The following is a 54,212-nucleotide window of genomic DNA, read 5'->3' on the forward strand; positions in this document are numbered from 1 at the left end:
GGGAATGTGTATCCGCCGGAGAAGGTGGACGCGGCGCTGGCGAACTATTTCCGTGCCGGGAATCTGATCGCGTTGCGTGAGCTGGCGTTGTTGTGGGTGGCGGGCAAGGTGGACGACCAGCTCGACCGGTATCGGGCCGAGCACGGGATCGCGCGGACGTGGGAGACGCGCGAGCGGGTGGTGGTGGCGCTGACGGGTGGTCCGGAGGGGGAGACGCTGGTGCGCCGGGCGGCTCGGATCGCGGCGCGGACGAAGGGGGCGGATCTGCTGGCCGTTCATGTCACCAGCGCCGATGGGCCGGCGGGGGGCGATCCGGCGGGGTTGTCGCGTCAGCGGCTGCTGATCGAGAGTCTGGGGGGCACGTATCACCAGGTCGTGGGGGAGGACATCCCGCGCGCGTTGCTCGACTTCGCCCGTGGCGTGAACGCCACCCAGTTGGTGCTGGGGGCGTCGCGGCGGCGGCGTTTCGCGCAGGTTCTCTCGCGTGGTGTCGGGGTGGAGACGATCGCGCGGTCCGGGTCGATCGACGTGCACATGGTGACGCACGACGAGGCACGCGCGGGCCGCCGGCCGCGCTCGCGGGCCGCTCTCACTCGCACCCGCCGGACGACCGGGTGGGTGCTCGCGGTCGCCGGGATGCCGTTGCTGACCGCGGCGCTGATGCCGTTCCGCGGCACGTTGTCACTGTCCAGCGACATCCTGCTCTTCCTGAGCCTGACCGTCGGGGTGGCGCTGGCCGGTGGCACCTGGCCGGCGCTCACCGCGGCGGTGGGCGGGTTCGCGCTGCTCAACTGGTTCTTCACCCAGCCCTTCCACAACTGGATGGTGGCCGCGCCGGAGAACGTCCTCGCCCTCGTGGTGTTCGTCCTGGTGGCGGCCGCGGTGAGCGCGATCGTCGACCTGGCCGCGCGGCGCACCAGGGAGGCGGTGCGCGCCCGCGCGGACGCCGAGGTGCTCTCCACGCTCGCGGGGCACGTCCTGCGCGGCGAGGCCGCGCTGCCCTCGTTGCTCGCCCGGCTGCGGGAGACGTTCGCGCTGGAGTCGGTCACGCTGCTGGAACGCCGCGGGGCGCCGGCCCAGGACGACGCCTCGGAGCCGTCGGCGTGGCGGATCGTCGCGACCTCGGGCGGCACGCCGTCCATCTGCCCGGGGCGGGCCGACAGCGACGTGCGGATCGACGACACGCTCGTCCTCGCCGCCACCGGGCGGCTGCTGGACGCCAGCGACCGGCAGGTGCTGGAGGCGTTCGCCGCCGAGGCCGCCGTCGCGCTGCGCCAGGAGCGCCTCCGTCAGGAGGCGGCCCGCGCCGAACCGCTGGCCGCGACCGACCGGATGCGCACCGCGCTGCTGGCCGCCGTCAGCCATGACCTGCGCTCGCCCCTGTCGGCCGCGAAGGCCGCCGTCGAGAGCCTGAGCAGCCGCGACGTGCGGTGGAGCAAGGAGGACCGCGAGGAGTTGCTGGCCACCGCCGGCGAGTCGCTGGCCCGGCTCGACCGGCTCGTGGAGAACCTGCTCGACATGAGCCGCCTGCAGGCCGGGGTGCTGGGCGTGGCACTGGAACCGGTGGCCCTGGAGGAGGTCGTCCCGCATGCGGTGGACGACCTGGGCGAGGACCGCGACCGCGTCGCCATCGACCTCTCCCCCGGCCTGCCCGAGATCGACGCCGACCCCGCCCTGCTCGAGCGCGTGCTCGTCAACCTCATGGGCAACGCCGTACGTCACTCCCCCGCCGGACAGAAGGTGCTGGTCACCGCGAGCCGCCACGACGACCTCGTGGAGATCAGGGTGATCGACCGGGGGCCCGGCATCCCGCCCGAGGCGCACGACCGGGTCTTCCAGCCGTTCCAGCGGCTCGGCGATCGCGACAACCACTCCGGCGTGGGTCTCGGGCTCGCGTTGTCGCGCGGGCTCACCGAGGCGATGGGCGGCACGCTCGTCCCGGACGAGACGCCGGGCGGCGGGCTCACCATGGTCGTCTCGATGCCGGTCCGCCCCAGGCACTGAACAGGTGATCGTCAAGGTTCCGTCGACGGTCGGCACGTATGCGTACGGGCATCGTCATGAGCGCTGTCTCCGCAGGCCGCAGGCGCTTTCATGGGGAGGTCAGCTCGGAGAGGCGAAGGGTGAGCACGATGTCCTCAGAGCACCGCGACGACTCTCGCGGCGAGCACGACAGGCACGGCGAGCACGGTGAGTGCGGCGAGCACGGTGAGTGCGGCGAGCACGGTGAGCAGGGGCGCGGCGGGGAGCGTGGGCAGGGGCGACGGCGCGGTGGGCGGGCGCCGGGCGGGGTGCGGGTCGCGGGTGGGTTCGCCGTCTCGGTGGCGGCGTGCGCCGTCGTCGCACCGGTCGTCGCCGACGTGCAGATGCGCTGCTGGCTGATGGCGCTCGTGGTCGCGTTGTCCGGGCTGGTCGCCAGGGACGTCATCGCCGCCTCGGCAACGGCGGTGACGGCGTGGTGCCTCACCACAGGCTTCCTGGTCAACACACTCGGGACGCTCACGTTCGCCCAGGACGACCTGCTCCGCCTGGGCCAGATGACCGCCGCCGCCCTGGGAGGCACCGCTCTCGGCCGCGCCACGCACGCGGCCCTCACCCACGCGAGGCGCGTGACCTCCACCGGACGCGCGACCTCCCCCGAGGCTGCGGCCTCCGCCGAGCCCGCGGCCTCCACCAAGCACGCCGGCTTTGCCGGGCGCGCGGCTTCCACCTGACGCGCGGCCCTCAACCGGACGCACGGCCTCAACCGGCTGTAAATGGTGATAAACCCCACAATATGCAGTCAGAACTGTTCAGTCTAGGCTGAAGACTTCTAGGCTGGATCACATGGGAGATTGCGATTTGGCTGCTCACGCCGCGGGCGATGTGTTCGTGGTGTTCAGTCGGTTGCGCCGCCGGGTCAAGGCTCTGGCCGTCGAGGGTGATCTCACACCGGCGCAGGCCTCCGTGCTGGCCCGGCTCGACAAGGAGGGCCCGGCCTCGGCCAGCGATCTCGCCGTCGCCGAACGCGTACGCCCCCAGTCCATGGCGAAGATCGTGATGACCATGGAGCTGGCCGGTCTGGTGGAGCGGAACCCCGACCCCACCGACGGCCGCCGCCAGCTCGTCACCCTTACCGAGCAGGGCCGCGAACGGCGCATCGGAGACCGGCTGGCCCGCGAGCAGTGGCTCGCCCGCACCCTGCGCGAGCACTGCACCGACGACCAGCTGCGCGCGGTCATCGAAGTGATGGGCCTGCTGGACGACGTGACGCACGCATGACGATCTCGGCCCTGTTCCGCACCAGCCGCAGGCCGGCCGCCACCGGAGGAGGGTTCGACCGGCGGCTGATCGCGCCCATGATCCTGGGCTCGGTCCTCAACCCCATCAACTCCGCGATGCTCGCGGTGGCCCTCATCCCGATCGGCCAGGACTTCGGCGCTCCCCCGTCGGAGGTCGCCTGGCTCATCACCGGCCTCTACCTGGCCACCGCCGTCGGGCAGCCCGTCATCGGGCGGCTCGTCGACTCCTTCGGCCCGCGTCTGCTCTACCTGTCCGGGACGGCGCTGGTCGGCGTCGCCGGGCTGATCGGCGTGCTCGCCCCCCACCTGTGGGTGCTGATCGTCTCGCGGATCCTGCTCGGGTTCGGCACGTCCGCTGCCTATCCGGCGTCGATGTTCCTGCTGCGCAGCGAGTCGGACCGGACCGGCCTGCGCAGCCCGGGCGGCGTCCTGGCCGCGCTGTCGATCTCGAACCAGGTGGTGTCGGTCCTCGGGCCCCCGCTGGGCGGCCTGCTCATCGGCGCGGGCGGCTGGCATCTCATCTTCGCCGTCAACGTGCCGCTGTCCGTGGGCTGCCTCGTGCTGGGCTGGTTGTTCCTGCCGCGGGCGGCCGCGCTGGGCGGGAGCCTCGCGGCCGCGCGTTCCGAACGCATCGACGTCGCCGGCATGGCGCTGTTCGCCGCGACGCTCACCGCGTTCATGCTGTTCCTCATGGAGCCCCAGCTGTCGCGCTGGTGGCTCCTGGTGCTCTGCGCCGCCTTCGGCGCGGCCTTCGCCGTACGCGAGCTGCGCATCGCCTCCCCGTTCCTCGACCTGCGCGTGCTCGCGGGCAACCCGCCGCTGCTGGCCACGTACGGACGCCAGTTCCTGGCCTTCATCACCTCGTACGCGTTCCTGTTCGGCTTCTCGCAGTGGCTGGAGGAGGGACGCTCGCTCAGCCCGTCGGCGGCCGGGCTCATCCTGCTGCCCATGTCGGCGGCGGCGATCGCCGTCACCGCGGCCACCGGACGCCACACTGAGGTGCGCGGCAAGCTCCTGGTCGGCAGCCTGGTCCAGATCGCCGGTTGCGCGCTGCTGCTGCTCGTCGGGCCGCAGACGCCGATCGGGTGGCTGGTGGTGATCGGCGCGGTCATCGGCGTCCCGCAGGGCCTCAACGGCCTGGCGAACCAGAACGCCCTGTACGCGCAGGCCGACCCCACCCGCATGGGCTCCGCGGCCGGGCTGCTGCGCACGTTCATGTATCTCGGCGCGCTCGCCGCCTCGGCCGCCAACGCGGCCTTCTACCGGGACGGCGCCACCACCGACGGCCTGCACGGCCTGGCCTGGCTGCTGGTGAGCGTGGCCGCGGTGTTCCTGGTCGCCACCGTGGCCGACAGGTCACTGCGCCGGGTGGGCCGCACCGGCCCCGCACGCTGACCTCACCGACACCCGCCTGTCAACGCACTACGGAAGGAAGAAACAGCCATGCCCGTCACCGTCCTCGACCCCACGACCGCGCTGGTCGCCATCGACCTGCAGACCCGCATACTGGCCCTGCCCTGCGCCCCCTACTCCACGGCGGACGTGGTGACCCGCACCGCGGAGCTGGCCGCCGCCTTCCGCGCCCGGGGGCTGCCGGTCGTGCTCGTCCGGGTGAGCGGCGACCCGGCCGCGCCAGGACGCACCGAGGCGCCCCGGCCGTCCGGCAGGCCGCTCGACGGCGAGGACCGGCTGGCCGACGAGCTGACGGGGCACCCGGAGGACATCATCGTGACCAAGCGCAACTGGGGCGCCTTCCACGGCACCGACCTCGACCTGCAGCTGCGCCGCCGCGGCGTCACCCAGATCGTGCTGACGGGCATCGCCACCAGCTACGGCGTGGAGTCGACGGCGCGGGCCGCGCACGAGCACGGCTACCACGTCACGCTCGCCGCGGACGCCATGACGGACCTGGACGCCGACTCCCACCGCCACGCCTTCGACAAGATCTTCCCGCGACTCGGTGAGACCGGCACGACCGACGAGATCATCAAGCTGCTGCCGTGAACGCCCGCGGGGTCACCTCTCGGCGGTGCCCGCGCGTTCGGCGCAGACGCTCACCTGGATGCCGGAGCAGCTCCGCTCCCCCTGTGTCACCAGCAGGATCAGCCCCATCATCATGACGGCGCAGGTGAGCAGCGCCAGCATGCACCACACCTGGAGGGACGAGGACGCGGCGCGCAGCCGCCGCGCCCCGGACATCCGCGCATGGAGGCGGGGGTCGTCCTGCGCCAGGTGCTGCTCGATCTCGTCGAGCGCCTGGCGCTCCTCCCACGAAAGGCCCATCTGGTCACGCCTTGTCTGTCGACGTCGGGGGCACGCCTGGCGCAGGCACTCTCCCGCGTGGCGCATCATTGCATTATGCAATGTTCCGGTGAAGCGGGCGGCCGATTGCGCGTCCCGACCGCCACGAACGTGTACAACTGTGACCATGCAAGAGCGTGCCTCAAGCCAGGTGAGCGCCGACGATCCCGAGGCGGTCATCTCGGCGGTCCTCACGGGGTCACGGCTTCTCGTGGGCATCGCCGCCCGATCGCTGGCCTCCGTGCAGGACCGGGTGACGCTCCCCCAGTTCCGCATGCTGGTGGTGCTGTCAGCGCACGGAGAGACGAAGCTGGTCACCATGGCCGACCTGCTCGGCGTCAACAGCTCCACCGCCATGCGGATGGCCGACCGCCTGGTCGCCGCCGGGCTCATCGTCCGCGAGGTCAACCCGCGCAACAGGCGCGAGAACCTGATGCGGCTCACGGCCGAGGGGCGCGGCCTGGTCGACGAGGTGACGGCGCGGCGCCGAAAGGAGATCGCCGCCGTCGTCGCCCGCATGCCACCCGAGGAGCGCCGGGCCCTCGTCTCGGCCATGACGGCCTTCACCCGCGCGGGCGGCGAGCCCGAGGCCGGGCCCTCCCACCCGCTCGGGTGGCCCGACCGCTAGTCAGGACGGCCCACCCCGCCGACCCGGTCCATGCCAGGACGCAGGCCCAGCGCCGCCGACATATCACGGGCCACCCCGGCCAGCCGCGTCCCCATCTCCCGCAGCCGCTCCGGAGCCGCGGCCCGTGTCACGGACACGTTGATCGCCGCCACGATGAGCCCCCGGTGGTCGCGTACGGGCGAGGACACGCCCGCCACGCTGTCGTCGAGCTCGACGTCGGAGACGACGTAACCCTCCGAGCGGACGTGAGCGAGGTCGGCCAGCCACTTCTCCGCGCTGCTCACCGCGCTGTCGAGCCCGGACGGCAGCGCGGCGCCCAGAAGCTGGCGGACATGCTCCTCCTGCCAGTCGACGAGCAGCGAGCGCCCGGCGGCGGCCATGGTCACCGGGACCGAGACGCCTTCCCAGACCCGGTGGTACGCGCGCGACGACGGCACCGACACCAGGGTCACCACGTGCGTCCCGCGCAGCACGCACAGATAGGCGTCCTCGTCGAAGGCCAGCGCCAGCCCCCTGAGGAACGGCGCGGCGACGTTGACGAGCCTGGCGTGCTGGGTGCGCGCGGCGAGCGCGAACAGCCGCCACCCCAGCCGGTAACGCCGCGTGAGCGCGTCCCGTTCCACCATGCCTTCGAGTTCGAGCGCCCGAAGCGCCCGGGAGACCTGACTCTTCTCCCTGTCCAGCCGCTGGGCGATCCAGCTGACGCCGAACCCGTCCGCGTCCCGATCATCGCCGTGACCTGCGAGAACTTCCAGGATCTCCATGTCCCGGCGCAGGCCGGCCGAGGGCGCCGGCGGCTTCTCACTCATCCTTGTCCGTTCATGCCGAAACCATCACTGTTTTGTTGCGATAGTCGCATCTAAATTTGCACTGAGCGCAACACTTGCCCTACGTTGTCGAGCCAACGCAAGCGTAAGCGAAGGAAGTTCTTTCATGAGTTTTGGCGAGTACGTGACCTCTCGATGGGACACCATCTCGCTGGCCGCCGCCGAGCACGCCCTGGCCGTCGCCATAGCCATCGCCCTGGCCACCGTGATCGGAGTCGGCGCCGGAATCATCGGTCACCACTCGCCCCGAGTGCGGGAGATGTCGATCGCCGCCGCCGCCGCGATCCTCACGGTCCCCTCACTCGCCCTCCTCACCCTGCTGATCCCCCTGACCGGCCTCGGCTGGAAATCCACTCTCCTCGCACTCACCGTGTACGCCCTCCTGCCGATCATCCGCAACACCGTGACCGGGTTGAGCGGCCTGGACGCCGCCACCGTGGAGGCCGGGCGCGGAATGGGCCTGACCCGCGCGCGGCTGCTGCTCAAGGTGCAGCTCCCGCTGGCCTGGCCGCTGATCCTCACGGGCATCCGCGTCTCGACCCAGATGGTGATCGGCATCGCCGCCATCGCCGCGTTCGTCGACGGGCCCGGCCTCGGCAACCAGATCTTCGAGGGGCTGTCGCGGCTGGGCTCGGTCAACTCCCTGAACGCCACGCTCGCCGGGACGCTCGGCATCGTCGTCATCGCCGTGCTGTTCGACCTCTTCTTCTCCGCCGTCCGCCACCTGACCACACCGAGGGGACTTCGTGTTCGACCGTGACACCGAAGGCGTGCGCATCGAGCTGCGCGCGCTGACCAAGCACTACCCGGGGCAGCCGGCCCCCGCGGTCGACAACGTCACCATGGACATCCCGGCCGGCGAGCTGGTCGTCTTCGTCGGCCCGTCCGGCTGCGGCAAGACGACCACGATGAAGATGATCAACCGGCTGGTGGAGCCGACCTCCGGCGAGATCCGCATCGGCGGTCAGGACGTCCTCAGTCTCGACCCCGACGAGTTGCGCCGGCACATCGGCTACGCCATCCAGCAGGTCGGCCTCTTCCCCCACCTGACCGTCGCGCAGAACATCGGCCTGGTGCCCAAGCTGCTCGGCTGGCCGCAGGCCAAGATCGACGACCGGGTCGAGGAGCTGCTCGCACTGGTCAGCCTCGAGCCGTCCACGTTCCGCGGCCGCTACCCGCGCCAGCTGTCCGGCGGTCAGCAGCAGCGGATCGGCGTCGCACGGGCCCTGGCCGCCGACCCGCCGGTGATGCTCATGGACGAGCCCTTCGGCGCCACCGACCCGATCACCCGCGAGCACCTGCAGAACGAGTTCGTCCGGCTGCAGCGGCAGCTGCACAAGACCATCATCTTCGTCACGCACGACTTCGAGGAGGCCATCAAGCTGGGCGACCGCATCGCCGTCCTGCGCGAGGGCTCGCACATCGCCCAGTACGACACCCCCGCGGCCATCCTCGACGCCCCCGCCGACGACTACGTCGCCGGCTTCATCGGCCAGGACGCCACGCTCAAGCGCCTGGCCCTGATGCGGGTCGCCGACGTCCCCGTGACCGACACCATCCCCGACCCCGCCCTGCCGCAGGTCTCGGCGGACACGACGCTGCGCGAGGCGCTCGACCTCATGCTCGCGCACGGCACCGACCGCTGCGGCACGCCGACCGGAGTGCTCAGCTACGCCGAGCTGTGCGCGGTCGTGGGCCCCCGCCCGGAGGAGGCCATGACCGGTGACCGCTGAGACGCTGACCGCCACGCGGGTCCGCCCCCTCGACCGCTTCCCCCTGGGCCCACGCCATCTGATCACGCCCGCCGCCGTCTGCGTCGCCCTGCTCGCCCTGTACGCCTGGGTGAGCACGCTGGAACTCGACTCCATCGAGCAGCGCAGCCTCAACAGCTCCGTCCTCCTGGCCAAGACCGTCGAACACCTGGAGATGGCGCTCGCCGCGACGGCCCTCGTCGTGGTGATCGCGATCCCGCTGGGCGTGCTGGCCTCCAGGGCGCGCAACCGGGTCGCCGCGACGGTCATCCTCACCCTCGGCAACCTCGGCCAGGCCGTGCCCTCCATCGGCCTGCTGGTGCTGTGCACGTTCATCATGGGCGTGGGCTTCCGCACCGCGCTGGTCGGCCTCGTCGCGTACGCGGTGCTGCCGGTGCTGCGCAACACCATGGTCGGCGTCCAGCAGGTCGACCCCGCCCTCATCGAGGCGGCCCGCGGCATGGGCATGACCCGCGGTCAGGTCCTGCGCCGCGTCGAGCTCAAGCTGGCCGTCCCCACCATCCTGGCCGGGCTGCGCACCGCGCTGGTGCTGACCGTCGGCGTCGCCACGCTCGGCGCGTTCGTCGCGGCGGGCGGCTACGGCGAGCTGATCATCAACGGGCTCAAGCTCAACCGCGTGCCCGTGACCGTCGTCGGCGGCGTGCTCACCGCGTGCATCGCCTTCCTCCTCGACTGGCTCGGCGGCCTGGCGGAGGACCTCCTCAAGCCGCGCGGCATGTGACCCCCCCGTTTCCCCGTCCCCTGAAGAAAAGGTTTTCCTATGTTCTCCCGCCCCCTCCGGCAGACTCTCACCCTGCTCGCCGCAGTCGCGCTCACCATGACGGGCGCGAGCGCGTGCGGCTCGGGTGACGCCGTCGAGGCCTCCAGCGCGGGCGACGAACTGGCCGGCGCCAAGTTCGTCATCGGTTCCAAGGACTTCACCGAGAACATCGTGCTCGGCAAGATCGCCGTACACCTGCTCAAGGCGCACGGAGCCGAGGTGGTCGACAAGACCGACCTCGGCGGCACCGCGCCGAACCGCAAGGCCCTCGAGTCCGGCTCCATCGACATGTACTGGGAGTACTCCGGCACCGGCTGGATCGAGCACCTCAAGAACACCGAGCCGATCCACGACTCCGCCGAGCAGTTCACGTCCACCGCCGAAGCGGACCTCGCGAAGAACAAGATCCACTGGATCGGCCCGACTCCGCTGAACAACACCTACGCTCTCGCCATCCGCTCGGAGAAGGCCCAGGAGCTCGGCGTCAAGACGGTGTCCGACGTGGCCGAGCTGAGCAGGACCAAGCCGGAGGAGGCCACGGTCTGCATCGAGACCGAGTTCTCCACCCGCGACGACGGCCTGCCCGGCCTGACCAAGGCGTACGGGATGACCATCCCGAAGGACCGCGTCGCCCTGCTCGACACCGGCGTCGTCTACACCGAGACCGACAAGGGCCAGACCTGCAACTTCGGCGAGGTGTTCACCACCGACGGCCGCATCGCCGCGCTCGGGCTCACGGTGCTGGAGGACGACAAGAAGTTCTTCCCGAACTACAACGCGGCGGTGACCGTCCGGCAGGAGACCTACGAGAAGTACCCGGCGCTCGAGACGGTGCTCCAGCCGGTGATCGCGAAGCTGGACGACGCCACCATGCAGAAGATGAACTCCCGCGTCGACGTCGAGGGCCAGGAGCCGGGCACGGTGGCCACCGAATGGCTGGACGAGAACGGGTTCCTCGGCCGTTGAGACGCCGCCCCGAGGCCGCCGCGACGGCGGCGGCCGACTTGCCCAACTCCGTCGCCTGGTGCAAGGTGATCGGGCGAACGGTTCCACCTGGGAGGGTTGTGCACCAACGACGCCGTGTCCCGTGCTCGTCCGGCTGGGCCCGATGACCGGCGAGCGGGGTCCACGCCCGGGCTCAGGGCCGCACGTCGTCGTGGTGGAGGTCTCGGGCGCGCTCGACATGGACACCTGCCCGGCCCTGCAGGAGCGGCTGGGCCGGGCGCTCTCGCTGCACCACCCGCCGCTGTTGGCCCTCGGATTGGGCGGGGTCACCTGCGCCGACTCCTACGGGCTCACCGTCCTGCTGGCCGCCGACCGGCACGCGCGTGACCGGGGCGGCCGGATGGTGGCGTACGCGGCCGGGCTCACGCTGCGCAAGACGCTCAGGGAGCGCGGGGTCGACCGGGTCCTCGACGTGCGCCCGGCGCTCGCCGACGCCCTGCGCGAACTGCGCGCCGCGCACTGACCCGGCGCCGGTCTTTCCCCCGTCGGCACATGAGCGGCGCGCGAAGGCCACGCCCGGCCACTCCGCCGCCGCCAAGGCGGCGCCTCAGCGCCACGGCCGGCCGCCTTTACAAAGTAGATCAGTTCGAGATGCGGATGACGGCCCGGTCGTCCCGCACCGCCAGCACGCGGAACTCGACGCCGTTGATCGAGCTGACGTTCGACCCGCCCGGCCGGTGCTCGCCGAAGGTCGCCAGCATGCCGTCCCCCCGGGAGGCGAAGCTGACCGCGCCGTCGCGCACCATGACCTTCACCGACGACATGCCGAAACCCGGGGCGAGCCTGACGGTCTGCCCGTCGGTGACCACGACCTCGCAGTCGGCGTCGCGGCAGGCCTGCAGCCGCGAGCCGTCGCGGGGCCGCTGAAGGGCGGGGTTCCTGGGCGGACCGCTCTCGGAGGACATCGCAGGGGCCGACGACGTGCCGGCCGGACGTGGGGCCTGCGCCTCGGGCAGGCTCACCCGTGGTGACGCGACCTCCGTGGTCTCCGGCGCGGCGGACGGGACGACCTCGTCCGACCCGCATCCGCACACCAGCAGGCACGCCGCCACGACCCCCGCCCGCACAACCAGCTGACCCGCCATGCGCTCTCCTCGTCCCCCGTACGACCCGTGCGTCTTGGCACGACGACGAGCAGTGTGCCGCGCGCGGCGCGCGACCGGCCCGTGCGACACGCGTTCGGCGAAATACGGGCAGTGCCTTGACGCGGGCGCCCGCGCCGGACGGGACGGAAATCCGTCAGCAAGGAGCTTGAAAGTGCGCGCCTCGCCTCAGCAAGTCAACTGAAATCGGGCCATTTCATGATGTGGTCATCCACCAGGGAAAGGGACTCCCCGATGACCACCAGTCGCATCCTCACCGGCCTCGCCCTCGCCACCGCCGCCGCCCTCGCGTTCGCCCCCGCCGCCCAGGCCGCGACCGTCACCGCGACCGCCACGTCGGACGCCACTTCGGACGCCGCGACCACCACCTGGGGCCCGCACTACGCGCCGGGGAAGGCCGCCAAGACCTTCGGCACGCTCACCGCGACAGGTGAGGACCACGCCGACCTGCCCACCGCCGACACCGTGCGGATCACCGGCAAGCTGTACGACCAGACCCGCCGGAGCAGCTGCGGGTGGGCGGTCTTCCGCATCACCTACCGCGTCGGCAACAACCTGCCGCACCGGCTGCACAGCGTCCGCGACTGCACGTACCGCGACGCCAAGCTCTACCGGTTCAGCTACCGCGACGTCTACCAGGTCGAGCTGAAGGTCTGCTCCGAGGGCAAGGCCCCCCGCCCGTCCCTCGTCTGCCAGTACGCGGGCACCTGGAAGACCCTCTACCTCTCGAAGTGACGGCAGGTAAAGCCGCCACAACTCGTACCTATATATCAGCATTTATCCGGTTGCTCCCCTATGGCCGGGGCAGTGAGCGCTCAGCAGCGAGGGGAACGCGTACCGGCTCGGTGTCACGGCACCGGGCCCGCGCCCCTGAGCCCCGGCGGCACCGGTCACGGCCGTCGCCAGGGGTTCGGAACTCAAGGGGAGGGTTCTTCGATGGCCTATCACCACGCACGACCGGTCACCGGCTGGGTCGGCTGGATCTGGTTCGGCGGCATGATGATGATCCTGGCCGGGCTGTTCAACATCATCACCGGACTCGCGGCCATCTTCGCGAACCGGGTCTACGTGGCGACGCCCGCCCGGCTCCTTCTCTTCGACATCAGCACGTGGGGCTGGGTGCACCTCGTCCTCGGCATCCTCGTCCTGGCCACCGGTATCGCGATCATGGCCGGACAGCTGTGGGCCAGGGTCGTGGGCGCCGTCCTGGTCATGCTGAACGCCCTCACACAGCTGACCTGGATAGCCGTCAATCCCTGGTGGTCGCTCGCCGTGATCGCGCTGGACGTCGTGGTGCTGTACGCGCTCATCGTCCACGGCAGGGAGGCCGAGGCGCACTGATCCGCGGCCGAGACCGACATCGCCCCGCTGCCCGTCCGGGCCGCGGGGCGATGTCGTGCGCGAGCGGGCTCAGCGGCCGCCGCGCCGCCAGGTGAGTTCCGCCACCCGCTCGGGGTTGCTGGTCAGGATGCCGTCGACCCCGTACCCCATCAGGCGGCGGATGACGGGCCTGCGACCGCCCGCGATGGCGTAGACGCGCATGTGCTTACGCCGTAGCTCCTTGATGTACTCCTCGGTGACGAGGCGCTGCGACAGCGTCACGCCCCTGACGTAGTCGGCCACGCCTCTCAGCTGCTCCAGGGACGGGTTGCCGAGCAGCACGATCGGCACCTCGGGCACCTGGTCGTGCACCACGCGCAGCGCCCGCCAGTCGAAGGTCTGCAGCACGAGGTTGCCGCGCCACTGGTCCCTGGTCTCCTGCAGCACGGCCGCGACCTGCTGATCGATGTCCGGCGACCGCGGCGAATGCTTGACCTCCAGCAGCAGCCCGGTGCCGCTGCCGCCGAGCTGGTCGAGCGCCTCGCGGAGGGTCGGCACGCGCTCGTCCCGGTAGCGCGAGGAGAACCACGAGCCGGCGTCGAGCCGCCGGATCTCCGCGAGCGTGAAGTCGGCGACGTGCCACGGGCTGCGTCCGGGGAAGACCTGCTCGACGTCGGTGGTGCGCGACAGCGTCTCGTCGTGCATGAGGACGAGCTGGTGGTCCTTGGTCTGCTGGATGTCGAACTCGCAGGCGTCGGCCTGCTGGGCCCTGGCCAGGGCGCAGGCGGCGAGTGTGTTCTCGGGGGCGTTGACGGATCCGCCCCGGTGGGCGATGACCTCGATGTTGCCGGGCGCGGCGGCCCAAGCGGGGGTGGCCAGGCCCGCCACGGTGGCGATGACGATGGCGCCGAGCAGGCGGTACATGTTCCTCCTCCAGCTAGATCCCTACCGACCCGACCTCAACGCGCACGCCTTATGTCGAGTTACGCAGAAAAGTGCCCACACGACCGCTCAATGACCGTTTTGGACCGGCGTGTCGTGACATGACAGATCGAAGCTTTGTCGTCGGGAGAGGGCGACTTGGCGGCACACGAAAGCCCGTCCAATATGGCCGTTTTGCCCCGCGCCGGGGTGGGTCAGAACGCGTAGCGCAGGATGCGGCCCACGTCTCGTACGCGCGGAAGGTGGGACATCATCCGAAGGCTCCACCGGCCGGGCACGGGGAAGTCGACAAGCCGGGGCGTGTCCACGCTGCGCACGGCGTCGAGGCAGCGCAGGCCGTCGTGCCAGCTCTCGAGCTCGTACGGGTCGTCGATGCCCCAGTGCAGGGTCGCCCCGGAGTTGCGCACCGCGGGCACCAGGCGCTGCAGCCGGATGCCGAAGCTCCCGTAGCAGTCGAAGAGCAACTCCCCGGAGGGGAACCGCGCGGCGATGCGCTGGACGAGCCGCTTGCCGTCCTCCTCACGCAGGTACATGCTGAGGCCCTCGAACACGGCCGCCACCGGACGGTCGGCGGGCACCTCGTCGAGCCACGCGTCGCCGGTGACCGAGGCGCCGATCAGGTGGTACTCGCCCGGGGGAGGCGGCAGCAGCCGCTCGCGCAGGTCGAGCACCTCGGGATGGTCGACGTCGTACCAGCGGGTGCCGGGTGGCGGGCCCAGCCGGTGCGCGCGGGTGTCGAGGCCGCAGGCCAGGTGCAGCACCGTGGCGCCGGGGTGCTCGGCCAGGAACCGTCCGGTCCAGTCGTCGAGGAGCTTGCCCCGCAGCGCGACGCCCGCGGCGGTCGCGCGGTTGATCCCCGTCCGGCCGAAGTCGTAGTCGATGCGCTCGACGGCCGTCTCGGCCCAGTGGTCGCGCAGGACGGAGTGGCGCTCGCGGCTGTCCAACGCCCGGCTGTACAAGGTGGCGAGCATGGTCTCCTGAGGGCCGGTCAGTGTGACCCTCTCGCGGTTCATGGCTCCCCGATCGCCTGGCGGACGCAGCGTCAAGGTAGCCCTGGCGCCGCCCGGCGGTCAACGCCTCGTACGGACGGCCACCCGTACGAGGCCGGCCGCCATGCCGACGCTCGGGAAGTCCGCCGTCACCATCCGCGCGCCGCCGGGGGAAGACGGAGCGGCCCGCAGGCGCGGGCGGTGCGGTGGGGTTGTCTACAGGTCGCGGGTCCAGATTTCTTCGGTGAGTTTGTGGCCTGACTCCTCGCCTTCGTGTTGCTCGCTCAGCGTGAAGCCCGCCTCCTTGTAGATGCGCCTGGCGCTGACCAGGTCGTCGCGGGTCCAGAGCATGATGCGGCGGTAGCCGGCGTCCGCGGCGAAGCGCAGGCACTCCTCGACCAGCCGCCTCCCTATGCCCATGCCGCGTGCGGACGGCTCGACGAGCAGCAGCCTGAGCTGCGCGGTCTCCGGATCCCGTGGGACGCAGAAGACGCAGCCGACGCGCTTGCCGTCCACCTCGGCGATCCAGCCCGCCTTGCGCGCGGAGTCGTGGTCGAGGTACGCGGCGGCCACCCGCGCCACCTCCGCCTCGAACCCGGGGCCCCAGCCGTACTCCCTGCTGTAGAGGACGCCGTGCCGGTGGACGACCCAGCCGAGGTCGCCGGCGCGCGGCGGCCGGAGCACGTACGCCGCGCCCTTCGAGGACTTCTGGAGCAGCCCCCTGATGAGAGTCATGGCCGACACGAGCCGCTCCTGGTCCTCCTCGGCGAGCCCGGCCAGGAGGTCGCGCACCTGGGAGTCGGCCCGCTCCTCCAGCATGGCGCAGGTGGACCGCCCGTCGTCGGTGAGGACGACGGTCTGGCGGCGCGCGTCGACGGCCGACCGTTCCCTGCGCACCAGGCCGTCCGACTCGAGGCGGTTGAGTATCCGGCTGAGGTAGCCCGCGTCGAGGTCGAGCAGCCGGCGCACCTCGCCCACCTCCATCTGCCCGTACCGGCCGAGCTCGAAGATCACCCTGCACTCGGTGAGCGAGTAGGGCGTCTCGTGCAGCCCGGCCTGGAGCACGCCGATGAGCTCGGTGTAGAACCGGCTGAACGCCCGGACCGCCGCCACCCGATCAGGCATGCTTGCCTCCATCCACCAATTTCGTTGACGGAGTCAAACGTACTGCGCAGGGTTGAGCGGTCGCAAGAGAAGGCGGGAACCAGAGCCCGGTTCCCGCCTCTCAGCGCGCGTGGGTGAACAGGAACGCGCAGTCCTGCACGGCCTCGACCCGATGCCTGCGCGGCGGCAGGATCAGCAGGTCGCCCGGCAGGCCGTCCCACGAGTCGCGCCCGGCGACCAGCCGCACCCGCCCGTGCAGCACGTGCACCGTCACCTCGCCGGGGTGCTCGTGTTCGTGCAGGTGCTCGCCCTGCCGCAGGGCCATCACGGTCTGGCGCAGCGCGCGCTCATGTCCGCCGTGGACGGTCGCGGCGCTGCGACCGCTGCTCGCCGCACGGGCGAGCGCGACCTGGCGGCGTACGAGCGCGGGGAGCGAAACCTTGCTCATGGCGTGGGCGCGCGACGGTCCCGCCGGGCTTCCAGCTCCTCCGGGCTGACCACGGTCAGCATCGGCTGACCGGGCGCGCAGAACATGGTCACCACGAACGCCGACTCCTCGTCCGTGAGGTGGTTGCCGTCCTGGTAGTGGATGACGTCGCCGCCCGGCTCCCAGAACGACTCACCGGCCCGGACGACCCTGACGGGCTCGCCCTCGAGTTCGAAGTTGATGGCCCCCTTGATCACGTACCCGTACGCGGGGCCCGAGTGCCGGTGCGGGGGCGCGCCCGGGCTCTTCGGCGGCAACGTGACGCGGATCGTCATCGCCTCGGCCCCCTCCGGCGCGGGCGGCGCGCCCGGCACGGTGGCGACCACGTCGATCTGCGGCGGCGGCCCGCTCTTGTCGGGGTTGTCCAGGTAGTGGGCGTGCTCGGTGCTCATCGGGTGTCCTCCGACGGAAGGGCCGGCTCGATCCGGCCGTGTACAAACATGACCGGACAGCGTCCCTGTTTGTGACGACGACCGGCCGCGTCACAGCTCGCCGGGGTGTCCGGTCAGGAGGGGTATGACCACCAGGGACGGCAAGGAGTCACCATGGACGCCCGCTTCGATCAGCACGCCGGCCACCGCCGGACCCGGATGACGCGGCGCGCCTGGCGGGGGGAAGCCGGGGCCGGCTGATGCAGGCCCTGCTGCACACGGTGGCGGGCTGGGTCGGCTGCGTCCTGGCGCTCGTCCCCGCTCTGCTGCCCTCCGCGCGTCCCACGAGAAGGTGGCCGTACGTCGTGATGGCGCTCGGGATGGCGGCCGGGCACCTGGGCGGGATGCCGCGCGCCGTCGCGGTGCTCGTGCTGCTGGCGGCGGGCTGGCTGTGCGGGTCCCCCCGCCGGCGCGATGAGACCGGTCACCACATCCAGGACTTCGTGGCCATGTCCCTCCTCCTGGCGCTGACCGCGTCCGGCGGGCCCGTCCTCGGCGGGCACGCGCACGCGGGCGGGTCGCCGGCCGTGCTCGCCCTGGTCATCGGCGTGGTGTGGACCTGCGGCCGGCTCGTCCGCCTCCTGCCTCCGCGCGACGGGACGCGGGGTCAGGACATGTGCGCGGCCGGCATGGCGGCCAGCATGTCCCTCATGACCGCCCTGGCGCTGTGACGGTCAACTGCTCCTGAGGATGACCAGTCGCCCGGTCGCACGGGTCATCGCGACGTAGCGGTCGACCGCGCCTTCGACGCCGTCGCCGAACCTCTCCGGGTCGACGAGCACGACGAGGTCGAACTCCAGGCCTTTCGACAGCTCCGGCGTCAGCGACCGGACGCGGGACGTCGAGCGGAACCCGGGGTGGCCGATGACGCACGCGACCCCCTCGGCATGCTCGGCGAGCCAGGTGTCGAGGACCTCTGCCAGCTCCGCGACGGACCCGTGGACGACGGGGACACCGCTGCGGCGGATGGACGTCGGCACGTTGGCGTCCGGCAGCGCCGCTCTGATGACCGGCTCGGCCTCGGCCATGATCTCCTCCGGCGTCCGGTAGTTGATCGTCAGCGAGGCCAGGGCGACCCGGTCGAGGCCGACCCGTTCCAGCCGTTCCCGCCACGACTCGGTGAACCCGTGCCGGGCCTGGGCGCGGTCGCCGACGACGGTGAAGCTCCTGGACGGGCAGCGCAGCAGCAGCATCTGCCACTCGGCGTCGGTCAGCTCCTGGGCCTCGTCCACGACGATGTGCGCGAACGGGCCGGCGAGCCGGTCCGGTTCCGCGGCCGGCAGCGCGCTCTCGTCGACCAGGGCCTCCTGCAGGTCACGGCCGTGCAGCATGGTGACGATGCCTTCCCCGTCGTCGTCGGCCTCGAGCAGGTTGCCGACGACCTGCGCGAGGCGTTCCCGCTCGGCGGCGACGGAGGCGTCCTGCCTGCGCCTGCGCAGGGACGCCCCGAAGTCGCCGAGGCGGTGCCGTGCGGCGTCGAGCAGCGGCAGGTCGGACACCGTCCACGCCTGCGGCTCCGCGCGCCGCAGCCTGCGGATGTCGTCGGCGCTCAGCCACGGCGCGCACAGGCGCAGGTAGGCCGGCACCGACCACAGGTCGGCGACCAGGTCGGTCGCCTCGATCAGCGGCCACCCGCGGTTGAACGTCGCGAGCAGTTCCCTGTTCTGCCGCAACGACCTGCGCAGCAGGTCAGGCGAGGCGTCGCCGTCGTGCTTGTCCACCAGGATCGTGAGCAGCTCCTCCCAGATCTGGTCGCGCGCCTCGTTGTGCGGGGTGCCGGGTTCCGCCGCGGCGAACGCCTCGGCCCAGTCGTCGGGGCTCAGCCAGATGTCGGACCAGTGGGTGGTGACCGTCATGCCCTCGGTGGGCGGGTTCTCGTAGAACCGGACGGCCGGCTCGATCGCCTGCACCATGTCGGCGGAGGCCTTCAGACGGGCCACGTCCGGGTCTTCCTCGGGCGCCGCCGCGGCTCCTTCTGGGACGAGGTCGCGCAGGGTGCAGGTCCGTACGCCGTCCTCGCCGAGGCTGGGCAGGACGTCGGAGACGTAGGTCAGGTAGGGGTGGTGCGGGCCGACGAACAGCACGCCGCCGCGGTGACCGAGGTGCGGCTCGGAGTAGAGCAGGTAGGCGGAGCGGTGCAGCGCGACGACGGTCTTGCCGGTGCCCGGACCGCCGTCGACGACGAGCGCGCCGCTGGACCCGGCGCGGATGACGGCGTCCTGGTCGGCCTGGATGGTGCCGAGCACGTCGCGCATCCTGGCCGAGCGGCTGCCGCCCAGGCTGGCGATGAAGGCGGACTGGTCGTCGAGCGCGGCGTGCCCGTCGAACCCGTCCTGGGTGAACACCTCGTCCCAGTAGTCGCTGATGCGGCCTCGCGTCCAGCGGTACCTGCGGCGGCTGGCCAGGCCCATCGGGTTGGCGTGCGTGGCGCCGAAGAACGGCTCGGCCGCGGGGGAACGCCAGTCGATCAGCAGCCGGCGGCCCTCGCCGTCGGTGAGGCCGAGTCGTCCCACGTATACGGGCTCGGCGTCGTCCGCGCCGACCATGTGGCCGAGGCACAGGTCCAGGCCGAAGCGACGCAGCGCGCGCAGGCGGGCGGTCAGCCGGTGGATCTCCAGGTCGCGGTCGAGGGCCTGCCTGCCCGCGCCGCCGGGCGCCTTTCGTGCGGCGTCGAGGCGTTCGGACAGTTCGGCGATCGACCGTTCCAGGCTCTGCGCGACGGCCGCGAAGTGCCGCTCGTCGCGGGCGATCAACGCCGGGTCGGCCTTGGCGGTGAGGTGTCCGGGAAGGTCGAACGCGCTCGTGGTCAGCGGGGTCACCGCGTCATCTCCGATCTGTGGTGCTCGCGTGCGCCGAGGCGTACGAACCTGGGGTGGTGGCAGGGTGCGGGTCGCGCCGACACGCACCGTGCGAGACGTTTTCGCAGGTCTCGGGCCTCGGCCCTCGATTGTGAGGCACGACCCGGGTCTTGCCGCAAGCCCCCGGGTGCGCTATACGTTGGGAGTGGAAAGGCGCGGATTCTCCCCTTTCCCCTGATCGCGGCAGGCGTGACGTCGTTACCGCCGCCGCGAGGTCACGGACGCTACTATGGCGGGCCATGGAGTGCTTCGCCGCTTGGCGCATTCGTCCCTGAGGGCCTGCCCGCGGCCTGTGCGCAGGCCGGGCGCGGCCGACCGATGCCCCTTCTTCCTCGTCCGGGTATCACAGCCCTCAGCCTGAAAGGCGCATTTCCATGCGTATTCGCCCGTTCGTCCGGCACGATCTCGCGCGGCTCACCGAGCTGACCATCGAGACGTTCCGCCCGTTCTACGAGGACCACTTCCACCCGCTGGTCGGCGACGTCGTCTTCGCCAACCAGCACGGCGACTGGCGGGGCGACTACCGCAGGCAGGTCGCCCGGCTGCACGACCCGGCCCAGCACAAGTACGTCGCGGTCGCCGAGGCGGACGACGCCGTCACCGGCTACGTGGCCTGGAGCGTCGACGTGGCCCGCAGGAACGGCACGGTCACGCACCTCGCCGTCGCGACCGGCCACCGCCGTTCCGGCACGGGCACCGCGCTGTGCGAGCGCGCCTTCAGCGACATGCGGGCGCTCGGGGCCGAGGTCGTCGAGATCGGCACCGGCGGCGACCCCTTCCACGCCCCCGCCCGGTCCCTGTACGAGAAACTCGGCTGCACTCCCCTGCCGATCACCGTCTATTACCGGCGGCTGTAGGCACAGGGGACGGCTGCTCGGGTGCGCGGAACTCGGCCACGGCGCCCCAGGTCGACCCGTCGGCTCGGTGCAGGGCTCCGACGGCGATGACGAGGCGGGTGCCGGGGACGTGCGTCATGCCCATGATGTCGCCGACCGCCCACGGCGACTCCCCGGGCTCCGTCGACGCGGGGAGCCTGGCCTTCGGCAGCCGAGTCGGGGTGCCGGCCGCGGTGAGGCGCCAGGTGTTGTCGACGCCCCTGGCGGTGCTCGCCAGCAGGGCGCCGCCCGTGCCGTCGGGGGCCAGCAGCACGCAGCAGACCATCTGCGTGGGCACCGTGACGGCGGTCCAGGCCGAGCCGTTCCAGTGGGTGACGACGGGTGGCGGAACGGCGGGGTCGGGGCCGCCCTCACCGCCGTTGAACGTGTGCTGTCCCGCAGCCCACGCCTGCCTGCCAGGCCCGGCGGCGGCCGTTTCGAAGAACGCCGACTCCTCGGGCGGGGCAGGGTCGGGGAAGCGGTAGGCGGGGGTGGCGACCGGTCGCCAGGCACGGCCGTCCCAGTGCGCGGCGGCCGGCTGCGTGAACTCCTCCCGCGCCGGGTCAGGGCGCCGGTGTCCGACCACCCACATGTCGTCCGGGCCACGGGCGGCGAGAGCGGCCCCTGAGACGGGGAGGGCGAAGGTGCGCCAGCGGGTGCCGTCCCAGTGGCCGGCCCGGCGTCCTGCGGCCAGGAGCCAGATGTCGTCGGGGGCGAACACCTGCGCGTCGGACGCCTCCCCCGGATAGGCGCGCAGCTCGTCCCAGCGGGTGCCGTCCCAGTGGTGGACGCGGGTGCCCAGGCCGGGACGGAACAGCCACAGCTCGCCCCGTCCTGACGCGCCCAGCAGCAGATCCTCCTGCCGCTCGACGGCGCCGAGGTCCGGGGGCAGTTCGGCCGGTCGCCACGCGCGGCCGTCATAGTGGACCAGCACGGCCGCGTCGCCCTTCGCCCCCACGGCCCAGATGTCGTCAGGAGCGGTGGCCACGACGTCCCACAGCCGGCCCCCGTCACCTACGTGGACGTAACGCCAGCCGCCGGAAGCCGCCGTCGACGGCGTGGCGGCGGCGGGGCCGCCCGGCGTGGGCGGCCGTGGCGGGTCACTCGCGGGCAGCCGGCACGACGAGCACAGCGCGAGCAGCAGGAGCATGGCGACATGCCGCCGATTCACCCGCCAGACATATCACGATTCCACGCGCCTACCGCCTCGCCGGCCGTCGGCGCCGACGCGGCCCGCCGTCGCGGCCGGCCACCGCCGCTCAGGAACGGGCACAGGCGACGACTTCTCAGGGCTGGTCACGGCGCTCTGACCACGGTCAGCAGGACCGCGGAGTCCTCCAGCGCCTCGAGGCTGTGGCGGGCGTCGGGCACGACGAGCAGGTCGCCGGCGCCCGCCTCGCACGACTCCGTACCGGCGATCATGCGGACACGCCCCCGCAGCACCTGCACCGTCGCCTCGCCGGGGTTCTCGTGCTCGGCGAGGCGCGCGCCCTGTCTCATGCCGATGACCGTCTGGCGGAGTGCTGTGCCGCGGCTGCCGTAGACGGTGCCGGCGGCATGTCCGCCACCGGCCGTGACGGCCCGGGCGGCTTGGTCGCGGGCCACGGCCGCGAGCGGGACTTTCTCCATGCCGTCATTGTTCCCGCGTGGCGCTCTCCGGCACCGATACCCCCCGCGCATCGCCGCATATCAGAGTGATCATTGGCGCGGCGCGCTCCCGCTGGTGGACTCGTGATGTTTCATTCACGGCACCACCAGGAGTTTCACATGGGACAGCTCACCGGCAAGGTCGCGGTCGTCACGGGCGGCAGCACGGGGATCGGCCTCGCCACGGCCCAGCGTTTCGCCGAGGAGGGCGCGCTGGTCTACGTCACCGGCCGCAGGCAGCGGGAACTGGACGCCGCCGTCGCGGCGATCGGCCACGGCGCGGTCGGCGTACGGGGAGACGTCACCGACCCCGAGGACATGGACCGTCTGTACGCCAGGGTGTCCGAGGAAGGCAACCGGGTCGACGCCCTGGTCGCCAACGTCGGGTACGGGGAGTTCGTCGCGCTCGCGGACATCACCGAGGAACACCTCGACAAGGTCCTCGGCATCAACGTGAAGGGCACGGTCCACACCGTGCGGAAGGCGTTGCCGGTGCTCAACGACGGCGCGTCAATCGTCCTGGTCACGTCCATGGCCTCCACGAGCGGTCAGGCGGGCCTCAGCGTCTACTCGGCGTCCAAGGCCGCGGTGCGGTCGCTCGCCCGCTCGTGGGCGAACGAGCTGAAGGGTCGCGGCATCCGCGTCAACGCGCTCGCGCCGGGAGCCACCGACACGCCCGCGATGGACGCCTCGCTGGAGGCCTCCGGGCTGGACGCGGCGGCGCGCGAGCGGTGGCGGGCGGACCACTCGGCGGCGATCCCGCTGCGCCGGATGGCGCGCCCCGAGGAGCAGGCCGCGGCCGCGCTCTTCCTCGCCTCGCCGGCGAGCAGCTACATCACGGGGGTCGAGCTGGTGTCCGACGGAGGCGCGACCCAGCTCGGCTTCGGACTGGTCTAGCGTCCGGACCCGCGGGACGCGCAGGACCCGGAGTCCGTCCCGGCTCCTGGCTGGGCTCGGTTCAGGAGGCGCGGTCCAGGTGGCGGCGCCCGGCCGCCGCCTCCTCGGCGGCGCGGACGAACGACGTGCGCGCCGGGTGCGGCCCGCCGTCGGGCCACGCCAGCACGAGCCGGGTGGCCGGGGCGTCCGACACCGGCACCGCCACCACGGCGGTCCCGATCCGGTCGACGGCGCTCGCTCCCACCACCACGATCAGCCGGCCGAGGGAGACCAGCTCGACGATCCGGTCGAGGGTGTCGGCCGGGCAGTGCTCCCGGTAGGCGTCCTCGCGGGCGACCTCGGCGAACGTCACCGCGGGCCGCCCGGCCAGCCGGTGGTCGGGCGGCAGCAGCGCCACGGACGGCTCCTCGGCGAGCTCGACGGCCGTCATCCCGTCCAGGTCATGGGTGCCGCACATCAGCCCGACGTCCGCCGCGCCGCTGCGCAACGCCCCGACCTGGTCGTGGGTGAACACCACGTCGACCGGCACCGCCCCCGGCAGCCGTTCGTACGCGCGTACCGTCCTCGCCATCAGCCCGGGACCGGTGCCCGGGCGGGTGGCGACGACCAGCCGCTGCCGCCCGGCGGCGCGGCGGGCGCGGTGGACGGCGGTGTCCATGGCGTCGAGCGCCCGCCGGCTCTCGGTCAGGAAGACGCTGCCCGCCGGGGTCAGCTCGACGCGGCGGCTGGTCCGCTCGAACAGCCGCACACCCAGCCGTCGTTCGAGCCGCGCGATGGTCCGCGAGAGCGGCGGCTGCGCGATGCCGAGCCGCTCGGCCGCCCGGCCGAAGTGCAGTTCCTCCGCGACGGCGACGAAGCACTCGAGCTCGCGCGTCTCCACCCGATCCACGCGCCCAAGGGTAGCTCGCCCTCTCACGCGCCCATCCCTCAGATGTCAGATGTCTGCACTTGACCGGAGACGTGCGGAAACCCTACGGTCCGGCTTATGGAAGGTGATCTATCCCGGCAGCGCGAGGTCGAGGTGGCGTTCACGGTGAACGGGACGCCCCGGCGGCTCGGCGTCGACCCACGGACCACGCTGCTCGACGCCCTGCGCGAACGGCTGCGGCTGACCGGTACGAAGAAGGGCTGCGACCGCGGGCAGTGCGGCGCCTGCACCGTGCACGTGGACGGCAGGAGGGTGCTGTCCTGCCTGACGATGGTGGCCGCGCTGGAGGACCGGGAGGTCACCACGATCGAGGGCCTGGCCGGGGGCGACGACCTGCACCCGGTGCAGCGGGCGTTCATCGACTGCGACGCGTTGCAGTGCGGGTTCTGCACCTCGGGGCAGGTCATGTCGGCGGTGGCCCTGCTGCGCGAGGGCCACGCGCGCACCGACGCCGAGATCCGCGAGGCCATGTCGGGCAACATCTGCCGCTGCGGCGCCTACCCGCACATCGTCGAGGCAGTGAAGCAGGCGAGAGACTGATGCGCGCGTTCGACTTCGCCGCCCCGCACGACGTGGCCGGGGCCCTCGACCTCGCCGGCGGCTCCTCGGCCTTCCTGGCCGGCGGCACCACGCTGGTCGACCTCATGAAGCTCGAGGTGATGACCCCCGAGCAGGTCATCGACATCAACCGCCTCCCGCTGCGCGGCGTCCGGCAGGAGCCGGACGGCCTGCGCTTCGGCGCGCTGGAACGCATGGAGGACGCCGCCCGCCACCCCGACGTGGCCGGACGCTACCCGGTGATCTCGCAGGCGCTGCTGCTCAGCGCCTCACCGCAGCTGCGCAACATGGCGAGCCTCGGCGGCAACCTGCTGCAGCGCACCCGCTGCGGCTACTTCCGCGACGTGACCACGCCGTGCAACAAGCGCGCGCCCGGCAGCGGCTGCCCCGCGCTGCACGGCGACAACCGGGGCCACGCCGTGCTCGGCACGAGCGACTCGTGCGTCGCGACGCACCCGAGCGACCTCGCGGTGGCGCTCGTCGCGCTGGACGCGTCCGTACGGCTGCGCGGCGCCGACGGCGAGCGCACGGTCCCGCTCGCCGACTTCTACCTGCGCCCCGGCGACACCCCGCACCAGGAGAACGTCCTGCGGCTCGGCGAGCTCGTCACCGAGATCGTCGTGCCGGACCTCCCGTGGGCGGCGAACTCGGCCTACGTCAAGGTCCGCGACCGGCAGTCGTACGAGTTCGCGCTGGCCTCGGCCGCCGTCGCGGTCGACCTGCGTGACGGCCGGGTGCGCGACGCCCGGGTCGCGGTCGGCGGCGTCGGCACCGTGCCGTGGCGGCTGCCCGCCGTCGAGGCGGCGCTGCGCGCGGGCGAGAGCCACGAGGCCGCGGCGGCGCTGGCCGCCGAGGGCGCGCGGCCGCTGGCGGGCAACGCCTTCAAGGTGACATTGGCGCAGCGCGCGATCCTGCGCGCCCTGGCGGAACTGGCGGAGCGGCGATGATGTCGGTGAGGTCGGCGAACAGGGAGGACGGCCCGGTCAAGGTCAGCGGCGCGGCGGCGTACGCGGCCGACCACCACCCGGACGGGCTCGCGTACGGCTATCTGCTCACCAGCACGGTCGCCCGCGGCACCCTGCTCGCCATGGACACCGCCGCGGCCGAGCGGGCGCCCGGCGTGATCGCGGTCTACACGCCGTTCAACCCGCTCGACGTGCGGCCGTTCCTCAAGGAGGGCGGCGCCGAGCTGGCGGCGCCGTTGCAGGACACCCGGATCCGTTACCACGGCCAGGCCGTCGGGCTGGTCGTCGCGGAGACGTTCGAGCAGGCCAGGGACGCCGCCGCGCTGGTGACGGCGCGCTACGACGCCGACCGTCCCAGGGCGTCGTTCGCCGACGGCCTCGCCGGCGCGGAACCGCCCGCCACGGGCGCGCCGGCGCAGGAGGTGCTGGCCGACGGCGTCGCCTCCATCGACGAGGCGCTGGCGGCGAGCGACGTCACGATCACCGCGACGTACACCACCCCGGCCGAGACGCACGTCGCGATGGAGCCGCACGCCACCGTGGCGTCCTGGACGGGCGGCCGGCTGACAATCCACACCGCCACGCAGGGGGTGCGGCTGGCCGTGGAGCGGCTGTCGGAGGCGCTGGCCATGGACCCGGCCGACATCCGCGTCATCAACCCGTACGTCGGCGGCGGCTTCGGCAACAAGTGGGCCACCTGGGCGCACACCCCGCTCACCGCGGCGGCGGCCCGCGTGCTCGGCCGGCCGGTCAAGACGGTGCTCACCCGGGAGCAGGTGTTCACCGTCGTCGGGCACCGGCCGCTGACCTCGCAGACCGTCTCGCTCGGCGCCTCGGCGGACGGCACGCTGGTGGCCGTCAGGAACGACGGCGTCTCCAGCCGGTCGGCGTCGAACAGCTTCTACGAGGCGGTCGCCGACCTGTCGCTGTCGATGTACGACGCGCCCAACCTGCACGCGAGCAGGAAGGTCGTCACCCTCGACGTCCCGGTGACCACCATCATGCGCGCGCCCAGCGAGTCCAACGGCTCCTTCGCGCTGGAGAGCGCCATGGACGAACTGGCCGACGCGCTCGGCATGGACCCGCTCGACCTGCGCAGGAAGAACGACTCGTCGCGCCACCCGGTCAGCGGGCTGCCGTGGTCGAGCAAGCACCTGGACGAGTGCTACACGCTCGGCGCCGAGCGGTTCGGCTGGTCGCGGCGCGGTCGCGTGCCCGGAGCGGTCGCCGACGGCGACTGGCTGGTGGGCATGGGCATGGGCACGGCCACCTTCGGCGCGTTCCGCAGCGAGGCCTCGATCAACGTACGGCTGCGCGACGACGGCCGGGTGGTCGTGTCGGGCACCGCGGCCGACCTCGGCACCGGGCAGTCGACGGTGTTCGCCATCCTGGCCGCCGACGTCCTCGGCATCCCGGTCGAGCGGGTGATCCCCGACCTGGGCGACTCGGCGACGCCTCCGGCGGTCAGCGCGGGCGGGTCCGGCTCGACCTCGGGCAACGGGCCCGCGGTCCGCCTGGCCGCGCAGGCCGCCAGGGACGCGCTGGTCAAGCTGGCCGCCGAGCACGAGAAGTCGCCGTTCCACGGCCAGGAGGTGACCTACGCCGGCGGCGAGGTCGGCGACGGCGGGCGCGCGATGCCGTTCGGCGAGCTGCTGGCCCTGCTGGGCCTGCCCGACCTCGACGCGACGGCGACCTCGCCGCGCAACGCCTCGCAGAGCCACGCGTTCCGCTCGTTCGGCGCGCACTTCTGCGAGGTACGGGTCAACAGGTGGACCGGCGAGCCGCGCGTGACGCGGTGGCTGAGCGTGGTGGACGCGGGCACGATCGTCAACGCGAAGGCGGCCCGCAGCCAGATCGTCGGCGGCGTCGTCATGGGGATCGGCCAGGCGTTGCTGGAGGACCTGCGGATCGAGCCGGGGACGGGCCGGTTCGGCAACGCCACGATGGCCGACTACCTGGTGCCCGTCAACGCCGACATTCCACCCATCGAAGTGGAGTTCCTGAATTATCCGGACACGTTGTTGAGTGATCTCGGGGCGCGCGGCATCGGCGAGCTGAGCATCGTCGGCGCGGCGGGCGCGGTGGCGAACGCCGTCCACAACGCCACCGGCAGGCGCGTCCGCGACCTCCCCATCACGCTCGACAAGCTCCTGTGACACCCGCTCGGGGCCGCTGAAGGACAGCGGCCCCGAGAGTTTCCCGTACCGATGTCATGAAGCTCTCGACGGCTCCGACCAACGCGGAGACACCTCGAGAGAACAGGACTTCCGGATATGCGAGTCAACCGGGCATGGCTGGGGCTGACCGTCCTCATGGTGCCGACCTTGCTGGTCGCCATGGACATGACGACGTTGCTCCTCGCCCTCCCCCAGCTGAGCGCCGACCTGGGCGCCACCAACGTCGAGCAGCTGTGGATCAGTGACAGCTACGGGCTCATGGTGGCGGGCCTGGTCATCACGATGGGCACGCTCGGCGACCGGATCGGCCGCCGGCGGCTGCTCGTGATCGGCGGAGCGGCGTTCGCGGTGCTGTCGGTGGTGGCGGCCCTCGCAGCCGACCCGCTGACCCTGATCGTGGCGCGGGCGCTGCTGGGCGTCGCGGGCGCGACGCTCGCGCCGTCCACGCTGGCCCTGATCACCAACATGTTCGACGGACGGCAGCGCGGGCAGGCCATCGCGATCTGGGCGGCCTGCCAGTTCGCCGGCGGTGCGCTCGGGCCCGTGCTCGCCGGGTTGCTGCTCCAGCACTTCTGGTGGGGGTCGGTGTTCCTGGCCGCCGTGCCGGCGATGGCGGTGCTGCTGCTCGCCGGGCCGGTGCTGCTGCCGGAGTACCGCGGCGACCGCGCCGGCCGGCTCGACCTGACCAGCGTCGGGATGTCGCTCGTGGCGGTGCTGCTGATGGTCTACGGCATCAAGCAGCTGACCGTCGAGAGCGTCCCCGTCGTCCCGGCGGCGGCCCTCGTCGTCGGCGCCGCCGTCGGGTTCCTGTTCGTCCGCCGCCAGCTGCGGCTGCAGACGCCGCTGCTGGACCTGCGGCTGTTCGGTAACCGCCCGTTCACGGCCGTGCTCGTCGCGCTCGTCCTCGCGGGCCTCGCCATGGCCGGTACGGGCCTGCTGGTGACGCAGTACCTGCAGAGCGTGCTGGGTTTTTCCCCGGTCGCGTCGGCGCTGCTGTTCATGCCGATGGGCGTGGGCTCGGCGCTCGGCACCGTGGCCGCACCGGCGCTGGCCCGGCGGATGAAGCAGACGACGGCGATCGTCGGCGGGCTCGTCGTGTCGGCGCTCGGCAGCCTGCTGCTGGTGGGCGTCGACGGCGCCGACGGCCTGCCGCTGGTGATGCTCGGCATCGCCGTCCTCGCGCTGGGCGCGGGTCCGCTGTTCGCGCTGGGCACCGGGCTGGTCATGGGGTCCGTGCCGCAGGAGCGGGCCGGCTCGGCGGCGTCGATGTCGGAGACCGGCAACTACTTCGGCGGTTCGCTCGGCTTCGCGCTGCTCGGCGTACTGGCCGCCGTGATTTACCGCAGCCGGACGGACGGCACGTCCGACTCGCTGGCCGGCGCAATCGCCGCGAGCGGGCACCTGCCCGCCGGCCAGGGAGCGGAACTGCTGCACACCGCGCGCGAGGCGTTCACCGCCGGTCTGCACGTCACCGCCGTCGTCGCGGCGGTCATCTTCGCCGGGTCGGCCGTCCTCGTCATGACCATGCGCTCGTCGGCCAGGACCACTGCTGCCGCGCTCCCCCGGACGACACGCTCCTGACCCTGTCGCGGCGTCCGTGGAAACGGCGGACGACGTGCGACCATCACAGAGCGTGATCACGCGAACGATGTCTTCTGGGGGTTTCGATGGTGGGTGGTCGCTACATGCACGGTGTCCTGGCGGCGCTGCTTCCGCTGGGGCTGTTCGGGGGGCCGGCCAGACCGCCGCAACCGCCGGTCAAGGCCCCGGTGGTGCTGTTTCCCGCGTTCCACTTCACCAAGCTGCTGGTGACCGTACGCGACCAGACGACCGCGCGCGACTGCCCGCGCTCGGGCACCTTCCAGGACTGGTTCCAGAACGACCAGCCGAGCAGGTTCAGCCAGGTCTGCCAGGACAGGCTGCTCACCCTGCGTTACCGCCACGACCCGTCGGTGCCGATGTCGGCGCGCTTCTCCGAGCAGCCCGGCGTCACCGTCGAGCTCATGGACTACGGCAGCACCGCCAGCGCGCCGTACTACCAGGCGATGTACCAGCGGCTGGAGCGGGCCGGATACCGGCGCGACAAGGACATCAGGGTCGCGGGGTACGACGCCCGGCTCACCCCCGACATGGGCGGCTTCCTCGAGCGGACCCGCGACCTCATCGAGGACACCTACCGCGACAACGGCAACCGCCCGGTGCACCTGGTCGGCCACTCCAACGGCCCGCTGTACGCGCAGTACCTGATCACGCACTCCAGCCAGGCGTGGCGCGACAGGTACATCCACGGCTTCACCCCGATCGCGGGCAACATGCCGGGGCAGGGCGCGATGTACTCGCTGCTGTTCACCGGGCAGAACGTTCGCGACTTCGGTTACCCCACGACGAGGGAGAACGCGCTCAGCAGCGCGCTGATGTACCGGAGCGTGCCCTCGACGTACATGAGCGCCGCCGATCCGGCGATCTTCGGTGACCGCGAGGTGGTGATCCACGACTCCTCGACGGGCCGCTCCTACACGCCGCGCGACTACCCGCGGCTGTTCGCCGACGCGCGGCTGCGCACGGCCCTGCGCCTCGCCGACCACTACATCGGCTTCGTCAAGTTCGCCGACCGCCGGTCGTTCCCGAACGTCGACGTGTACGGGGAGCGCGGCTCGGGCCTGCCGACGGACGTCGGCGCGCGGCTGGACGACCTGACCGTCGGGCAGATCGCCGACCCCGACGGGTTCATCTACCGGGACGGCGACGGCAACCAGGAGGACATCACCAACACCGCCATCCGGGTCTGGCGGGCCATGCGCTGCCACCACTTCAGCCTGACCGACAACCCGGGCGTCGAGCACGGCCAACTCCCCAATGACCCCGCCTTGCTCGACCGCCTGGTCACGAACCTCCACCGCCCCCGCACCCACTGCTCGTAGCACCCCGACGGTACTGGGCCGGGGTCCTTCGAGCCAGTTGGAGAAGGACCCCGGCAGTCGGACACCATTGGGACGTAAGCCAAACAGAAGCAGCCCCGTGGTCACGTGTGTGATCACGGGGCGTTTCCTGTTGGGAGGTGCACGCCGGGCTCATCAGGGAGTGCCTTTGATCCCTAAGTCCATCTTCCGAGCAGGGCGGCAACTTCACGGGAGGGGGAACGGGTAAGCGATCATGTGATCCATGTCGATTCCCCGGGACCCGCCCGCACCCGCACCACCGCAGAAGTCCCGAAATTCACGAGTGGCTCGCCGAAGCGGCTGCCTGGCCTTGCTATCAGTGCCGCTCCTGCTGCTCGCGGCGATCGTCATGGCGCCGGTGTGGATCAATGACCACCGGCTGGCGCGCATGGTGGGCCGCATCCAGGCGTATCCGCTGCCACCCGGAACAGATTTCGGGTACTTCGAACCGCAAGTCGAGGTGAGGGGCGACTCCGGCGACTGCTGGTACACCATCCGCTTCGAGCTCTCCACCGAGCGGCCCGTCCAAGAGGTGCTGAACCACTACCGCCAGGCAAAGATCGAAGACCCCGACGGAGACCTCGGCGACTACGAGGTTGCGGCCTTCACGCTGTTCGACGAGCCCGGCTCCCCCGTGGATGACGCCTCCGCCACAAAATCAGTGATCATCGACCTGGGCGGCATGTACGACGACACCTGGACGGACATGCGCTGCTACTGACACGGCGGGACCGCTAGCGTGCTGGTCTTTTGCGCTCCAACCAAGATCGTCGGGGTTGACGACACCCTCTCACGCCACCGAGCGCAGGGCGGCGAAGCGCGAGGTGCGGGTCGGGGCCGGCGGCGTTCCGGTGAGCCACGCGTCGATCCTGGTGAGGTTCATCGCCGCGGCGATGAGAAGGTGCTGGAGATGGGTCTTGGCGATCCGACGACAGCGGCACCGCCGCAGGCCCTTGGGCGATGGTGCCCTCCACACCTGCCCTGTGGGCGTGGCGTTGCTGCCATTCGTCGGTGCTGTGCCTCTGGTGCGCGTTGCAGGGCTTCATGCTCCCCGCTGTGGGCGCAGGGTGATGCGTCGGCCTTTGGCTCCACGTGTGCACGACCGGGCGACGAGGCGGTGATCACGTCGGTGATTCACATGAGGGTCGTCGGTCGGGGAGGGCCTCGGTGGGTGTGCCGGGGCCCTTCGTCATGTCACCGCTCGTCCGGGTCGGCGGTTCTCCCCCACATGAAGTTCATCTCGGCGAAGCCCTGTTCCATGATGCCGACCATGGCCTGGCGGGCGCGGTCGCCGTCGCGGCGCTGGATCGCGTGGGCGACGTCGGTGTGCAGTTGCAGCGCCCGCTCGTGCGGGTGGTGCGGCATCAGGTGGTAGTGGTGCCGTCCGGCGAGCACCTCGGCCACGATCAGCTGCAGCTTGGCGAACATCTCGTTACCGGACGCGACCAGCACCCGCCGGTGGAACTCGATGTCGAGGCTGAGGAAGCGTGCCTCGTCACCTGCCTTGCCCGCGGCCCACATCTTCGCCGCGAGTCCCACTAACTCGCTCGCCTCGTCGTCGCCGATCCGTTCGGCCGCGAGCCAGGCGGCGTGCGGCTCGATCGCGGTGCGCAACTCGGTGATCGAGCGCATCTGCGCCATCCGGGCGCCGGAGGCGAGCCGCCAGCGGATCACCTGCGGGTCGAAGACGCTCCACACCTCGGGCGGCTGGATCATGATGCCGACCCGGCGGCGGGTCTCGATGAGCCCCATGGACGCGAGCACCCGCAACACCTCGCGGATCACCGACCGGGAGACCTGAAAGCGCTCGACCAGGTCGTCGATGCTCAGAACCGCCCCGGCGGCCAGCTCACCGTCGCAGATCGCGGTGCCGAGGTGGTCGAGGACGCGTGCGTGCAACCCGGCCTCGGCGGAGGCGTGCTGGGTGGCAGCCCTTGCGGAGGACTGAGTCACAGCAACAAAGCATATCAGTTGATAACGATCCCTTGAATAAATCCGCTTTTTGCGCCTAGCATCCCCACATTAAGCAGATGTTACGAACATGCGGCGCTCTTCCGGGGGGTGGCGGCCATGACAGAAAGGCGAGATGACGTGCGACGTCGATCGATCATCGGTACATCGCTGGCCGTGGTTGCCGCCATGACCCTGTCCGCGTGCGGCAGCGGCGACGACGGCGCCGCGTCCGACACGATCAGGGTCACGCTGGCCAACCACGTGTGGACCGACAACATCAAGAAGGCCCTGCCCGAGTTCGAGAAGCAGTCGGGCCTCAAGGTCGAGGTCACCCAGCTCGGCGAGGACCAGCTCTCCGACCAGTACAACGTCAAGCTGAACGCCGGTTCCGCCGACATCGACGTGATGATGTACCGGCCGCTGCAGGAGGGCAAGCTCTTCGCCCGCAACGGCTACCTCGCCGACCTGTCGGAGCTGGTGAAGTCGCCCACCTGGGACTTCAGCGACTTCCAGTCCGGCCCGATGGAGGCCACCACGTACGAGGGCAAGCCGGTCGGCATCCCGATCATCACCGAGCAGGAGGTCCTCTACTACCGCAAGGACCTGCTCGCCAAGGCCGGGCTGGACGCCCCGCCGAAGACCCTCGACGAGCTGAAGGACGCCGCCGCCAAGATTAAGGCGGCGGAGCCGGACGTCGCCGGGTTCGTCGCCCGTACCGGCAAGTCGACGGCGGTCACGCAGTTCTCCAGCTTCCTCTACAGCTTCGGCGGCGACTTCGTCGACGGCGGCGGCAAGGCGGCCGTCAACAGCGACGCCGCCAAGCAGGCGTACGCCTACTACGGCGGGCTGATCAAGGACGCGGGCCCGGCGAACGTCAGCACCGACATGGGCTGGCCCGAGGCGATGGCCATCTTCACCCAGGGCAAGGCCGCCTTCTACACCGAGGCGAACTCGCTCTACAAGAACGCCACCGACCCGGCGAAGTCGAAGGTGTCGGACCAGGTCGGCTTCGCGCCGTTCCCGGCGGGTCCCGGCGGTTCCAAGCCGTACAACATCCCGTCGTGGGCGCTCGGCGTCAACGCGAGCTCCGAGAACACGGCCAACGCCTGGAAGTTCATCGAGTGGGCCACCAGCAAGGAGGAGACGCTCGCCCAGCAGAAGTCGGGCGTGCCGGGAGCCCGTACGTCCGTGTGGGCCAGCCCCGAGGGCACCTCGACGTTCCCCGAGGACATGGTGGCGGCCATCGAGGCGAGCAACAAGACCGGCGTCGGCCATGACCGGCCGCAGGTCGTGAAGGTCGCCGAGGCGCGCGAGATCGTCGGTCAGCCGATCGTCGACGCGATCACCGGCAAGGACGCCGCCGCCGCGGCCGACACGGCCAACGCGGCGTTCCAGCAGTTCCTGGACGACGAGGCCAAGTAAGCGGCGAGCGGGTGACGGGCCCGGCCCGTCACCCGCCGGACCGCCGACCTCTGGAGACCCCATGGCAACGATCACCACCACCAAGAAGCCACCACGCGCCCCCGAGACCCCCGAGACGCCCGCCTGGGTGCTCTGGGTCAACGACCACCGCAAATGGCTCTTCGCCGCGCCCGCGATGGTCTTCGTCGCCGCGCTGCTCGTGTTCCCGCTGGCCTGGACCGGCTATCTCAGCCTGACCGACGCCGAAGGGTCCGTCCGCGCCGACAGCGACTTCGTGGGCCTGCGCAACTACGTCGACGTCCTCACGGACGTCGAGCGGTTCTGGCCCGCCGTCGGGCGGACGGCCACCTTCACCGTCGCCGCGCTCGTGTTCGAGGTGGTCCTCGGGATGGCGATCGCGCTGCTGCTGTGGCGGCCGTTCAAGGGCGAGCGGTGGGTCCGCGTCGCGATCCTCATGCCGCTCGTCGCCACCCCGGTCGCGGTCGGCATGATGTGGCGGCTCATCTTCGACCCGAACATCGGCATGGCCAACCAGGTGCTCGGCTGGTTCGGCATCGGACCGCAGCCGTGGCTCGCCGGCCAGCACTCGGCGCTGCCCACCACGATCTTCATCGACGTGTGGCAGTGGACGCCGATGGTGGCGCTCATCCTGCTCGCCGGGCTCACCTCGCTGTCGGAGGAGCCTCAGGAGGCGGCACGCATCGACGGGGCGAGCACCTGGCAGCGCTTCCGGCACGTCACCCTGCCGCTGCTCATGCCCACGCTGACCGTCGCGGTGCTGCTGCGCGGCATCGACGCGCTGAAGACCTTCGACATCCTGTACGCCACCAAGGGCCGCGGCGGCGGTTCGTTCCACGAGGTGGAGACCCTGAACGTGTACGCCTACGGCCTCAGCTTCGACTACAACGAGTACGGCGTCTCCTCCACCGTGCTCATCATCTTCTTCCTGATCATCATCGGGGCGATGTGGGCCCTGACGGCCCGGCGCAAGGAGGCGCGGCGATGAGGCCCAGTCCCGCGTACCGGGTGTTCCGGGTGGCGGCGCTCGTCTTCGTGATGCTCGCGCTGCTCGCGCCGCTGCTCTGGATGATCTCGGCGTCGCTCAAGACCAACGTCGACATCTACGACCCGGGCAAGGCGCTGGCGTTCTCCCCCACCCTGGACAACTACGCCAAGGTGCTCCAGCAGGCCAACTACGTCGAGTTCATCGTCAACAGCCTCTGGGTGGCGTTCGCCGCCACCGTGGCCTCGCTGATCCTCGGGCTGCCCGCCGCGTACTCGATGAGCCGCTTCAACATGAGGAAGTCGGCGCTCGTGGTGCTGATGGCCCGGGTCATCCCCGGCGTCTCGCTGCTGGTGCCGTGGTACTACGTCTTCTCCAACCTGCGGATGGTCGGCGGGTTCGGCGTGCTGATCATCAGCCACATGTTCGTGTCGCTGCCGCTGATCGTCTACATCATGATGGGCTTCTTCGACAGCCTGCCCGCCGAGCTGGAGGAGGCGGCGCTGGTCGACGGGCTGACCCACATCGGCGCGTTCCGGCGCATCACGCTGCCGCTGTCGGTGCCGGGCATCGCCACCGCCGGGATCCTGTCGTTCATCTTCTCCTGGAACAACTTCATGTTCGCGCTCGTGCTCTCCGACGCCGACACGAAGACCCTGCCCGTCGCGATCTTCGACTTCGTCGGGTACGCCAGCATCGACTGGGGCGGCCTGATGGCCGCGGCCACCGTGGTGACCCTGCCGATCATGGTGATCGCCCTGTTCGTGCAGAAGTACGTGGTCTCCGGCCTCACCGCCGGCGCGACGAAGGGCTGACCGTGACGACCATCGCACGCATCGAGACGTTCCTCGTCGCTCCCCGCTGGCTGTTCGTCCGGGTGGAGACCGCCTCCGGGATCGTCGGCTGGGGCGAGGCCACCTGCGAGGGGCGCTCCGAGACCGTCCGCACCGCCGTGCACGAGCTCGCGGAGCTGCTGACCGGCCGGGACGCGCTGCGCATCGAGGACCACTGGCAGGTGATGACGAAGGGCGCGTTCTACCGGGGCGGCCCCATCCTGGCCAGCGCCGTGGCGGGCCTCGACCAGGCGCTGTGGGACATCGCGGGCAAGCACTTCGGCGCCCCCGTCCACCAGCTGCTCGGCGGCCCCGTACGGGACCGGATCCGGGTGTACGGGTGGGTCGGCGGCGACGACCCGAGCGAGGTCCGTGAACACATCGCCGCGCAGGTCGAGGCGGGTCTGACCGCCGTGAAGATGAACGCCTCCGGCCGCATGAGCCGGCTCGCGTCGGTCTCCGAGCTGGACGGCGTGGTCGCCCGGGTCGCCGCGGCCCGCGAGGTGCTCGGCCCCGACCGCGACGTGGCCGTCGACCTGCACGGGCGCTTCACCCTGGCCAACGCCCGCCGGGTCGCGCCGCTGCTGGAGCCGTACCGGCCGATGTTCCTGGAGGAGCCGGTGGTTCCTGAGAACTCGCACCTCATCGGCGAGGTGGTGCGCTCGACCACCGTCCCGGTCTCCACCGGGGAGCGGCTCTACAGCCGGCAGGACTTCCTGCCGGTGCTGCAGGCCGGCATCGCGGTCGCACAGCCGGACCTGTCGCACGCGGGCGGCATCACCGAGGTACGGAAGATCGCCACGCTGGCGGAGACGTACGACGTGCAGCTCGCCCCGCACTGCCCGCTCGGCCCGATCGCCCTCGCGGCCTGCCTGCAGCTCGGCTTCGCCACGCCGAACTTCCTGATCCAGGAGCAGAGCCTCGGCATCCACTACAACCTCGGCGCCGACGTGCTCGACTACTGCCTGGACAAGACCCCGCTGACGTTCGTGGACGGGCACGTCGAGCGGCTCACCGGCCCCGGCCTCGGCATCGAGATCGACGAGGCCGCGGTCCGCGCGGCCGACAAGGCGGGAACTGTCTGGCGCAGCCCCGTCTGGCGGCACCCCGACGGCTCCTACGCCGAATGGTGACCACCAACATATGAAGAAAGGCAGTACGTGAAGATCATCGCAGCGGACGTCATCGTCACCAGCCCCGACCGCAACTTCGTCACCCTCAGGATCACCACGGACGAGGGGCTCACCGGGCTGGGCGACGGCACGCTCAACGGGCGGGAGCTGTCGGTCGCGTCCTACCTGGCCGACCACGTCGTCCCCCTGCTGATCGGACGCGACCCGCACCGCATCGAGGACACCTGGCAGTTCCTCTACCGCTCGGCGTACTGGCGGCGCGGGCCCGTCACCATGGCCGCCATCGCGGCCGTGGACGTGGCGCTGTGGGACATCAAGGCCAAGGCCGCCGGGATGCCGCTCTACCAGCTGCTCGGCGGCGCCTCCCGGAACGGGATCATGGCGTACGGGCACGCCTCCGGCCGCGACCTGCCCGAGCTGTTCGACTCGATCCGGCGGCACCTCGAGATGGGCTACCGCTCGATCCGGGTGCAGACCTCCGTGCCCGGGCTCAACGCGGTGTACGGGGTGGCCTCCCAGCCGAGCACCGGCGGGAAGCGCTACGACTACGAGCCCGCCCAGCGCACCGCGCTGCCCGCAGAGGAGGACTGGGACACCCGCGCGTACCTGCGCCACCTGCCCGGCGTCTTCGAGGCGGTGCGGAACGAGTTCGGCCCGGAGCTGCCGCTGCTGCACGACGGGCACCACCGCATGACCCCGATCGAGGCCGCGCGGCTCGGCAAGGCCCTGGAGCCGTACGACCTGTTCTGGCTGGAGGACTGCACGCCGGCGGAGAACCAGGAGGCGCTGCGCCTGGTGCGCCGGCACACCACGACCCCGCTGGCCATCGGCGAGGTGTTCAACACCGTGTGGGACTACCAGACGCTGATCCGCGAGCAGCTCATCGACTACGTGCGCTCGGCCGTCACCCACACGGGCGGCATCACGGCCATGCGGAAGCTGCTCGACTTCGCCGCCCAGTACCAGATCAAGTCGGGCATCCACGGCCCGACCGACATCTCGCCGGTCGGCATGGCCGCCGCGCTCCACCTCGACCTGGCGATCCACAACTTCGGCATCCAGGAGTACATGCAGCACGGCCCGGCGACCAACGAGGTGTTCCGGCAGTCGTTCACCTTCACCGACGGCTACCTGCACCCGGGCGAGCTGCCCGGGCTCGGGGTGGAGCTGGACGAGCAGGCCGCCGCGCGGTTCCCGTACCAGCCGGCTTACCTGCCGTTCAACCGGCTCAAGGACGGCACCGTCCATGACTGGTGAGCGTCCGCCGACCCGGCACATCGTGGTGATGGGCGTGTCGGGGGCGGGCAAGACGACCGTGGCCCGCGGCATCAGCGAGGTGACCGGGCTGCGGTTCGCCGAGGCCGACGAGTTCCACTCGGAGGAGAACGTCGAGCGGATGCGCTCGGGTGTCCCGCTGCGCGACGCCGACCGCTGGCCGTGGCTGCGGGAGCTGGCCGCGTGGATGGCGGAGCGGCACGCCGAGGGCGTCTCCACCGTGCTGGCCTGCTCGGCGTTGAAGCGCTCGTACCGGGACGTGTTGCGGCAGGGCCCGCCGGAGGTGGAGTTCGTCCACCTGCACGGCCCCGCGGAGCTGATCCGCGACCGGATGACCCGCCGGACGAACCACTACATGTCGGCGGGCCTGCTCGACTCGCAGCGGGCGATCCTCGAGCCGCTCGGCCCGGACGAGTCGGGGTTGGAGCTGGAGGTGGGGCCGTCGCCGGACGAGCTGGTGGCGGCGGTGGTCGACCGGCTCGGCCTGCGTCCCACCTCCTCGCGCTGACGGCCGGTCACCCTGCGGCGGCGGCCCGCCGCCGCAGGGCCTCCTCATGGCCGGCGTCGGTGCGCAGCGTCACGCTCAGGCCGGCATCGGACAGGACGGCGAGCAGGACGGCGAACTGCTCGGGCGGCTCGGCGGCCAGCAGATGCTCGGCGTGCTCGACGACGAGGGCGGTGACGTCGGTGTCGCGCAGGCAGTCGGTGAGCGCGTCCCAGTTGCGGCCGAAGTGACCGGGCAGGCGCAGCGCCCGCGCCGCCTCCTCGAAGAAGGCGGCACGGGTGCGGCAGGCCCGCCCGTCCATGACCGCCGCGGCCGGGTCGCCGGGCGCGGGGCCGGTGGTCACCGTCAGCCAGGACGGCAGCGGACGTGTCATCGCGGGTTCCTAGAGCCGGTAGAAGTCGGTGTAGTGGTTGGGCGAGAACCACACGGCGCCGGTGGAGCGGTTGACGACGATCCGGTACGCGTCACGCGCCGCGCCCCTGGCGCGGGAGTAGACGTCGTACTCGTTGTAGGTGGCGCCGCTGGGCAGCTGACCCTCACGGTTGTAGAACCGGCCACCGGTGTAGTTGTGGCGGCCGTCCGGCCAGGAGTACCAGCCGGCGGACGTGGGGTAGCCCTTCGACTGCCAGACCGACCTGGCCGCGCGCGCGTCGGCGCAGCGCGAGATGGTGCAGGAGTTGTGGACGGCGGCGTCGGCGGGGACGACTCCGACCAGGCCGACGAGCGAGACGAGTGCGGCGAGTACGACGGCGAGTCTCGACGGCCAGGGGGGTGCGGAGCGATGCGGTGGGTGCACTGATCCTCCTCGTGACGTGCGGCGGACACCGAAAGGATCATTCCCGCAGAACGGACGTCAACGACAAAGGGCCGGTGAACACTGCGCGGCCGGAGACTTGCCTGGTTTCCGGGTGATCGCCTCAGAGCACCGTCCGCCAGTACTGACGGGCCTCGACGTCCCGTACGACCACCCCGTGCTTGGCGAGTTCGGTACGGAGCTCGCCCGCGTCCGCCGCGTCCTTGGCCTTGAGGGCGTCCTGCCGGGCCCGCAGGAGGGCCTGGGCGTGGCCGTCGAGTCCTGGCATGCCGTCGGCCCACCGCTGGAACGCGTCCCGGTGCGGGTCGTCGTCCAGCCAGGGATAGCCCTTCGCGGTGAACGCCTCGCGGAGTCTCGCGGGGACGTGGTCGGTCTTCTCCCGAGCCAGTTCCTCGGTCCGCGCGCCGAGCAGGACGAGGTGGTTCCCGTCCACGAAGACCGCGTGGACCGCCTCGCGGGCGAACGTCCGCGCCGTGCCGGACCTGCTGATGGTCACGGCGGGGCCGACCTCGACAGTGACGATGTCGTCGTAGGCCCTCAGAGTGACGACGCCCCCGGCGACGGCTCCAGCGACGATGACCACGGCCGCCACCACGGGATTGGCGGTGAGGCTCGCGAGGAATTCCAGCTTCTGCATCTCCGGCGCCCCAGGGATGGACGTGACCCACCCGGGTACGCGGGTCAGCAGCCAGCCGGCCGCCGCGCCCAGCAGGGGGAACGCCGTCCACAGGAAGACGTGGGCCGCGGCTCCGTGCCTGACGGCGAGCGGCCGGGCGTCAGTGTCGTGCGGCATGGGCGTCCTGTCCTTTCCCTGGTTCGGTCGATGACGACGCGGCCGTCGCGCAGGACCATCGCCACGCGACGCAGGGCGCCGAGGTCGGTGAGCGGGTCGCCGGCGACGACGAGGAGGTCGGCGGCGCTCCCCGGCCGGAGCACGCCGAGGCCGGGGACGCCCAGGGTGCGGGCGGCGGCCGTCGTGGCGGCGGCGACGGCCTCGCGCGCGGTCAGGCCCGATGCGGCGAGCAGGGCTATGTCGCGGATCAGGCCGCCGCCGGACGGCACCGACGGCATGCCGGCGTCGCTGGCCGCGACGAGCGTGCCGCCGGCCTCGTGGAACTCGGCGACCCGGCGGCGCAGCAGCGTCTTGGTGTCTTCGTCGAGGAGGGCGTCGGTGACCGCCAGGGTCGGCGCGAGGGCGACGCCGCCGCGCACCATCGCGTCGAGCAGGCGGGCCGGCCAGCCCGCGAGGGGGCCTCGGGGTTCGAGGTGGTGGAGCACATCGACGCCGCAGGCGAGGAGTTCCGCCAGGTCGTCGAGAGTGCCCCAGTGGGCGACGACCTTCCGGCCGCAGCGGTGGGCCTGTTCGACGATCGCCCGCAGGATGGCCTCGTCGAGGGGTTGGAGCGAGCGGCGCCGGGGGTCGCCGCGGTCGTGGACGACCTTGACGACGTCGACGGGGTCGGACCCCGAAGCGAGCTCCTCCACCTGCTCGCGGGCCTCGGCCGGGTCGCGGGGGACGCGCACCCAGCCGGCGCCGGGCCGAGCCCCTGCCGTGGCGACGGGGTGGCCGCCGGGCGAGGTGAAGATCGGCCCGGCGACCAGCAGCCGCGGGCCGGTCAGCCGGTGGGTCGCCACCTTGTGGCGGAAGTCGCGGATCCACGTGTCGTCGTCGCCGAGGCTGCACACCGTGGTCACGCCGTGGCGCAGGAAGGCCCGCCGCTTGCCCGGCTGGTGACGCATCCAGCCGACGACCGCCCTGGCCCGGCCCAGCACCTTGGGGCCACCGCGCGGCTCCGGCGGGCCGAGGTGGACGTGCGAGTCGATCAGCCCGGGCAAGACGGTGTGCCCGGGCAGGTCGACCGTTCCGACGCCGGGCGGCACCGGCACGTCGGGCCCGACCGCCGTGACGCGCCCGCCCTCGACCAGGACGGTCGCCTTCTCGCATGGCGACAGCCCGTCGCAGACGAGCGCCGTCACACCGGTCAACGCCAGCATGCGACTAGTTGAACATATAGGATCCTGTACGTGCAACCAGGACAGCAGGACGAGGGCAGCGGCTCGTTCATCGAGGCGGCCCGACGGGAGCAGATCGTGGCCGCCGCGATCGCCGTGATCGCGGCGGAGGGTTTCACGCGGGCGTCGTTCGTGCGCATCGCCAAGCGCGCCTCGATCAGCCCCGGGCTGATCACGTACCACTTCAGGACCAAGGACGCCCTCATCCGGGCGGTGCTCGACCGGATCGCCGCCCGGCTCGACGCCGCCATGCAGGGCAGCCCCGAGCCGGTGATGAGCTACACGGACGCGCTGCGCCGCATCGTCACCGGCCACGTGCTGCACTGCGTGCGCCATCCGGACGAGATGGAGGCCCGCCGCGAGATCATCACCTCGGCGACCTCTCCCGCCGTCCGCCGGCGAATCGCCGAGCACGGCGAGAGCGGGCGGGCCGAGCTGGCGGGCTTTCTCGCCGAGGCGCAGCGCGCGGGCGAGTTCCGCGCCTTCGACCCCGACGCCTTCGCCGGCGCTCTGCTGGCCGCGATGCAGGCCGTACCGAAAGAGCTCGGGCGCCGGCCCGCGGGCTCGGGCGAGGCCTACGCCCGCGAGCTGGCCGATCTCTTCGAGACCGCCGCGACCGGCTCCCCGCCCGGTGGCTGACCCGCCGCTTGGTCAGCGTCCGTGCGCGCGGAGCTGGTGCACCTCCTGGGTCACGTCGTGCTGGGTGCGGGTGGCGGCGCGGTCCGTGGTGAAGACGACCACTCCCCCGTCGGCGGCCGGCCAGGTGTTGTTGCCCGGCGTGGTGAGCTGCTCAGCAGCGCTCCAGCCGGGAGGCGAAGACCTTCCAGCGCCAGTCGGCCGCGCGGGAGGGTGGGCCACTCGTACTGGCTCGTGATCAGGCCCTGACAACCGGCCTGGACCGCCTTCGAGGAATGGATCCACGCAAGTTGCCGGCCGCGGTGGTGACCGCCGGGCGGCGGGGCGACAGTCCTCCGGCGCGACCGCCGCGCCTTCCGCGACGGGCGCGAACGCGCTGCGACTCACGTCCATCTGCTGCATCCTCCTGCGGCTGGATCCGGAACGGACCGACGCTGGGGTTGCTTGGTCGACACCTCGCGAATCGCGTATGCCGCGTCGGGGGACCTTGAAGGGCGCCGAACCGGGTCCCTGCCGCGCCCGCGACCGAAACTGACGGTTATGGTCGCGTGTGTGCACACGATGAAGCTGTCTCCGCGCGCCACGACCGAGATCCCCGGCGGAACGCCGTCTCCCACGTCCTTCACCCGTCTCTGATGGCGGAGGTGACGGGGAACCGTCCGGCACGGGCGCTCAACACGACGCTCATCGTGGTGTGCCAGAGCATGCAGGCGCTCGCCTTCGGCGGCATCGCCCTGTTCCTCCCGCTCATCCGGGGGGACCTCGGCATCAGCCCCTCGCAGGCGGGCCTGCTCGCGGCGTCCGGCACCTTCACGTACGCGCTCATGCAGATCCCGTCCGGGTACCTCTCGGACCGGTTCGACCCCAAGCGGCTGTTCACGGTCGGCCTGCTCGGCACCAACCTGCTGGCGCTCACCTTCGCCCTGCTCGACTCCTACGGCTGGCTGCTCGCCAACCAGGCCGTCTCGGGCGTCTTCCGGTCGCTGGTGTTCGCGCCGGGACTGCTGCTCATCAGCCGCCAGTTCCGGGAGGACCGCCGCGCCACGGCCATGGGCCTGTACGTGGCAGGCGGATTCTCCTCCAACATCCTGCTGAACGCCCTGGGCCCGCTCCTGGTCGAGCCGCTGGGCTGGCGCTGGCTGATGGCGCTGTTCGCGGGCAGCGGCCTGCTGGTGCTGCTGGCCTTCGCCAAGCTGGGCTCGGGAGCCCCGCGCAAGGCCGGCGCGAAGCCGCCCACCTGGGCGGACGCCCGGGAGATCCTGTCGCACCGGGTGGTCTGGCTGGCGGGCTTCATCCAGTTCGTCCGGCTCGCGGTGGTCACGGGGATCGCCTTCTGGCTGCCCAGCCTCATCGTGGAGGACAAGGGCTTCTCGCTCGGCGTGGCGGGCGCCGTCGTGGCCATCGGCGCGGCGGTGACGGCCCCGTCGAACTTCCTCGGCGGCTGGGTGTCCGACCGCCTCGGCCGGCCGCTGGCCGTCGTCGGGGTGTCGCTCGCCATGCTGGCCGTCACGATCTTCCTCATGCCGTTCGTGGACGCGCTCCCGGCGCTGATCGCGCTGATCGCGGTGAACTCGATCTTCCTGCAGCTCTACTTCGGGCCGCTGTTCGCCGTGCCGCTGCAGCACGTCGGCACCGCGAACGTGGGCCTCGTCACGGGGTTCAGCAACTTCTGCGCCAACCTCGGCGGGGTGACGTTCTCGTACGGGCTGGGCGTCTTCAAGGACGCTACCGGCTCCTTCGACGCGGGCCTGTGGGCCCTGGCCGGCCTGTGCGCCGCCGGACTGGCGGTCACCTGGCTGATCTCCCGCGTACCGGCACGGTCGCGCGCCACCGCCATGACGCCGTCCCCCCGCGAGGCCCGCTGAGGCCCGCGCGTCAGGACGTGAGGCGGCGGACGGCCTCCACCACGGCGGTGCGGCGGGTGTCGAGCTGGTCGGGGGTGAGGTCGGCGGGGGCCGTGGGGCTGGCGGGCACCCACGCGGTGGCCAGGGCCAGGGTGAAGGCGAGCAGGTCTTCCGCGGTGAACTCCGCGGCCACCCGCTTCGCGGCCTGGGCCTCGGCAAGGGCGTCGATCTTCCGGCGTACGGACGCGCCGAGGCCCTCCGGCTCGCGCTCGGTGCGGCCGCGCTCGAGGCGCAGCCAGGTGGCCAGCCGCACCTGTTGGGGGTTGGCGACGAGGAAGTCGAACAGGCGGCCCGCGTAGCCCGGCAGGTCGTCTGGGGTGAAGGGCACCTGGTCGAGGATCCGCGCGACGTGGGCGTCCATGACGGCGTCGAAGAGCTGGTCCTTGTTGCCGAAGTAGGTGTAGATGAGCGCCTTGTTGGCGTTGGCCGCCGCGCCGATGCGCTCGATCCGCGCGCCGGCGATGCCGTAGGTGGCGAACTCGCTCGTCGCGGCCTGCAGGAGACGGGCACGGGTGGCCGCGGCGTCGCGGACCTTGGGCGTCGGAGGCATGGCTTCAGCATAGGTCAACTAACCGTTTATTTGACAAGCCGGACACTGGTGCCCATTCTTCTAACTAACCGTTTAGTTGAAAGGATCACGTCATGCCGAAGACCTGGCTCATCACCGGCAGCAGCCGCGGCTTCGGGCGGCACCTCGTGCGGGCCGCCCTCGACGCAGGAGACCTGGTGCTCGCCACCGCCCGGCGTCCGGAGCAGCTCGACGACTTCGTGCAGGAGTACGGCGACCGCGTCCGCACGGCGCCGCTCGACGTCACCGACCCCGTGGCCGCGCGGGCGGCCGTGCAGGCGGCGCTCGACGCGTTCGGCTCGCTGGACGTGGTGGTGAACAACGCCGGGTACGCCGATTCCACGCCCATCGAGGAGATCTCGGACGAAGACTTCCGTGCGCAGATCGAGACGAACCTGTTCGGCGTCGTCAACGTCACCAAGGCCGCGCTGCCCGTGCTGCACCGGCAGCGCTCGGGGCACTTCGTCCAGTTCTCCTCGATCGGCGGCCGGGTGGGCGGCTCGCCCGGGCTGGGGGCGTACCAGACCGCGAAGTTCGCCGTCGAGGGCTTCTCCGAGGTGCTGAACAACGAGGTGAAGCCGTTCGGGATCAAGGTCACCATCGTCGAGCCCGGCGCGTTCAGGACCGACTGGGGCGGCTCGTCCCAGCGGCGGCTCCCGGTGGGGCCCGACTACGAGGAGACCGTCGGCACGATGAACCGCTTCCGCGAGAACACCGTGGACACCTGGCCGGGCGACCCGGCGCGCGCCGCCGCGGTCATCAGGGACATCGTCCGCCTCGACGCGCCGCCGCTGCGCCTGCTGCTCGGCAGCGACGCCGTGCGCCTGGCCGACGAGTCGTCCAGGGCCCGCGCCGCCGAGGCGGAGAAATGGGCGGCGGTGAGCAGGTCGACCGACTTCCCCGCCGGCGAGTGACCGGGAATCACTCCCCTGTGTCCCGGGAAGGCAGTACGGACCGTACCGCCTCCTCGGAGCGGCCGACGACCGCGGGGCCGTCGTCGGCCGTGATGATCGGCCGCTGGATCAGGATCGGGTGGTCCGCCAGCGCGCCGATCCACCGGTCGCGGGCTCCGGCGTCGCGCGGCCAGGTGTCGAGGCCGAGCTCGGCGGCCTTCGCCTCGCCGGTGCGGGTGATGTCCCACGGTTCGAGGCCGAGCCGGTCGAGGACCTCGCGCAGTTCCGCCGCGTCCGGCGGGTCCTCCAGGTAGCGGCGTACGGTGTACTCCGCTCCTTCTGCGTCCAGGACGGACAGGGCCGAGCGGCACTTGGAGCACGCGGGATTGATCCAGATCTCCATCAAACTCTCCTGAGGGGACCGTCGCCTTGAGGCGACGGGGGAATCGGGAGCGGGAGGGCTGTCAAGGCCCGAGCGTGCAGTGACCTGTCAGGTCCGCGCATCGGAGATCTCCGTTCATCGCACATTGGATGGATGGCGCTGTCATAGTGATCGTGTGGCTCGTCAGGTGCGCACGTCCCCGGGCGCGGCGTACGACCTCGGATACCACGTGGTGTGGTGCCCGAAGTACCGCCGCCCGGTCCTGGGCGGCCGGGTGAAAGACCGCCTGGAGGAGCGGCCGCCGGAGGGCGATGGCCGTGCGTAGGTCGTACAAGTACCTGCTGCGCCCCACCAGCAAGCAGGCCGCCGCGCTCACGCAGTGCCTGGAGGACCACCGGCAGCTGTACAACGCCGCTATGGAGCACCGCCGCACCGCATACGCCAAGGCCGGGGCGAGCATCCGGTACGGCGAGCAGTCGGCCGATCTGAAGCACATCCGTGCCGATGACCCCGGCGGGCAGGGCCGGTGGTCGTTCTCGTCCCAGCAGGCCACGCTGCGCCGCCTCGACAAGGCGTTCCGCGCGTTCTTCGACCGCGTCAGGACGGGACGGACGCCTGGCTTCCCGCGGTTCAAGGGCCGGGGCTGGTTCGACACCGTGGAGTGGCCGAAGGACGGCGACGGCTGCCGGTGGGACTCCCAGCCCGAGCATCCCGCCGCGTCCTACGTCCGGTTGCAGGGCATCGGGCACGTCCGCGTACACCAGCACCGCCCGGTCAAAGGCCGGGTGAAGACGATCAGCGTGAAGCGGGAGGGCTCGCGCTGGTACGTGGTGCTGTCGTGCGACGACGTGCCGGCCGAGCCGCTGCCTGCCACGGGCGCGGTGGCCGGGGTCGATCTGGGCGTGGCCTCGCTGGTCACCACCTCCGACGGTGAGCGTCTGGCGAACCCTCGCCATCTGGCCGCGACCGCCGATCGTCTCGCCGCCGCGCAGCGCGATTTGGCCTGCAAGAAGCGGGGCTCCAAGCGGCGGCGCGAGGCGGTGGCCCGCGTCGCCGCGCTGTACCGCACGGTACGCCGCCAACGGCTCGACCACGCGCATAAGGCCGCGCTCGCGCTGGTCCGCGACTACGACCTGATCGTGCACGAGGACCTGCGGATCGCGAACATAACCCGTTCGGCGTCCGGCACTATCGACGCTCCTGGCCGCAACGTCGCTGCCAAGGCGGGCCTCAACCGAAGCATCCTGGACGCGGGTTGGGGGGTGTTCCTGACGATCCTCGCGCACAAGGCTGAAAGCGCCGGTCGAGAGCTGATCGCGGTGAACCCCGCCAACACCTCCCGCACCTGTGCCCGATGCGGGCACGTGGCGAAGGAGAACCGCCTCACCCAGGCCGAGTTCGCCTGCACGGCGTGCGGTCATGCCGCGCACGCCGACGTGAACGCGGCGGTCAACATCCTCAGGGCAGGGCTTGCCCTTCGCCAGGCTGCGGAAGCGGCTTAGCGAGAAGCCGCTCCCTTCAGGGAGCGGAGGAGTCACGACACGCGACAGTAGCCGAGCTTCCCGCCGGGCGAGCCGGGGAGCGTCGAGCCGGCGTCATGATGATCTCGTATATCGGACGGCAATATTTCGTATATAGGCGCGCCTTATCGTCATGCGCCGTGTCCGATCCGGCGCGCCTGTCAGCCCGTGGGGCGCCGCAGGGGCAGCCGGCGGGCCTCTAGCGAGAGCGGCTCGATCCGGAGATCGCTGCCGAACCGGCAGCGCTCCACCGCCACGTTCGAGTCACACGGTTCGTCCCCTACCGAAGGAGCGTCACATGCTCACCGTCCTCATCCTCTCCGTGATCTCCGGAGCCATCATCGGCGGGCTCGGCCGGCTCGTCCTGCCGGGCAAGCAGGACATCGGCTGGGTCGCCACGATCCTGTCCGGCATCGTCGCCTCGATCGTCGCCAGCCTCATCGCCTTCGTGCTGGGCTTCCACGACAAGACCCTGCCGACGCTCATCCTGCAGGTCGTCCTCGCCGCCGCCTGCGTCGCCTTCGTCGCCCGCAGGCAGGCCGCGAAGAAGAACGGCTGACCATCGGCGACGCCTCTCGGCGTACGCGTGAGGCGACCGGCGACGGGGTGAACGCCGAGCCGGTGCCGATTCTGCGGTAAGACCGCACGCGACGTCATGGCCGGCCGCGGAGGCCGGCGCGAAGGGGGGGTCAGCGGAGGGTAGTGGCCGGCGTGCCCCAGGGGCCCGCCGGCTTCGTACTGTCCGCGGCGGCCGTCACCGCCCCGGGTGGCGGCTGGACGTGCGTGCGTCGAGCACCGCGCGGCCTCGCTCCGACTCGGCGAAGCGGTCCAGCATCGCGCGCAGTTCGTCGGCCTCGACGTTCGCGCCGAACGGTTCCGTGCCCGGCTCCATGCGCACGCCGTCGGCGAGCCGGCCGGCGATCACCGGGTCGAAGCCGAGCGCGTCCACGACCCCGGAGACGACCGCGAGGTCGTCCTGGTCGTCGCCGGCGATCGCGATCGCCCGGCGGCCCGGCGTTCCGGACGCGCGGGCTCCGTCCTCCAGGTCGTGGTAGCCCATGTGGTTGAACGCCTTGACGACCCGGGAGCCGGCCAGAAAGCCCTGGACGATCTGGCTGGACGACGTACGGGGGTCGGTCAGGTCGTCGCGGACGCCGTCGACCTCCCACCAGTAGTTCATCGCGTCGATCACGAGCTTGCCGCGCAGCGCCTCGGCCGGGAGGTCACGGTGCTTGCCGAGCGGCAGGGCCAGCACGACCACGTCCGACTCCGCCGCGGCCTGCCGGGCGGTCACCGCGACGGCGCCGGGCGTGACGACCTCGACGATGAGGGCGATCCGCGCGGCCTCGCCGGAGGAGGCGACGAGCACGCGGTAGCCGGCGGCGAGAGCGAGCCGGGCGAGCACCGTGCCGACCTTGCCGGCTCCGAGGATCCCGATCGTGCGGACGTCGCCGGGCTTCACGACACCTCCCGTGAGGCGAGCATGTCGCGGACCATGGGGACGACCTTGGCGCCGTAGAGCTCGACGGCGCGCGCCCGCGCCCCGGCCGGTTGCGCGCCGGAGCTGTAGATGAGGTCGAACCGGCCGACGCCGAGGCTGCGGACGGTACGTACGATCTTGCGGGCCACCGTCTCGGGGGAGCCGACGTGCATGGCGCCGCGCTCGATCTCGGCGTCGTACTCCGCCCGGCGGATCGGCGGCCAGCCGCGCAGCGCCCCGATCCGGTCACGGATCTCGCGGTAGGCCGGCCAGAACACCTCCCTGGCCTCATGGTCGGTGTCGGCGACGAACCCAGGGGAGTGCATGCCGACCGGGTGCGCCGTCGTGCCGAACTGTTCCGCGGCCCGGCGGTAGAGGTCGATGTGGGCGCTGAAGCGCTCGGGCGGGCCGCCGATGACGGCGAGCATGAGCGGCAGTCCGTAGTGGGCGGTGCGGACCACCGACTGGGGCGAGCCGCCGACGCCGACCCACGTGGCCAGCCGCCCTGAGTCGGTCTTGGGGTACACGTCGGCGTTCGCGAGCGGGGCCCGCACGCTGCCGCTCCAGGTGACCGGCCGCTCGTCGAGCAGCTTGACGAAGAGCTCGATCTTCTCCTCGAACAGGACGTCGTAGTCGGCGAGGTCGTAGCCGAACAGCGGGAACGACTCCGTGAAGGAGCCGCGTCCGAGGATCACCTCGGCGCGCCCGTTCGAGAGCGCGTCGACGGTCGCGAAACGCTGGAAGACCCGGACGGGGTCGTCCGAGCTCAGCACCGTCACCCCGGAGGCCAGCCTGATCCGGGACGTGCGCGTCGCGATGCCGGCGAGCACGGTCTCCGGCGTGGAGATCGCGTACTCGGGACGGTGGTGCTCGCCCAGCGCGATCACGTCGACGCCGAGTTCGTCGGCCATGACCGCCTCCTCGACCACCTGGCGGATCGCCTCCGCGTGGGAGACCAGCGCTCCCGTGTCGTCCAGCGGCCGGTCGCCGAAGGTGTCCAGCCCCAGTTCGATGTCGGCCATACGGCCCTCCTCCTTGGTAGGCCCGCGCTCAGTGGCGGGCCGGTTCGTGATCCGACGCGAGCAGTTCGCGCACTCTCGGGGCGACCTCGCGGCCCAGCAGCTCGATGGTGCGGGCGCGGGCCTGGCGAGGGAGGCGCATGATGTCGTACTTGAGGTCGAAGCGGCTGAGGCGCAGCTCGCGGGTCACCCTGACGATCTTGCGGGCGACCGTCTCGGGGGAACCGACGAACAGCGCGCCCTGCTCGAGCTCGGCCTCGTACCGCTGACGGGTGGGCGCGTAGAAGCCGCGCTCGGCGGCGAGCGCCTCGACGACGGGCTGCCAGTACCGCCACCAGAGGTCGACGGCCTCGTCGTCGGTGTCGGCGACGAGGCCGAGCGAGTGCTGGCCGATCGGCAGCGCGGGCCGCCCGGACCGCTCGAGGGCCTCCAGGTACAGCTCGACGTTCCCGGCGAACCGGCCGGGCCGTCCGCCGATGATCGCCATCATGAGCGGCAGGCCGTGGCGGGCCGCGCGCAGCACGGAGCCGGGGCTGCCGCCCACGCCGATCCACGTGGGGATGCCTCCCGGACGCATGCGCGGGTGCGGGCGCTGCCGGTGGAGCGGCGTCCGGACCGTCCCCGACCAGGTGACCTCCTCCTCGCGTTCCAGCCGCAGGAAGAGGTCGAGCTTCTCCTCGAACAGCCGCTCGTAGTCGGCCAGGTCGTAGCCGAACAGCGGGAACGACTCGGTCGCCGAGGCGCGGCCGAGGACGATGCGGGCGCGTCCGTCCGAGACCGCGTCGAGAGTGGCGTACTCGTGGTAGAGCCGAACCGGGTCGTTGGTGCTCAGCACGGTCACGGAGGTGCCGAGCGCGATGCGGTCGGTGGCGGTGGCGATCGCGGCGAGCAGCACCGGGGGCGCGGAGTCGTTGTGCCCTTCCCGGTAGTGCTCGCCCACGCTGAACACGTCGAGCCCGGCCGCCTCGGCGAGGCGGGCCTCCTCGACGATCAGCCGTACCGTCTCGGCGTCTGTGAGCGCGCGTCCGCCGTCGGTCGCGATCTCGCCGAACGAGTTGAGCCCCAGCTCGAAGCGCGCGTGTTCCATGGCCCCTCCCCCGCTCCGGCAGACTCGCACCGGAGATGATTGACGCGTCAATCATGTAGCCAAGTGATTGACGTGTCAATCAGTCATCGGGTGAGAGTGAGGCTCCAGTAGCCGGCGTAGCGGCCCCGGCGGCGCAGGAGCTCCTCGTGGGTGCCCTCCTCGACGATGCGGCCGCCGTCCAGGAACACGATGCGGTCGGCGCGGCGGACGGTCCGCAGGCGGTGGGCCACCATCACCACCGTCCGGCCCGCCATCAGCCGCTCGATCCCCTCGTGGACGGCCGCCTCGTTCACCGGGTCGAGGGCCGAGGTCACCTCGTCCAGCAGCACGACGGGCGCGTCCTTCAGCAGCGCCCGCGCGATCGACACACGCTGGCGCTCACCGCCCGACAGCAGCGCGCCGCCCTCGCCGACGTTCGTCGCCCAGCCGCCGGGCAGCCGCTCGACCACCTCGTCCAGCCGCGCCGCCGTCGCGGCCGCGCGCACCTCGGCCGCGCTCGCGTCGGGACGGCCGAGGCGGACGTTCTCCTCGATCGAGCCGTCGAACAGGTAGACGTCCTGGAACACGATCGCGATCTGCTGCCGCAGGACCTCGGTGCTGATCGCCCGTACGTCCACGCCGCCGAGCCGTACGGCGCCCTCGTCCACGTCGTGGAAGCGGGCGAGCAGCTGCAACAGGGTGGTCTTGCCCGCGCCCGAGGGTCCCACGACGGCGAGCCGCTGCCCCTCCGGCACCCGCAACGACAGACCGTCGATCACCCGGCGTCCGTCCGGCCGGAACGTGACGGACGCGAACTCCAGGTCCCGGCGCGCCGGCCGGATCGGGCGGGCGGGTTCGGGCAGCGGCTCGGTGCGCAACACCGTGTCGAGCCGTACGAGCTCGGCGCGCGCCACCCGCAGGGTGCCGCCGAGCTCCGCCAGCGACAGCAGCGGGTCCGCGCAGCGGGCGGCCAGGACCAGGATCGACAGGACCTCCGCGGCACCGACGCCGCCGCCGAGCGCCAGGTACGCGCCCAGCACCAGCACCCCGGTGAAGGCCGCCTGCACGGTGAGCGTGAGTCCCACCACGCCGGGCAGCACCGCCAGCGTCATCCGGCGGGACACCCGCTGCAGCCCGTGCAGCGCGTCGTCGAGCAGCCCGAACCGTTCTGCGGTCCGGCCTCCGGTGCGCAGCACCGGCTGGGCCTGGAGGTACTCGATGACGCGGCCGGTGGCCTCGTGGTCGCGTCCGGCGCGCTCGGCGTCGGTGGCGGCCATGGAACGCCCCGTGAAGCGTGTCGCGGCGGCCACGAGGGGGACGGCGGCCAGCGCGGCCAGTCCCAGCCGCCAGTCGAAGGCGAGCATCACGGCGACGATCGTCAGCGGCGTCACGCAGGCGGACACGTACGGCGCGAGCAGGTGCGCGATCACGCCGATCGCCTGAAGGACGCCGCGGCCGGCCATGACCGACACCTCGCCGACCCGGCCGGGCCCGTACCAGCCGAGGGGCAGCCGGGCCAGGTGGTCGCCGAGCCGGTGGTAGACGCCGTGCAGCAGCGAGGTCCCGACGCGGAACCCGGACAGGTCGCTGAGGTAGCGCAGCGCCGCGTAGCCCGCGACCGCGGCCCCGAACGCGACCAGCCACGGCAGGGCTCCCCCTGGATCGCCGCCGAACAGCGCCCGCAGCACCGGGACCAGCAGCGCGCAGGACAGTCCTTCGGCGACCGCGGTCGCCGCCATCAGCGCCACGGTGCGGCGCACCGGCGGCGCGTACTCGGGTCCGAGGACGCGCAGCAGCGTACGGATCATCGGAGCTCTCCTTCCAGGGTCTCCTGCCGGGTCCGCAGGAACGCGGCGAACCGCCCGTCCTGGGCAGCCAGTTCGGACGGGGCGCCGCGCTCGACGACGACGCCGTCCTCCAGCACGACGACGGTGTCGGCGTCGGCCACGGTCTCCTGCCGGTGGGCGATGACCAGCACCGTGCGCTCGCCGTCCGACGCCAGCGCCCGGCGCACCGCCTGCTCGGTCTGCGGGTCGGCGAAGGCGGTCGCCTCGTCCAGCACGAGGACGGGCGTGTCGGCGAGCAGCGCCCGCGCGATCGCGATCCGCTGGGCCTCGCCGCCCGACAGCGTGACGCCCTCGCCGAGCACCGTGTCGTATCCGCGCGGCAGCTCCAGGATCCGTTCGTGCAGGTTCACCAGCCGGGCGACACGGACGACGTCCTCGCTGCCCGCCCCCGGCACGGCGAGCGCGATGTTGTCGGCGACCGACGCGCGCAGCAGCCGGACGTCCTGGAAGACGAACGAGACCGCGCGGTACAGCTCGCGCGCGGCGATCTCGCGCAGGTCCACGCCGCCGAGCAGGACCGCGCCGTGCGACGGGTCGAAGAACCGCGGCAGCAGCTGGACGAGCGTGGACTTGCCGCTCCCCGACGGCCCGACGAGCGCGGTGACCGTGCCGGGCTCGAGGACCAGGTCGACGCCGCGCAGCACCTCGCGGCCTGGTTCGTAACCGAACCGGACGCCGCGCAGCTCCACCCGGTGCCCCCGTGGCATGACCGGGTGGACGGGCTCGGCCAGGGGCGGCACCGCGAGCACGTCCCGGATCCGCCCGAGCCCGCGACGGGCGGCCTGCAGGTCGTCGAAGCCGTGGCCGAGCGCCGCCACCGGCGCGGTCAGCCCCAGCCCGAGCAGCAGGAACGGCAGCAGGTCGGCCGGCGCCATGCCCCCGCCCGCGACCAGCGCCGCCCCGCCGACGAGCACGGCGAGCAGCACGAACGGCGGCGACAGCGCCACCTGCATCGCGGCGGCCACCCCGGCCAGGCCGCGCACCATCCGGTAGAAGACGCGGACGAAGTCGTCGACGGCCGCGCGGAACCGGTGGTGGGCGCGTTCGCCCCCGCCGAACGCCTTGACGACCGCGATGCCCTGGACGAACTCGACCGCCGCGTCGGCGATGCGTCCCATGGCCGCGTCGAACTCCATCTGCTCGCGCAGCCGG

Annotated in this window: 58 protein-coding genes and 1 pseudogene (1 of these 59 running past the window's edge); 34 read left to right on the forward strand and 25 right to left on the reverse strand. The window is 71.8% G+C overall.

The genetic code is table 11. From position 1 onward, the window contains the following. The 5 genes from BLR04_RS27195 to BLR04_RS27215 all read left to right on the forward strand — a co-directional run. Nucleotides 1-2,004: ATP-binding protein (locus BLR04_RS27195; RefSeq protein ID WP_143022227.1), on the forward strand; the 2,004-nt coding region annotated here is incomplete at its 5' end. Nucleotides 2,005-2,132: 128 nt separating this feature from the next. Continuing rightward, nucleotides 2,133-2,714 carry a hypothetical protein gene (locus tag BLR04_RS27200; protein WP_143022228.1) on the forward strand — a complete coding sequence of 194 codons (582 nt, stop codon included), beginning with the start codon at nt 2,133-2,135 and terminating at the stop codon, nt 2,712-2,714. Between the two features lie 112 nt (nt 2,715-2,826). Continuing rightward, a complete protein-coding gene (locus BLR04_RS27205; RefSeq protein ID WP_090770498.1) occupies nt 2,827-3,261 on the forward strand; it encodes a MarR family winged helix-turn-helix transcriptional regulator in 435 nt (144 codons plus the stop codon). After that, the gene (locus BLR04_RS27210) at nt 3,258-4,676 is read left to right on the forward strand and encodes an MFS transporter (protein WP_218129192.1); all 1,419 of its coding nucleotides are present in this window, start codon (nt 3,258-3,260) and stop codon (nt 4,674-4,676) included. Before BLR04_RS27205 ends, BLR04_RS27210 begins: the two co-directional genes overlap by 4 nt. A 48-nt stretch (nt 4,677-4,724) precedes the next feature. Further along, a complete protein-coding gene (locus BLR04_RS27215) occupies nt 4,725-5,285 on the forward strand; it encodes an isochorismatase family protein (RefSeq protein ID WP_090770500.1) in 561 nt (186 codons plus the stop codon). A 12-nt stretch (nt 5,286-5,297) separates the two neighbouring features. Here BLR04_RS27215 and BLR04_RS40920 read toward each other — a convergent pair whose 3' ends face one another. Next, the gene (locus BLR04_RS40920; protein ID WP_176903306.1) at nt 5,298-5,564 is read right to left on the reverse strand and encodes a DUF3040 domain-containing protein; all 267 of its coding nucleotides are present in this window, start codon (nt 5,562-5,564) and stop codon (nt 5,298-5,300) included. A gap of 145 nt (nt 5,565-5,709) precedes the next feature. On the opposite strand from BLR04_RS40920, the gene BLR04_RS27225 reads away from it, so the two are divergent. Next, nucleotides 5,710-6,210 carry a MarR family winged helix-turn-helix transcriptional regulator gene (locus BLR04_RS27225; protein ID WP_090770714.1) on the forward strand — a complete coding sequence of 167 codons (501 nt, stop codon included), beginning with the start codon at nt 5,710-5,712 and terminating at the stop codon, nt 6,208-6,210. Here BLR04_RS27225 and BLR04_RS27230 read toward each other — a convergent pair. Further along, a complete protein-coding gene (locus tag BLR04_RS27230) occupies nt 6,207-7,019 on the reverse strand; it encodes an IclR family transcriptional regulator (protein ID WP_090770502.1) in 813 nt (270 codons plus the stop codon). The genes BLR04_RS27225 and BLR04_RS27230 overlap by 4 nt on opposite strands. Nucleotides 7,020-7,143: 124 nt before the next feature. Between BLR04_RS27230 and BLR04_RS27235 the strand changes: the two genes are divergently transcribed. From BLR04_RS27235 to BLR04_RS27255, 5 genes are all read left to right on the forward strand, one after another. Then, nucleotides 7,144-7,797, forward strand: a complete 654-nt coding sequence (locus tag BLR04_RS27235) for an ABC transporter permease (RefSeq protein WP_090770504.1) — start codon at nt 7,144-7,146, stop codon at nt 7,795-7,797. After that, nucleotides 7,784-8,770, forward strand: a complete 987-nt coding sequence (locus BLR04_RS27240; protein WP_245740580.1) for an ABC transporter ATP-binding protein — start codon at nt 7,784-7,786, stop codon at nt 8,768-8,770. The genes BLR04_RS27235 and BLR04_RS27240 overlap by 14 nt, the downstream gene beginning before the upstream one ends. Continuing rightward, nucleotides 8,760-9,530, forward strand: a complete 771-nt coding sequence (locus BLR04_RS27245) for an ABC transporter permease (protein ID WP_218129193.1) — start codon at nt 8,760-8,762, stop codon at nt 9,528-9,530. The genes BLR04_RS27240 and BLR04_RS27245 overlap by 11 nt, the downstream gene beginning before the upstream one ends. 39 nt (nt 9,531-9,569) lie before the next feature. Then, nucleotides 9,570-10,535 carry a glycine betaine ABC transporter substrate-binding protein gene (locus BLR04_RS27250; RefSeq protein WP_090770506.1) on the forward strand — a complete coding sequence of 322 codons (966 nt, stop codon included), beginning with the start codon at nt 9,570-9,572 and terminating at the stop codon, nt 10,533-10,535. Between the two features lie 121 nt (nt 10,536-10,656). Further along, a complete protein-coding gene (locus BLR04_RS27255) occupies nt 10,657-11,037 on the forward strand; it encodes an STAS domain-containing protein (RefSeq protein ID WP_090770509.1) in 381 nt (126 codons plus the stop codon). A 118-nt stretch (nt 11,038-11,155) separates the two neighbouring features. Here the strand turns inward: BLR04_RS27255 and BLR04_RS27260 are convergent, their stop codons facing one another. Next, entirely contained in the window at nt 11,156-11,659 is a 504-nt protein-coding gene (locus tag BLR04_RS27260; RefSeq protein WP_090770511.1) for a hypothetical protein, read from the reverse strand. A 252-nt stretch (nt 11,660-11,911) separates the two neighbouring features. Between BLR04_RS27260 and BLR04_RS27265 the strand changes: the two genes are divergently transcribed. Both BLR04_RS27265 and BLR04_RS27270 read left to right on the forward strand, forming a co-directional pair. Continuing rightward, a complete protein-coding gene (locus BLR04_RS27265; protein ID WP_090770513.1) occupies nt 11,912-12,412 on the forward strand; it encodes a hypothetical protein in 501 nt (166 codons plus the stop codon). A gap of 201 nt (nt 12,413-12,613) precedes the next feature. Further along, on the forward strand, nt 12,614-13,018 hold the full coding sequence (locus tag BLR04_RS27270; protein WP_090770515.1) for a DUF7144 family membrane protein: 405 nt from the start codon (nt 12,614-12,616) through the stop codon (nt 13,016-13,018). Nucleotides 13,019-13,087: 69 nt separating this feature from the next. Here BLR04_RS27270 and BLR04_RS27275 read toward each other — a convergent pair whose 3' ends face one another. The 5 genes from BLR04_RS27275 to BLR04_RS27295 all read right to left on the reverse strand — a co-directional run bounded on the left by BLR04_RS27275 (nt 13,088) and on the right by BLR04_RS27295 (nt 16,911). Beyond that, nucleotides 13,088-13,921 carry a glycerophosphodiester phosphodiesterase gene (locus tag BLR04_RS27275; RefSeq protein WP_090770517.1) on the reverse strand — a complete coding sequence of 278 codons (834 nt, stop codon included), beginning with the start codon at nt 13,919-13,921 and terminating at the stop codon, nt 13,088-13,090. A 212-nt stretch (nt 13,922-14,133) separates the two neighbouring features. Continuing rightward, nucleotides 14,134-14,952, reverse strand: coding sequence for a class I SAM-dependent methyltransferase (locus BLR04_RS27280; protein ID WP_090770519.1), 819 nt, complete (start codon nt 14,950-14,952; stop codon nt 14,134-14,136). Nucleotides 14,953-15,144: 192 nt separating this feature from the next. After that, the gene (locus tag BLR04_RS27285; protein WP_090770719.1) at nt 15,145-16,053 is read right to left on the reverse strand and encodes a bifunctional helix-turn-helix transcriptional regulator/GNAT family N-acetyltransferase; all 909 of its coding nucleotides are present in this window, start codon (nt 16,051-16,053) and stop codon (nt 15,145-15,147) included. Nucleotides 16,054-16,153: 100 nt separating this feature from the next. After that, nucleotides 16,154-16,480, reverse strand: coding sequence for a cupin domain-containing protein (locus BLR04_RS27290; RefSeq protein ID WP_090770521.1), 327 nt, complete (start codon nt 16,478-16,480; stop codon nt 16,154-16,156). After that, nucleotides 16,477-16,911 carry a cupin domain-containing protein gene (locus tag BLR04_RS27295; protein ID WP_090770523.1) on the reverse strand — a complete coding sequence of 145 codons (435 nt, stop codon included), beginning with the start codon at nt 16,909-16,911 and terminating at the stop codon, nt 16,477-16,479. Before BLR04_RS27295 ends, BLR04_RS27290 begins: the two co-directional genes overlap by 4 nt. Nucleotides 16,912-17,150: 239 nt before the next feature. On the opposite strand from BLR04_RS27295, the gene BLR04_RS27300 reads away from it, so the two are divergent. Then, complete coding sequence (locus BLR04_RS27300) at nt 17,151-17,621, forward strand: hypothetical protein (protein WP_090770525.1); 471 nt, start codon at nt 17,151-17,153, stop codon at nt 17,619-17,621. 3 nt (nt 17,622-17,624) lie between these two features. Here the strand turns inward: BLR04_RS27300 and helR are convergent, their stop codons facing one another. Then, nucleotides 17,625-19,769, reverse strand: coding sequence for an RNA polymerase recycling motor ATPase HelR (gene helR / locus BLR04_RS27305; RefSeq protein WP_090770527.1), 2,145 nt, complete (start codon nt 19,767-19,769; stop codon nt 17,625-17,627). A 413-nt stretch (nt 19,770-20,182) separates the two neighbouring features. Between helR and BLR04_RS27310 the strand changes: the two genes are divergently transcribed. Continuing rightward, entirely contained in the window at nt 20,183-20,665 is a 483-nt protein-coding gene (locus BLR04_RS27310; RefSeq protein WP_090770529.1) for a GNAT family N-acetyltransferase, read from the forward strand. Here BLR04_RS27310 and BLR04_RS27315 read toward each other — a convergent pair. Then, nucleotides 20,640-21,854: a hypothetical protein gene (locus tag BLR04_RS27315; protein ID WP_143022229.1), complete on the reverse strand. Its 1,215-nt coding sequence runs from the start codon at nt 21,852-21,854 to the stop codon at nt 20,640-20,642. The two genes, BLR04_RS27310 and BLR04_RS27315, sit on opposite strands and share 26 nt — an antisense overlap. Before the next feature lie 125 nt (nt 21,855-21,979). Beyond that, entirely contained in the window at nt 21,980-22,312 is a 333-nt protein-coding gene (locus tag BLR04_RS27320) for a cupin domain-containing protein (protein WP_090770534.1), read from the reverse strand. Between the two features lie 138 nt (nt 22,313-22,450). On the opposite strand from BLR04_RS27320, the gene BLR04_RS27325 reads away from it, so the two are divergent. Beyond that, nucleotides 22,451-23,227, forward strand: coding sequence for an SDR family NAD(P)-dependent oxidoreductase (locus BLR04_RS27325; RefSeq protein ID WP_090770536.1), 777 nt, complete (start codon nt 22,451-22,453; stop codon nt 23,225-23,227). 61 nt (nt 23,228-23,288) lie between these two features. On the opposite strand, the gene BLR04_RS42460 is transcribed toward BLR04_RS27325, so the two are convergent. After that, complete coding sequence (locus tag BLR04_RS42460; protein WP_218129194.1) at nt 23,289-24,116, reverse strand: LysR family transcriptional regulator; 828 nt, start codon at nt 24,114-24,116, stop codon at nt 23,289-23,291. Nucleotides 24,117-24,212: 96 nt separating this feature from the next. Here BLR04_RS42460 and BLR04_RS27335 point away from each other — a divergent pair, with 96 nt between their 5' ends. The 6 genes from BLR04_RS27335 to BLR04_RS27360 all read left to right on the forward strand — a co-directional run bounded on the left by BLR04_RS27335 (nt 24,213) and on the right by BLR04_RS27360 (nt 31,515). Beyond that, the gene (locus tag BLR04_RS27335) at nt 24,213-24,695 is read left to right on the forward strand and encodes a (2Fe-2S)-binding protein (protein ID WP_090770541.1); all 483 of its coding nucleotides are present in this window, start codon (nt 24,213-24,215) and stop codon (nt 24,693-24,695) included. Continuing rightward, entirely contained in the window at nt 24,695-25,660 is a 966-nt protein-coding gene (locus BLR04_RS27340) for an FAD binding domain-containing protein (RefSeq protein ID WP_090770543.1), read from the forward strand. The genes BLR04_RS27335 and BLR04_RS27340 overlap by 1 nt, the downstream gene beginning before the upstream one ends. Then, entirely contained in the window at nt 25,657-27,834 is a 2,178-nt protein-coding gene (locus BLR04_RS27345) for a xanthine dehydrogenase family protein molybdopterin-binding subunit (RefSeq protein WP_218129195.1), read from the forward strand. The genes BLR04_RS27340 and BLR04_RS27345 overlap by 4 nt, the downstream gene beginning before the upstream one ends. Before the next feature lie 117 nt (nt 27,835-27,951). Next, nucleotides 27,952-29,436: an MFS transporter gene (locus BLR04_RS27350; protein WP_090770548.1), complete on the forward strand. Its 1,485-nt coding sequence runs from the start codon at nt 27,952-27,954 to the stop codon at nt 29,434-29,436. A 104-nt stretch (nt 29,437-29,540) separates the two neighbouring features. Next, complete coding sequence (locus tag BLR04_RS27355) at nt 29,541-30,776, forward strand: lipase/acyltransferase domain-containing protein (protein ID WP_176903307.1); 1,236 nt, start codon at nt 29,541-29,543, stop codon at nt 30,774-30,776. A 337-nt stretch (nt 30,777-31,113) separates the two neighbouring features. Continuing rightward, entirely contained in the window at nt 31,114-31,515 is a 402-nt protein-coding gene (locus tag BLR04_RS27360; RefSeq protein ID WP_090770552.1) for a hypothetical protein, read from the forward strand. Nucleotides 31,516-31,988: 473 nt separating this feature from the next. Here BLR04_RS27360 and BLR04_RS27365 read toward each other — a convergent pair whose 3' ends face one another. Then, on the reverse strand, nt 31,989-32,747 hold the full coding sequence (locus BLR04_RS27365; protein ID WP_090770554.1) for a FadR/GntR family transcriptional regulator: 759 nt from the start codon (nt 32,745-32,747) through the stop codon (nt 31,989-31,991). Between the two features lie 138 nt (nt 32,748-32,885). On the opposite strand from BLR04_RS27365, the gene BLR04_RS27370 reads away from it, so the two are divergent. The 6 genes from BLR04_RS27370 (at nt 32,886) to BLR04_RS27395 (ending at nt 38,921) form a co-directional block, all read left to right on the forward strand. Further along, nucleotides 32,886-34,169 carry an ABC transporter substrate-binding protein gene (locus tag BLR04_RS27370; RefSeq protein WP_218129196.1) on the forward strand — a complete coding sequence of 428 codons (1,284 nt, stop codon included), beginning with the start codon at nt 32,886-32,888 and terminating at the stop codon, nt 34,167-34,169. A gap of 61 nt (nt 34,170-34,230) precedes the next feature. Then, nucleotides 34,231-35,175, forward strand: coding sequence for a carbohydrate ABC transporter permease (locus tag BLR04_RS27375; protein WP_218129197.1), 945 nt, complete (start codon nt 34,231-34,233; stop codon nt 35,173-35,175). Then, complete coding sequence (locus BLR04_RS27380) at nt 35,172-35,987, forward strand: carbohydrate ABC transporter permease (protein WP_090770558.1); 816 nt, start codon at nt 35,172-35,174, stop codon at nt 35,985-35,987. The genes BLR04_RS27375 and BLR04_RS27380 overlap by 4 nt, the downstream gene beginning before the upstream one ends. Nucleotides 35,988-35,989: 2 nt before the next feature. Continuing rightward, nucleotides 35,990-37,138 (forward strand): galactonate dehydratase, encoded by a 1,149-nt coding sequence (gene dgoD / locus BLR04_RS27385; RefSeq protein ID WP_090770560.1) that lies wholly within the window; start codon nt 35,990-35,992, stop codon nt 37,136-37,138. A 27-nt stretch (nt 37,139-37,165) separates the two neighbouring features. After that, nucleotides 37,166-38,395, forward strand: coding sequence for a D-mannonate dehydratase ManD (manD, locus tag BLR04_RS27390; RefSeq protein WP_090770562.1), 1,230 nt, complete (start codon nt 37,166-37,168; stop codon nt 38,393-38,395). After that, nucleotides 38,385-38,921 carry a gluconokinase gene (locus BLR04_RS27395; protein WP_090770564.1) on the forward strand — a complete coding sequence of 179 codons (537 nt, stop codon included), beginning with the start codon at nt 38,385-38,387 and terminating at the stop codon, nt 38,919-38,921. The genes manD and BLR04_RS27395 overlap by 11 nt, the downstream gene beginning before the upstream one ends. A 7-nt stretch (nt 38,922-38,928) precedes the next feature. On the opposite strand, the gene BLR04_RS27400 is transcribed toward BLR04_RS27395, so the two are convergent. The 4 genes from BLR04_RS27400 to BLR04_RS27415 all read right to left on the reverse strand — a co-directional run bounded on the left by BLR04_RS27400 (nt 38,929) and on the right by BLR04_RS27415 (nt 41,727). After that, on the reverse strand, nt 38,929-39,291 hold the full coding sequence (locus BLR04_RS27400; protein ID WP_143022232.1) for a barstar family protein: 363 nt from the start codon (nt 39,289-39,291) through the stop codon (nt 38,929-38,931). A 9-nt stretch (nt 39,292-39,300) separates the two neighbouring features. Further along, nucleotides 39,301-39,714, reverse strand: a complete 414-nt coding sequence (locus tag BLR04_RS27405; RefSeq protein WP_090770566.1) for a ribonuclease domain-containing protein — start codon at nt 39,712-39,714, stop codon at nt 39,301-39,303. Between the two features lie 121 nt (nt 39,715-39,835). Continuing rightward, entirely contained in the window at nt 39,836-40,525 is a 690-nt protein-coding gene (locus tag BLR04_RS27410; protein WP_090770568.1) for a YqeB family protein, read from the reverse strand. Continuing rightward, nucleotides 40,414-41,727 (reverse strand): amidohydrolase family protein, encoded by a 1,314-nt coding sequence (locus tag BLR04_RS27415; RefSeq protein WP_090770570.1) that lies wholly within the window; start codon nt 41,725-41,727, stop codon nt 40,414-40,416. The genes BLR04_RS27410 and BLR04_RS27415 overlap by 112 nt, the downstream gene beginning before the upstream one ends. Before the next feature lie 30 nt (nt 41,728-41,757). Between BLR04_RS27415 and BLR04_RS27420 the strand changes: the two genes are divergently transcribed. Next, nucleotides 41,758-42,384, forward strand: a complete 627-nt coding sequence (locus BLR04_RS27420) for a TetR/AcrR family transcriptional regulator (RefSeq protein WP_245740584.1) — start codon at nt 41,758-41,760, stop codon at nt 42,382-42,384. Nucleotides 42,385-42,396: 12 nt separating this feature from the next. Here BLR04_RS27420 and BLR04_RS39970 read toward each other — a convergent pair whose 3' ends face one another. After that, on the reverse strand, nt 42,397-42,603 hold the full coding sequence (locus tag BLR04_RS39970) for a hypothetical protein (RefSeq protein WP_143022233.1): 207 nt from the start codon (nt 42,601-42,603) through the stop codon (nt 42,397-42,399). Between the two features lie 422 nt (nt 42,604-43,025). Between BLR04_RS39970 and BLR04_RS27425 the strand changes: the two genes are divergently transcribed. Beyond that, the gene (locus BLR04_RS27425; protein ID WP_218129198.1) at nt 43,026-44,246 is read left to right on the forward strand and encodes an MFS transporter; all 1,221 of its coding nucleotides are present in this window, start codon (nt 43,026-43,028) and stop codon (nt 44,244-44,246) included. A 10-nt stretch (nt 44,247-44,256) separates the two neighbouring features. Here the strand turns inward: BLR04_RS27425 and BLR04_RS27430 are convergent, their stop codons facing one another. Then, a complete protein-coding gene (locus BLR04_RS27430) occupies nt 44,257-44,835 on the reverse strand; it encodes a TetR/AcrR family transcriptional regulator (protein ID WP_090770576.1) in 579 nt (192 codons plus the stop codon). Nucleotides 44,836-44,927: 92 nt separating this feature from the next. Here BLR04_RS27430 and BLR04_RS27435 point away from each other — a divergent pair, with 92 nt between their 5' ends. Continuing rightward, on the forward strand, nt 44,928-45,767 hold the full coding sequence (locus tag BLR04_RS27435; RefSeq protein WP_090770577.1) for an oxidoreductase: 840 nt from the start codon (nt 44,928-44,930) through the stop codon (nt 45,765-45,767). A gap of 7 nt (nt 45,768-45,774) precedes the next feature. On the opposite strand, the gene BLR04_RS27440 is transcribed toward BLR04_RS27435, so the two are convergent. After that, nucleotides 45,775-46,149 (reverse strand): arsenate reductase family protein, encoded by a 375-nt coding sequence (locus BLR04_RS27440; protein ID WP_090770579.1) that lies wholly within the window; start codon nt 46,147-46,149, stop codon nt 45,775-45,777. Nucleotides 46,150-46,315: 166 nt separating this feature from the next. Here BLR04_RS27440 and BLR04_RS27445 point away from each other — a divergent pair. From BLR04_RS27445 to BLR04_RS27455, 3 genes and pseudogenes are all read left to right on the forward strand, one after another. Further along, nucleotides 46,316-46,423: pseudogene (locus BLR04_RS27445) on the forward strand (transposase); the annotation flags it as partial. A 16-nt stretch (nt 46,424-46,439) separates the two neighbouring features. Further along, nucleotides 46,440-47,630, forward strand: coding sequence for an RNA-guided endonuclease InsQ/TnpB family protein (locus BLR04_RS27450; RefSeq protein ID WP_090770581.1), 1,191 nt, complete (start codon nt 46,440-46,442; stop codon nt 47,628-47,630). 316 nt (nt 47,631-47,946) lie between these two features. Continuing rightward, a complete protein-coding gene (locus BLR04_RS27455) occupies nt 47,947-48,207 on the forward strand; it encodes a GlsB/YeaQ/YmgE family stress response membrane protein (RefSeq protein ID WP_090770583.1) in 261 nt (86 codons plus the stop codon). A 195-nt stretch (nt 48,208-48,402) separates the two neighbouring features. Here BLR04_RS27455 and BLR04_RS27460 read toward each other — a convergent pair whose 3' ends face one another. The 5 genes from BLR04_RS27460 to BLR04_RS27480 all read right to left on the reverse strand — a co-directional run. Further along, on the reverse strand, nt 48,403-49,110 hold the full coding sequence (locus BLR04_RS27460; protein WP_090770585.1) for an NADPH-dependent F420 reductase: 708 nt from the start codon (nt 49,108-49,110) through the stop codon (nt 48,403-48,405). After that, on the reverse strand, nt 49,107-50,150 hold the full coding sequence (locus tag BLR04_RS27465; RefSeq protein ID WP_090770587.1) for an LLM class flavin-dependent oxidoreductase: 1,044 nt from the start codon (nt 50,148-50,150) through the stop codon (nt 49,107-49,109). The genes BLR04_RS27460 and BLR04_RS27465 overlap by 4 nt, the downstream gene beginning before the upstream one ends. A gap of 28 nt (nt 50,151-50,178) precedes the next feature. Beyond that, the gene (locus BLR04_RS27470) at nt 50,179-51,234 is read right to left on the reverse strand and encodes an LLM class flavin-dependent oxidoreductase (protein ID WP_090770589.1); all 1,056 of its coding nucleotides are present in this window, start codon (nt 51,232-51,234) and stop codon (nt 50,179-50,181) included. Between the two features lie 83 nt (nt 51,235-51,317). After that, on the reverse strand, nt 51,318-53,021 hold the full coding sequence (locus BLR04_RS27475; protein ID WP_090770591.1) for an ABC transporter ATP-binding protein: 1,704 nt from the start codon (nt 53,019-53,021) through the stop codon (nt 51,318-51,320). Then, nucleotides 53,018-54,212 carry the 3' portion of an ABC transporter ATP-binding protein gene (locus BLR04_RS27480; RefSeq protein WP_090770725.1) on the reverse strand. 626 nt of this gene lie beyond the right edge of the window, so only the last 1,195 of its 1,821 coding nucleotides appear in the window; its start codon lies off the right edge, out of view — the gene reads right to left on this strand; it ends in the stop codon at nt 53,018-53,020. Before BLR04_RS27480 ends, BLR04_RS27475 begins: the two co-directional genes overlap by 4 nt.

The organism is Nonomuraea maritima, from assembly GCF_900100395.1.
Lineage (GTDB): Bacteria > Actinomycetota > Actinomycetes > Streptosporangiales > Streptosporangiaceae > Nonomuraea > Nonomuraea maritima.

What these genes read in the sequence shown, in the direction of transcription:
- BLR04_RS27200 (WP_143022228.1), top strand. Translation starts at nt 2,133, where the DNA reads ATGTCCTCAGAGCACCGCGACGACTCTCGCGGCGAGCACGACAGGCAC.
- BLR04_RS27205 (WP_090770498.1), top strand. Translation starts at nt 2,827, where the DNA reads ATGGGAGATTGCGATTTGGCTGCTCACGCCGCGGGCGATGTGTTCGTG.
- BLR04_RS27210 (WP_218129192.1), top strand. Translation starts at nt 3,258, where the DNA reads ATGACGATCTCGGCCCTGTTCCGCACCAGCCGCAGGCCGGCCGCCACC.
- BLR04_RS27215 (WP_090770500.1), top strand. Translation starts at nt 4,725, where the DNA reads ATGCCCGTCACCGTCCTCGACCCCACGACCGCGCTGGTCGCCATCGAC.
- BLR04_RS40920 (WP_176903306.1), bottom strand. Translation starts at nt 5,564, where the DNA reads ATGGGCCTTTCGTGGGAGGAGCGCCAGGCGCTCGACGAGATCGAGCAG.
- BLR04_RS27225 (WP_090770714.1), top strand. Translation starts at nt 5,710, where the DNA reads ATGCAAGAGCGTGCCTCAAGCCAGGTGAGCGCCGACGATCCCGAGGCG.
- BLR04_RS27230 (WP_090770502.1), bottom strand. Translation starts at nt 7,019, where the DNA reads ATGAGTGAGAAGCCGCCGGCGCCCTCGGCCGGCCTGCGCCGGGACATG.
- BLR04_RS27235 (WP_090770504.1), top strand. Translation starts at nt 7,144, where the DNA reads ATGAGTTTTGGCGAGTACGTGACCTCTCGATGGGACACCATCTCGCTG.
- BLR04_RS27250 (WP_090770506.1), top strand. Translation starts at nt 9,570, where the DNA reads ATGTTCTCCCGCCCCCTCCGGCAGACTCTCACCCTGCTCGCCGCAGTC.
- BLR04_RS27260 (WP_090770511.1), bottom strand. Translation starts at nt 11,659, where the DNA reads ATGGCGGGTCAGCTGGTTGTGCGGGCGGGGGTCGTGGCGGCGTGCCTG.
- BLR04_RS27265 (WP_090770513.1), top strand. Translation starts at nt 11,912, where the DNA reads ATGACCACCAGTCGCATCCTCACCGGCCTCGCCCTCGCCACCGCCGCC.
- BLR04_RS27270 (WP_090770515.1), top strand. Translation starts at nt 12,614, where the DNA reads ATGGCCTATCACCACGCACGACCGGTCACCGGCTGGGTCGGCTGGATC.
- BLR04_RS27275 (WP_090770517.1), bottom strand. Translation starts at nt 13,921, where the DNA reads ATGTACCGCCTGCTCGGCGCCATCGTCATCGCCACCGTGGCGGGCCTG.
- BLR04_RS27280 (WP_090770519.1), bottom strand. Translation starts at nt 14,952, where the DNA reads ATGAACCGCGAGAGGGTCACACTGACCGGCCCTCAGGAGACCATGCTC.
- BLR04_RS27285 (WP_090770719.1), bottom strand. Translation starts at nt 16,053, where the DNA reads ATGCCTGATCGGGTGGCGGCGGTCCGGGCGTTCAGCCGGTTCTACACC.
- BLR04_RS27290 (WP_090770521.1), bottom strand. Translation starts at nt 16,480, where the DNA reads ATGAGCAAGGTTTCGCTCCCCGCGCTCGTACGCCGCCAGGTCGCGCTC.
- BLR04_RS27295 (WP_090770523.1), bottom strand. Translation starts at nt 16,911, where the DNA reads ATGAGCACCGAGCACGCCCACTACCTGGACAACCCCGACAAGAGCGGG.
- BLR04_RS27300 (WP_090770525.1), top strand. Translation starts at nt 17,151, where the DNA reads ATGCAGGCCCTGCTGCACACGGTGGCGGGCTGGGTCGGCTGCGTCCTG.
- BLR04_RS27310 (WP_090770529.1), top strand. Translation starts at nt 20,183, where the DNA reads ATGCGTATTCGCCCGTTCGTCCGGCACGATCTCGCGCGGCTCACCGAG.
- BLR04_RS27320 (WP_090770534.1), bottom strand. Translation starts at nt 22,312, where the DNA reads ATGGAGAAAGTCCCGCTCGCGGCCGTGGCCCGCGACCAAGCCGCCCGG.
- BLR04_RS27325 (WP_090770536.1), top strand. Translation starts at nt 22,451, where the DNA reads ATGGGACAGCTCACCGGCAAGGTCGCGGTCGTCACGGGCGGCAGCACG.
- BLR04_RS27335 (WP_090770541.1), top strand. Translation starts at nt 24,213, where the DNA reads ATGGAAGGTGATCTATCCCGGCAGCGCGAGGTCGAGGTGGCGTTCACG.
- BLR04_RS27340 (WP_090770543.1), top strand. Translation starts at nt 24,695, where the DNA reads ATGCGCGCGTTCGACTTCGCCGCCCCGCACGACGTGGCCGGGGCCCTC.
- BLR04_RS27345 (WP_218129195.1), top strand. Translation starts at nt 25,657, where the DNA reads ATGATGTCGGTGAGGTCGGCGAACAGGGAGGACGGCCCGGTCAAGGTC.
- BLR04_RS27350 (WP_090770548.1), top strand. Translation starts at nt 27,952, where the DNA reads ATGCGAGTCAACCGGGCATGGCTGGGGCTGACCGTCCTCATGGTGCCG.
- BLR04_RS27355 (WP_176903307.1), top strand. Translation starts at nt 29,541, where the DNA reads ATGCACGGTGTCCTGGCGGCGCTGCTTCCGCTGGGGCTGTTCGGGGGG.
- BLR04_RS27375 (WP_218129197.1), top strand. Translation starts at nt 34,231, where the DNA reads ATGGCAACGATCACCACCACCAAGAAGCCACCACGCGCCCCCGAGACC.
- BLR04_RS27380 (WP_090770558.1), top strand. Translation starts at nt 35,172, where the DNA reads ATGAGGCCCAGTCCCGCGTACCGGGTGTTCCGGGTGGCGGCGCTCGTC.
- BLR04_RS27395 (WP_090770564.1), top strand. Translation starts at nt 38,385, where the DNA reads ATGACTGGTGAGCGTCCGCCGACCCGGCACATCGTGGTGATGGGCGTG.
- BLR04_RS27400 (WP_143022232.1), bottom strand. Translation starts at nt 39,291, where the DNA reads ATGACACGTCCGCTGCCGTCCTGGCTGACGGTGACCACCGGCCCCGCG.
- BLR04_RS27410 (WP_090770568.1), bottom strand. Translation starts at nt 40,525, where the DNA reads ATGCCGCACGACACTGACGCCCGGCCGCTCGCCGTCAGGCACGGAGCC.
- BLR04_RS27415 (WP_090770570.1), bottom strand. Translation starts at nt 41,727, where the DNA reads ATGCTGGCGTTGACCGGTGTGACGGCGCTCGTCTGCGACGGGCTGTCG.
- BLR04_RS27430 (WP_090770576.1), bottom strand. Translation starts at nt 44,835, where the DNA reads ATGCCTCCGACGCCCAAGGTCCGCGACGCCGCGGCCACCCGTGCCCGT.
- BLR04_RS27435 (WP_090770577.1), top strand. Translation starts at nt 44,928, where the DNA reads ATGCCGAAGACCTGGCTCATCACCGGCAGCAGCCGCGGCTTCGGGCGG.
- BLR04_RS27440 (WP_090770579.1), bottom strand. Translation starts at nt 46,149, where the DNA reads ATGGAGATCTGGATCAATCCCGCGTGCTCCAAGTGCCGCTCGGCCCTG.
- BLR04_RS27450 (WP_090770581.1), top strand. Translation starts at nt 46,440, where the DNA reads ATGGCCGTGCGTAGGTCGTACAAGTACCTGCTGCGCCCCACCAGCAAG.
- BLR04_RS27455 (WP_090770583.1), top strand. Translation starts at nt 47,947, where the DNA reads ATGCTCACCGTCCTCATCCTCTCCGTGATCTCCGGAGCCATCATCGGC.
- BLR04_RS27465 (WP_090770587.1), bottom strand. Translation starts at nt 50,150, where the DNA reads ATGGCCGACATCGAACTGGGGCTGGACACCTTCGGCGACCGGCCGCTG.
- BLR04_RS27470 (WP_090770589.1), bottom strand. Translation starts at nt 51,234, where the DNA reads ATGGAACACGCGCGCTTCGAGCTGGGGCTCAACTCGTTCGGCGAGATC.
- BLR04_RS27475 (WP_090770591.1), bottom strand. Translation starts at nt 53,021, where the DNA reads ATGATCCGTACGCTGCTGCGCGTCCTCGGACCCGAGTACGCGCCGCCG.